The organism is Micromonospora sp. DT41 (assembly GCF_049841715.1).
Lineage (GTDB): Bacteria > Actinomycetota > Actinomycetes > Mycobacteriales > Micromonosporaceae > Micromonospora > Micromonospora profundi.
Genome location: NZ_JBNCKU010000029.1, coordinates 1 through 50805, shown reverse-complemented (window position 1 = coordinate 50805; position 50805 = coordinate 1). Strand labels below are relative to the sequence as shown.

48 protein-coding genes and 1 other RNA gene are annotated in these 50805 nt (G+C 70.2%); 34 read left to right on the top strand and 15 right to left on the bottom strand.

The genetic code is table 11. The features are described 5' to 3' along the window. Nucleotides 1–499: 499 nt before the first annotated feature. Entirely contained in the window at nucleotides 500–1330 is an 831-nt protein-coding gene (locus ACLQ23_RS30815) for a DUF1963 domain-containing protein (protein ID WP_355628984.1), read from the bottom strand. 172 nt (nucleotides 1331–1502) lie between these two features. Further along, nucleotides 1503–1949 (bottom strand): hypothetical protein, encoded by a 447-nt coding sequence (locus ACLQ23_RS30810; protein WP_355595221.1) that lies wholly within the window; start codon nucleotides 1947–1949, stop codon nucleotides 1503–1505. 620 nt (nucleotides 1950–2569) lie between these two features. On the opposite strand from ACLQ23_RS30810, the gene ACLQ23_RS30805 reads away from it, so the two are divergent. Further along, a complete protein-coding gene (locus ACLQ23_RS30805) occupies nucleotides 2570–3211 on the top strand; it encodes an RICIN domain-containing protein (protein ID WP_355628981.1) in 642 nt (213 codons plus the stop codon). 187 nt (nucleotides 3212–3398) lie between these two features. Here ACLQ23_RS30805 and ACLQ23_RS30800 read toward each other — a convergent pair whose 3' ends face one another. After that, entirely contained in the window at nucleotides 3399–4604 is a 1206-nt protein-coding gene (locus tag ACLQ23_RS30800; protein WP_355595225.1) for a hypothetical protein, read from the bottom strand. Nucleotides 4605–4799: 195 nt separating this feature from the next. After that, nucleotides 4800–5555, bottom strand: coding sequence for a hypothetical protein (locus ACLQ23_RS30795; RefSeq protein WP_355628979.1), 756 nt, complete (start codon nucleotides 5553–5555; stop codon nucleotides 4800–4802). Nucleotides 5556–5755: 200 nt separating this feature from the next. Here ACLQ23_RS30795 and ACLQ23_RS30790 point away from each other — a divergent pair, with 200 nt between their 5' ends. The 4 genes from ACLQ23_RS30790 to ACLQ23_RS30775 all read left to right on the top strand — a co-directional run bounded on the left by ACLQ23_RS30790 (nucleotide 5756) and on the right by ACLQ23_RS30775 (nucleotide 9159). Then, nucleotides 5756–6553, top strand: a complete 798-nt coding sequence (locus ACLQ23_RS30790; RefSeq protein ID WP_425881472.1) for an alpha/beta fold hydrolase — start codon at nucleotides 5756–5758, stop codon at nucleotides 6551–6553. A gap of 156 nt (nucleotides 6554–6709) precedes the next feature. Beyond that, the gene (locus ACLQ23_RS30785) at nucleotides 6710–7339 is read left to right on the top strand and encodes an HAD-IA family hydrolase (protein WP_425881471.1); all 630 of its coding nucleotides are present in this window, start codon (nucleotides 6710–6712) and stop codon (nucleotides 7337–7339) included. A gap of 122 nt (nucleotides 7340–7461) precedes the next feature. Further along, a complete protein-coding gene (locus ACLQ23_RS30780) occupies nucleotides 7462–7929 on the top strand; it encodes a GNAT family N-acetyltransferase (RefSeq protein ID WP_355628976.1) in 468 nt (155 codons plus the stop codon). Nucleotides 7930–8016: 87 nt separating this feature from the next. Next, nucleotides 8017–9159, top strand: a complete 1143-nt coding sequence (locus tag ACLQ23_RS30775; RefSeq protein ID WP_355595235.1) for a polysaccharide pyruvyl transferase family protein — start codon at nucleotides 8017–8019, stop codon at nucleotides 9157–9159. Nucleotides 9160–9167: 8 nt separating this feature from the next. On the opposite strand, the gene ACLQ23_RS30770 is transcribed toward ACLQ23_RS30775, so the two are convergent. Further along, nucleotides 9168–9374: a hypothetical protein gene (locus tag ACLQ23_RS30770; protein ID WP_167943160.1), complete on the bottom strand. Its 207-nt coding sequence runs from the start codon at nucleotides 9372–9374 to the stop codon at nucleotides 9168–9170. Between the two features lie 82 nt (nucleotides 9375–9456). Here ACLQ23_RS30770 and ACLQ23_RS30765 point away from each other — a divergent pair, with 82 nt between their 5' ends. The 3 genes from ACLQ23_RS30765 to ACLQ23_RS30755 all read left to right on the top strand — a co-directional run bounded on the left by ACLQ23_RS30765 (nucleotide 9457) and on the right by ACLQ23_RS30755 (nucleotide 14308). Then, the gene (locus ACLQ23_RS30765) at nucleotides 9457–9978 is read left to right on the top strand and encodes a DinB family protein (RefSeq protein WP_425881470.1); all 522 of its coding nucleotides are present in this window, start codon (nucleotides 9457–9459) and stop codon (nucleotides 9976–9978) included. 165 nt (nucleotides 9979–10143) lie between these two features. Then, nucleotides 10144–13329 (top strand): DEAD/DEAH box helicase, encoded by a 3186-nt coding sequence (locus ACLQ23_RS30760; RefSeq protein ID WP_355595239.1) that lies wholly within the window; start codon nucleotides 10144–10146, stop codon nucleotides 13327–13329. Nucleotides 13330–13408: 79 nt separating this feature from the next. Next, nucleotides 13409–14308 (top strand): SWIM zinc finger family protein, encoded by a 900-nt coding sequence (locus ACLQ23_RS30755; RefSeq protein ID WP_355595241.1) that lies wholly within the window; start codon nucleotides 13409–13411, stop codon nucleotides 14306–14308. 4 nt (nucleotides 14309–14312) lie between these two features. Here ACLQ23_RS30755 and ACLQ23_RS30750 read toward each other — a convergent pair whose 3' ends face one another. Beyond that, nucleotides 14313–14570: a DUF3040 domain-containing protein gene (locus tag ACLQ23_RS30750; protein WP_355595243.1), complete on the bottom strand. Its 258-nt coding sequence runs from the start codon at nucleotides 14568–14570 to the stop codon at nucleotides 14313–14315. Nucleotides 14571–15002: 432 nt separating this feature from the next. Here ACLQ23_RS30750 and ACLQ23_RS30745 point away from each other — a divergent pair, with 432 nt between their 5' ends. Genes ACLQ23_RS30745 through ACLQ23_RS30725 form a run of 5 tightly spaced genes read left to right on the top strand, consistent with a single transcriptional unit; the run spans nucleotide 15003 to nucleotide 21330 of the window. Beyond that, complete coding sequence (locus tag ACLQ23_RS30745) at nucleotides 15003–17123, top strand: DUF1800 domain-containing protein (protein WP_425881469.1); 2121 nt, start codon at nucleotides 15003–15005, stop codon at nucleotides 17121–17123. An 8-nt stretch (nucleotides 17124–17131) separates the two neighbouring features. Further along, nucleotides 17132–18514, top strand: a complete 1383-nt coding sequence (locus tag ACLQ23_RS30740; protein ID WP_355595247.1) for a DUF1501 domain-containing protein — start codon at nucleotides 17132–17134, stop codon at nucleotides 18512–18514. Beyond that, on the top strand, nucleotides 18511–19929 hold the full coding sequence (locus ACLQ23_RS30735) for a ferredoxin reductase family protein (protein WP_355595249.1): 1419 nt from the start codon (nucleotides 18511–18513) through the stop codon (nucleotides 19927–19929). The genes ACLQ23_RS30740 and ACLQ23_RS30735 overlap by 4 nt, the downstream gene beginning before the upstream one ends. Nucleotides 19930–19940: 11 nt before the next feature. Then, nucleotides 19941–20558, top strand: coding sequence for an FMN-binding protein (locus ACLQ23_RS30730; protein WP_355595251.1), 618 nt, complete (start codon nucleotides 19941–19943; stop codon nucleotides 20556–20558). Between the two features lie 49 nt (nucleotides 20559–20607). Next, nucleotides 20608–21330: an FAD:protein FMN transferase gene (locus tag ACLQ23_RS30725; RefSeq protein ID WP_355595315.1), complete on the top strand. Its 723-nt coding sequence runs from the start codon at nucleotides 20608–20610 to the stop codon at nucleotides 21328–21330. Nucleotides 21331–21728: 398 nt separating this feature from the next. On the opposite strand, the gene ACLQ23_RS30720 is transcribed toward ACLQ23_RS30725, so the two are convergent. Continuing rightward, nucleotides 21729–22400 carry a bifunctional DNA primase/polymerase gene (locus tag ACLQ23_RS30720; protein ID WP_355595253.1) on the bottom strand — a complete coding sequence of 224 codons (672 nt, stop codon included), beginning with the start codon at nucleotides 22398–22400 and terminating at the stop codon, nucleotides 21729–21731. Between the two features lie 250 nt (nucleotides 22401–22650). Between ACLQ23_RS30720 and ACLQ23_RS30715 the strand changes: the two genes are divergently transcribed. From ACLQ23_RS30715 to ACLQ23_RS30670, 10 genes are all read left to right on the top strand, one after another. Continuing rightward, the gene (locus tag ACLQ23_RS30715) at nucleotides 22651–23880 is read left to right on the top strand and encodes a helix-turn-helix domain-containing protein (protein WP_355595255.1); all 1230 of its coding nucleotides are present in this window, start codon (nucleotides 22651–22653) and stop codon (nucleotides 23878–23880) included. Nucleotides 23881–23896: 16 nt separating this feature from the next. Beyond that, complete coding sequence (locus ACLQ23_RS30710) at nucleotides 23897–24469, top strand: flavoprotein (protein WP_355595257.1); 573 nt, start codon at nucleotides 23897–23899, stop codon at nucleotides 24467–24469. Nucleotides 24470–24594: 125 nt separating this feature from the next. Then, nucleotides 24595–25431 carry a Nif3-like dinuclear metal center hexameric protein gene (locus ACLQ23_RS30705; protein ID WP_355595317.1) on the top strand — a complete coding sequence of 279 codons (837 nt, stop codon included), beginning with the start codon at nucleotides 24595–24597 and terminating at the stop codon, nucleotides 25429–25431. Then, the gene (locus ACLQ23_RS30700; protein ID WP_053653196.1) at nucleotides 25421–26158 is read left to right on the top strand and encodes a zinc ribbon domain-containing protein; all 738 of its coding nucleotides are present in this window, start codon (nucleotides 25421–25423) and stop codon (nucleotides 26156–26158) included. Before ACLQ23_RS30705 ends, ACLQ23_RS30700 begins: the two co-directional genes overlap by 11 nt. Nucleotides 26159–26161: 3 nt before the next feature. Continuing rightward, on the top strand, nucleotides 26162–27319 hold the full coding sequence (locus tag ACLQ23_RS30695; RefSeq protein WP_355595259.1) for a bifunctional RNase H/acid phosphatase: 1158 nt from the start codon (nucleotides 26162–26164) through the stop codon (nucleotides 27317–27319). Next, nucleotides 27253–27489, top strand: coding sequence for a putative leader peptide (locus tag ACLQ23_RS30690; protein WP_355628967.1), 237 nt, complete (start codon nucleotides 27253–27255; stop codon nucleotides 27487–27489). The genes ACLQ23_RS30695 and ACLQ23_RS30690 overlap by 67 nt, the downstream gene beginning before the upstream one ends. A 107-nt stretch (nucleotides 27490–27596) precedes the next feature. Further along, entirely contained in the window at nucleotides 27597–30068 is a 2472-nt protein-coding gene (locus ACLQ23_RS30685; protein ID WP_355628964.1) for a M14 family zinc carboxypeptidase, read from the top strand. A gap of 242 nt (nucleotides 30069–30310) precedes the next feature. After that, nucleotides 30311–30562, top strand: a complete 252-nt coding sequence (locus tag ACLQ23_RS30680) for a DUF3311 domain-containing protein (RefSeq protein ID WP_355632702.1) — start codon at nucleotides 30311–30313, stop codon at nucleotides 30560–30562. A gap of 118 nt (nucleotides 30563–30680) precedes the next feature. Then, on the top strand, nucleotides 30681–32330 hold the full coding sequence (gene mctP / locus ACLQ23_RS30675) for a monocarboxylate uptake permease MctP (protein ID WP_355632679.1): 1650 nt from the start codon (nucleotides 30681–30683) through the stop codon (nucleotides 32328–32330). 259 nt (nucleotides 32331–32589) lie between these two features. Next, the gene (locus tag ACLQ23_RS30670) at nucleotides 32590–33750 is read left to right on the top strand and encodes a serine hydrolase domain-containing protein (protein ID WP_355632682.1); all 1161 of its coding nucleotides are present in this window, start codon (nucleotides 32590–32592) and stop codon (nucleotides 33748–33750) included. A gap of 78 nt (nucleotides 33751–33828) precedes the next feature. Here ACLQ23_RS30670 and ACLQ23_RS30665 read toward each other — a convergent pair whose 3' ends face one another. Continuing rightward, on the bottom strand, nucleotides 33829–34377 hold the full coding sequence (locus ACLQ23_RS30665) for a TetR/AcrR family transcriptional regulator (protein ID WP_355595269.1): 549 nt from the start codon (nucleotides 34375–34377) through the stop codon (nucleotides 33829–33831). A gap of 86 nt (nucleotides 34378–34463) precedes the next feature. Between ACLQ23_RS30665 and ACLQ23_RS30660 the strand changes: the two genes are divergently transcribed. Continuing rightward, nucleotides 34464–35354, top strand: a complete 891-nt coding sequence (locus ACLQ23_RS30660) for an NmrA/HSCARG family protein (RefSeq protein WP_355632685.1) — start codon at nucleotides 34464–34466, stop codon at nucleotides 35352–35354. A 115-nt stretch (nucleotides 35355–35469) separates the two neighbouring features. Here ACLQ23_RS30660 and ACLQ23_RS30655 read toward each other — a convergent pair whose 3' ends face one another. Both ACLQ23_RS30655 and ACLQ23_RS30650 read right to left on the bottom strand, forming a co-directional pair. Beyond that, nucleotides 35470–35958 (bottom strand): MarR family winged helix-turn-helix transcriptional regulator, encoded by a 489-nt coding sequence (locus tag ACLQ23_RS30655; protein WP_355595273.1) that lies wholly within the window; start codon nucleotides 35956–35958, stop codon nucleotides 35470–35472. Nucleotides 35959–36270: 312 nt separating this feature from the next. After that, a complete protein-coding gene (locus ACLQ23_RS30650; RefSeq protein WP_355595275.1) occupies nucleotides 36271–37032 on the bottom strand; it encodes a sulfite exporter TauE/SafE family protein in 762 nt (253 codons plus the stop codon). Between the two features lie 132 nt (nucleotides 37033–37164). On the opposite strand from ACLQ23_RS30650, the gene rnpB reads away from it, so the two are divergent. Further along, nucleotides 37165–37580: RNase P RNA component class A (rnpB, locus tag ACLQ23_RS30645), an RNA gene on the top strand. 185 nt (nucleotides 37581–37765) lie between these two features. Here the strand turns inward: rnpB and ACLQ23_RS30640 are convergent. The 4 genes from ACLQ23_RS30640 to ACLQ23_RS30625 all read right to left on the bottom strand — a co-directional run bounded on the left by ACLQ23_RS30640 (nucleotide 37766) and on the right by ACLQ23_RS30625 (nucleotide 41137). Beyond that, the gene (locus ACLQ23_RS30640; RefSeq protein ID WP_355632688.1) at nucleotides 37766–38104 is read right to left on the bottom strand and encodes a hypothetical protein; all 339 of its coding nucleotides are present in this window, start codon (nucleotides 38102–38104) and stop codon (nucleotides 37766–37768) included. A gap of 282 nt (nucleotides 38105–38386) precedes the next feature. After that, nucleotides 38387–38578, bottom strand: a complete 192-nt coding sequence (locus ACLQ23_RS30635) for a DUF397 domain-containing protein (protein ID WP_355632691.1) — start codon at nucleotides 38576–38578, stop codon at nucleotides 38387–38389. After that, nucleotides 38565–39371, bottom strand: a complete 807-nt coding sequence (locus ACLQ23_RS30630; protein WP_306273730.1) for a helix-turn-helix domain-containing protein — start codon at nucleotides 39369–39371, stop codon at nucleotides 38565–38567. The genes ACLQ23_RS30635 and ACLQ23_RS30630 overlap by 14 nt, the downstream gene beginning before the upstream one ends. An 839-nt stretch (nucleotides 39372–40210) precedes the next feature. Then, the gene (locus tag ACLQ23_RS30625) at nucleotides 40211–41137 is read right to left on the bottom strand and encodes an expansin EXLX1 family cellulose-binding protein (RefSeq protein WP_355632694.1); all 927 of its coding nucleotides are present in this window, start codon (nucleotides 41135–41137) and stop codon (nucleotides 40211–40213) included. 226 nt (nucleotides 41138–41363) lie between these two features. Between ACLQ23_RS30625 and ACLQ23_RS30620 the strand changes: the two genes are divergently transcribed. The 5 genes from ACLQ23_RS30620 (at nucleotide 41364) to ACLQ23_RS30600 (ending at nucleotide 45654) form a co-directional block, all read left to right on the top strand. Further along, nucleotides 41364–41756: a hypothetical protein gene (locus ACLQ23_RS30620; protein WP_355632696.1), complete on the top strand. Its 393-nt coding sequence runs from the start codon at nucleotides 41364–41366 to the stop codon at nucleotides 41754–41756. A gap of 215 nt (nucleotides 41757–41971) precedes the next feature. After that, nucleotides 41972–42592, top strand: coding sequence for a hypothetical protein (locus tag ACLQ23_RS30615; protein WP_355595287.1), 621 nt, complete (start codon nucleotides 41972–41974; stop codon nucleotides 42590–42592). A 234-nt stretch (nucleotides 42593–42826) separates the two neighbouring features. Further along, on the top strand, nucleotides 42827–44053 hold the full coding sequence (locus ACLQ23_RS30610; protein WP_355632699.1) for an epoxide hydrolase family protein: 1227 nt from the start codon (nucleotides 42827–42829) through the stop codon (nucleotides 44051–44053). Next, the gene (locus ACLQ23_RS30605; RefSeq protein ID WP_425735650.1) at nucleotides 44054–44995 is read left to right on the top strand and encodes a redoxin family protein; all 942 of its coding nucleotides are present in this window, start codon (nucleotides 44054–44056) and stop codon (nucleotides 44993–44995) included. A 44-nt stretch (nucleotides 44996–45039) separates the two neighbouring features. After that, entirely contained in the window at nucleotides 45040–45654 is a 615-nt protein-coding gene (locus ACLQ23_RS30600) for a GNAT family N-acetyltransferase (protein ID WP_355633024.1), read from the top strand. Here the strand turns inward: ACLQ23_RS30600 and ACLQ23_RS30595 are convergent. Next, the gene (locus ACLQ23_RS30595; protein WP_355595295.1) at nucleotides 45612–46109 is read right to left on the bottom strand and encodes an NUDIX hydrolase; all 498 of its coding nucleotides are present in this window, start codon (nucleotides 46107–46109) and stop codon (nucleotides 45612–45614) included. The genes ACLQ23_RS30600 and ACLQ23_RS30595 overlap by 43 nt on opposite strands. 449 nt (nucleotides 46110–46558) lie before the next feature. Here ACLQ23_RS30595 and ACLQ23_RS30590 point away from each other — a divergent pair, with 449 nt between their 5' ends. The 4 genes from ACLQ23_RS30590 to npdG all read left to right on the top strand — a co-directional run bounded on the left by ACLQ23_RS30590 (nucleotide 46559) and on the right by npdG (nucleotide 50172). Continuing rightward, nucleotides 46559–46762, top strand: a complete 204-nt coding sequence (locus ACLQ23_RS30590; protein WP_082377299.1) for a hypothetical protein — start codon at nucleotides 46559–46561, stop codon at nucleotides 46760–46762. 81 nt (nucleotides 46763–46843) lie between these two features. Then, nucleotides 46844–47725 carry a histone gene (locus tag ACLQ23_RS30585; protein ID WP_355633021.1) on the top strand — a complete coding sequence of 294 codons (882 nt, stop codon included), beginning with the start codon at nucleotides 46844–46846 and terminating at the stop codon, nucleotides 47723–47725. A gap of 93 nt (nucleotides 47726–47818) precedes the next feature. Continuing rightward, entirely contained in the window at nucleotides 47819–49249 is a 1431-nt protein-coding gene (locus tag ACLQ23_RS30580) for an RNB domain-containing ribonuclease (protein ID WP_355633018.1), read from the top strand. Between the two features lie 224 nt (nucleotides 49250–49473). Continuing rightward, nucleotides 49474–50172, top strand: coding sequence for an NADPH-dependent F420 reductase (npdG, locus tag ACLQ23_RS30575; protein ID WP_355633015.1), 699 nt, complete (start codon nucleotides 49474–49476; stop codon nucleotides 50170–50172). Nucleotides 50173–50805: the final 633 nt, after the last annotated feature.

Sequence of the window (50805 nt, the reverse complement as noted above, 5' to 3'; positions counted from 1 at the left end):
TCTTCGCCAACACCGGCATGACCCTCGACCCCGAACCACCGTGACGGTGCGAACTTCAGCCTTTCAACCTCTGTAGCCGCTCCCGGCGGGCCGCATGTTCGCGCTGCACAGCCACGTGGCAGTGCCGCCACCACGGGCCGCCACCAACCGGGCTGCCGGGATCAAGGTGGCCGAACAGCGTTCGGTGTTCGTTGTCCGGGGTGTCAGGGACGCCGATAGCCTGTTGCTGTCGACAGCAACGGTGACAGCAACAGGGCCGGACGTGGCAGGTCAGAGACGGACGGCGGCAGATCAGCGGCCGACGTCAGAGACGCGCGCGGACAGGCTCGGACGGAGCGCCCAGAACTTACAAGCGAGGGGTCGCAGGTTCGAAACCTGCCGCGCCCACAAACCCCTCTCACCTGCGGAAACGTGGGAGGTGTGCAGCACCACCCGATCGCTCAGGCGCTCGGACAGCACTCGCTTACCGGGCGCACCGCCTGCCGTCTGCCGCGTCGGTTCACGCGCCGTCCAGGTGGACGTACACCCGGTCGAAGCGCAGCTCGGCCAGATCCTGGCGCGGAACCATCCAGCTGATGAGGTTCTGCTCCCCGCCGTTGACCATGTCGGTGCCGTCCGCCGAGGCCAGCAGAACCCAGTCCTCGTCCGTTGGCGATTCCATGCCGGAAGCGGGCGGCCGCGGATTGGCGACCTTTGTGACCGCGTCGATGGGCCCGTTGTTGAGCTCAATGGGGAAGCCGCCCAGCTGCACCCCTCTTTCGCCGAGTGGATATACCTGCGAGTCTTCCCACGCCCTGGACAGGCCCTTGCCGCACGGATGCTCGGGGGTATCGCTGTCGTCGGCAGAGTGGAGAGGGTGATAGGGGGCGATCGTCAGGCGCAGACTCTCCACGGGCCACGGGCCATCTTCGTCTTCATCGTCTTCGTCTTCGTCTTCGTCTTCGCCCTCGACGCTCCAGGGTCGCTCGGCGACGGCTGCTCCGGCGGGGACATACAGCACCGTGCCTCCGAGGTCGCAACACGCGTCGCCGTCGTCGCCGGAGAACAGCAGCAGCTGACCGTCGGAGGGCAGGGGCAGGTCTGTCGCCTCGGCAGGCAGGGCCGCGCAGTCGATCGAGGCGACAAGGGTGAACGGCGGGTGGGGCACGTCGGCCGGAAGCCACGGGTTGCCACCCCACCGGCCTACTACCGGCCCGTCCCCGTAAGGGAGGAGCGTCGCAAACGGGCGGAGGCCGCTAATCCATTCGTCGACGTCGGCTGGCGGGATGCTTTGCTCGGCCGCCTTGGCGCGGAACGGGTCGATGAACCTTTGCATGTACGTCGAACTCATGCGCGGCAGTGTAGGGAGGAACACCGACAGGCCGGAGTGACGGTAAGCCGTCCAACTGCCTCGACGGTGTCAAACCCCCGTGGGCAAGGCTAGTCGCGTGCGCCGGCGGCCGGCCGGGTAGCGCCCCCAGCTGATCGGGCGGGACTCCGCCGGTGGCGGATCGTCCCACTGATCATCCGTTCACTGTCCGAGCCGGATGATTCGGGTGGGTCAGCCATACGCCGGCCAGCGCCACGAAGGCCACGCCGTCAGCGGCGAGGGACCAGTTGAGGGACGCCAGGAGGTGGGGCTGGGCCTGGAGCAGAGGGGTGCCGATCAGGGCCACCCAGCACGCGAAGAGCGCGACCCCGACCGCAGCGGTGGTCAGGAGCCCCGACAACCAGCCGCGGGTCGAGACCAGGGCAAGGACGACCACGACGGCCACGACGAGCGCCAGGAAGTAGAACGGCAGGTAGATGAAAATGAACGCGCCGAACCTGCCGCCGGCCTCCAACTCGCCCCACGCCTCTCGGTCTGGCCGCGAGAAGCGCAGACCGTAACCGAGGATCGCGCAGGCGATCGCGACCGCACAAGCGGCGACTGTCTGCGAGGCTCGTCGACGGTTCCTCGAATTTCCCATGGCACACCGTACTTGCTCTGCGGCAGGCGGCGGCTCCGCCCTGCGGCTCCCTGCCGGAACCGAGCCTCGACGGCGCCGGGGCGGCGGACGGTCAGTCACCGGGCCGCACCCGGTGCGTGGACGAGCCGGCCGAGCGCCCAGAACTATCGGCGGGCCCACCTGCTCGGCGGTGCCGGGGTTCGCACTTTCGGTGGGATGAGGGGTATTTGTAGCTGAGCATTACCGTCCGAGACGGCGGCAATCGGAAGATCTTCGCTATTCAAGATAATGTTACGACCTGTGTTGCGGATGCTTGGGATACCCAATTTGTCGGCAGTGGACCGATGTATTTGATCGGCATTCCTGATTGCCTTATTGTAAATCGCATTTAGGGTTCCGGCCAGCCGGTGGATCCGACGCCGCCGACCAGCGTCCACATCGAGCCGAGGAACCAGGCGGGCCACCCCGCAGGCACAGTTTTGCCAGCCGCTTGACCTGTTGTCGGCCATCAGCCGCACCCGTACGGTTGCCGCACCAGCATTCCGTGTGATTAGCCAGATGAATTGTGGCAATTGCAGCGGTGCTGATGGAATCGGAATTCATCTTTGATGGGATTTAATGTGAAGAAAATGAGAAGGTCTGTGGCGGTCTTGGCGGTTCTGGCCATGGCGGCGGCGGGATGTGGGCAGGACGCAGAGTCGAGCCCGTCTGCGTCCGAGCCGGCCACGCCGACGAGCGCGGCATCCGCAGCTGCGTCCGCGTCCGCATCCGCGCCCGCGGCGGTCGACATCGACACGTCCACCAACGAGAAGCCGGTGGACGGTTCGGACGCCGCTGCCGTGAAGACGGTCGACGTCAAGGCGCGGCCGGCGGCGCAGGCCCCAGCCTCGGCGTCGGGGTACTACAAGCTCAAGACCGTGTTCCGCGGCGAGGACGAGTGCCTGGAAGGCAACCGCGTCGACGGCAACTCGACCCTCGCCGGCGCCGCGTTCCAGAACACCTGCAAGGACGTGGACGGGCAAGCCTGGAGTTTCACCAAGCGCCCCGACGGCTACTACACGCTGCGGACGAAGTTCCTCGGCGAGGAAAGTGCCTGGAAGGCAACCAGATCGATGGGAAGGTCCTCGGCGGCGCCGCATTCCTCGACACCTGCCGCGAGGTCACCGGACAACAGTGGAAGCTGGTCGAATCCGGTGACAACCTCTTCCGGCTACAGACGAAGTTCCGGGAGAAGGAAGGCGAATGCCTGGAAGGTAACCGGTTCGCACCGGCGTCCGTGCTGAAGGGGGCGTCGTTCACGGACAAGTGCCAGAACGTGACCGGTCAGCTCTGGTACCTCACCGCGATTCCTGCCTGACGACACTGCATTTACTGAAGGAGCCCGGACAGCAGTCCGGGCTCCTCCGCGCGCGCGTGGTGCATCCGGCGTCAGTACGGCGACGTCAAGCCGGCGCGAGAACTGCTGCGGGTCTAACCTGCCAGTCGGGATATCAGTTCATTACGCAAGGGCCACGATTCGTCATTGATGCACTCTGCTAGGCAGGCCAGCCCAAGTGCCAGAGGCCAGGAAACCGCATCCCGGTGCTTGCGCGGCAGCATCTCAAGCGGCTGACGAGGGTCCCACAGCCGCACCGGTGCGAGGCTGACCGGCATGACTTCGTGGACGAAAGACCGCTCCACTCGCCGCACTGATCGGTCGAGCATCTGGTCACCGGTGAGTCTGAGGAGGGTTGCGGCGCAGAATTCGGGCATGGCTCCCCGGCTGATCCAACGACCATGGCCAACGACAGCGCTGCCCTGTATCTCGTTCGCTTCCAGGTGGCATTCTTCCTGCAGTTCGCGCTCGGCGCCGTTGATAACAATAGTTTGGATAGTCCAGTCGGCCATGTTGTGAGGCATGTCCTTGGGTTCGAGTGCACCCGATCCGGACGGGGCAAGCAAGCCGGGGCTGCCCATGTTCTCGGGGGTCTGCGACACAAGGAGCAATTGCCCGTCGGTGGTGAAGGCAAGCGTCGATACGCCGATGATGTTCGCGAGGCGGCTTCGCCTGAAGGGGATCAGCCGTCCCTCGGGGTCGAGGATGAGATCACGACCACGAAGGGCGGGACTCTTGCGTCCCACCTCCCAGACATCCAGGGGGGCGAGCAGGTTGCTGCACAAGAAGTCGAAGTAGCGGGCGGCTCTCAGCTTGGCGACGTCGTCGCCCAGAAGATCCGATGCCAGGCAGAGCACGCGGTCGTTGTAAATCTTCCCGGTCTTGGCGCGGCGGGTCAGATAGTCAAGGGACCAGGTCCTCAAATCACGGGGAAGCACGTAGTCCGGGGTTTGAAGAATGGCGCGGATGGGTCGTTTGCGGAGTTCGGCATTCTCCCGACACAGCATTATTCCTACGTCTCGGGCGCTTTCTATGCTCGGGCCGAGGGCGACCGACTGATCTACAACGTCCTTGTATTTGTCGCCCTCTCGCGGCTGGAACCGCAATTCCTCTGAGCGGCGGCGGTTGGCCCGGGTCTCCATGAAGGAGAGGGTAGCGCCAGCAAGTCCCGCAGCCACACTAACTGGCCGAGGCGGATTGACCAGGGCGGTTGCTGCGCCGAACGAGGCCAAGACAATGCCGACGGTGGTGAGTCGGAAGCGCCACAGCCGGTAGCGCCAGATGGTCAGCTTCGTCCTCACCGATCTCTTAGCTCCAAGCATCTGCGCTCTCCGCCGGTGTGGCTGCCTCGGGTGCTGCATCCTAACGGCGGATGAAAACTTGTCGCGTACGGCCGAATCCGAGAGCCGGCAGAGAAGTGGGACAATTCTGAACACGACCGACGGCCGTGATCTTGTCTGCATCGCCTGCGTCGGATATTTGACTCCTGGGCGAGCCTACGAGCAACGTGCCCGTACCCGATCCAGCTCGTGTTGCGTGCCGATGGCCGACCGGTGCTCGGGGTGCTCGACGTAGTGGCGGATCGTTTCCGCGAGAAATGTCGGATCGACGTGCAGTGGGCCCATCGGCAGCGAGAACGGTACGGGTGGGCGGCCCGGCGTCGCCGGCTGTTGCATGAGGGTGAGGTTCGCGGTGCGCCGGGCCGGTGGCGGTGGGCCGCCGGGGAGCAGCCGGTCCCAGCGGACGAAGGCGCGCCGGGCCAGCCACTGCTTGGTGATGCCCTCCCGGTCCAGGATCAGGCGCGGTCGGTCCAGCAGCAGCACGGCTGCCATGGCTGCCAGGACGACGGCCGGGACGGCAATGCTCAGGGCGAGAGCGCCGGGGATCTCGGCGAGCCGCACGCGGTCCGCGCCCGGAACCCGCTCGGTCAACACCGCACCTCCGGCCAGCCAGCCGACGAGGATCGCCCAGTGGCTGAGCCAGCGAGGGCTGGCCGTGGCGACGAAGCTCTCCGTCCCGGCCGCGATCTCCCAGGTCGCCGGACGCTGGCGGACCCGTCTGGTGAGTAGGGCATGTGCTGCCGCCGGCAGAAGTATGCATGCGGCCTGGGTGGCCGCCCAGACCACGAAGGCGAGGCCACTCGGTTCGATCCGCCAGGTCACCGGCTTGAACCACAGTTCGGTGCAGATTCGCAGGGCGAGCGCGGCCACCGCGAAGGGCCAGATCAGCAGGCGCGCCACGCGAGGGGACATGCCCGCAAGCTAGACGACCCGGGCAACCCGCCCACCAACTCACCCTGGCCCACCAGAGGAACGGTGGTGCCGTTGCGCGACAGGCACCGGGAGCGCTGGCTTGCCGCGATCGAGGTACGGACGGATCGGCGCGTTGCGTTCGTCGATGCTGTGCGCCCGTGTTGGATCGGGACCTGTGACGCCGTAGAGCGGGAGGCCGAGTGGGGTACGCGCAGGTCAACGGGCTGCGGCTCTGGTACGAGTCGTACGGCGCGGGTCGGCCGTTGGTGCTGCTGCACGGCGGCTACGGGTCGACGGAGATGTTCGCCCCGATCGTGCCGGCGCTGGCCAAGCGACGCCGGGTCGTCGCGGTGGACCTCCAGGGTCACGGGCGCACTGCCGACGTCGACAGGCCGTTGCGCTACGAGACGATGGCCGACGACATCGCCGCGCTGCTCGGGCACCTCGACCTGTCAACGGCCGATCTGCTGGGCTACTCACTCGGCGGTGGTGTCGCGTTGCGTACCGCCATCCAGCATCCGACGCTGGTACGTCGGCTGGTGCTGGTCTCCACCCCATGTCGGAGCGCCGGCTGGTATCCGGAGGTGCTGGCCGCCATGGCCGCCCAGGATGAGCGGACCGGCGAGCGGATGCGCGGCACGCCACCACACCTGCTCTACGAACGCGCCGCGCCGCGCCCGCAGGACTGGCCACGTCTGTGGGCAAAGAGCGGTGACCTGCTACGCCGTGACTACGACTGGTCGGGCGAGGTGGCCCGGCTGAGCATGCCGACGATGTTGGTCTTCGCCGACGCCGACTCGATCCCGACAAGCCATGCGGCGGAGTTCTACGGGCTGCTTGGCGGCGGGCACCGCGACGCCGGTTGGGACGGCACCGACCGGCCCGCCGCCAGACTGGCTGTGCTGCCCGGCCACACGCACTACGACATCGTCGGCGCACCGGCCCTGCCGGCGGCGGTGCTGTCGTTCCTCACCCACCAGGTCGGCGCGCCCACCTGACCCCACCCCCGAGCCGGCGCGCCACCTGATCCGTCGAGGCCGCGTGCGCTGAAGTGCCGTCGGTTTGTGGTCCAGGACATGACGGCGGCCACCTGACCGGCAGTCCGCTCGAAAGCGCCCTACCCTCGGGGCAGGGCGAATTCAGGGAGCGTGATCGTGGAACTGGCGCACATCGGCGCGGTGCTGTTCGACATGGATGGCACGCTTGTGGATTCGGACCCCGCCGTGGAGCGGGCGTGGGAGCGGTGGTCGTCCGAGTACGCCGTCGACCCGGCGGCGGCGCTCGCCATAGCGCACGGCAGGCCCGCCGATCAGACCATTCGCCGGCTGTTGCCTGCGCTCGACGACGCGGCCGTCGCCGTGGCGGCGGCCCGGCAGCTGACGTTGCAGTACGACGACCTGTCGGACGTGACGGCCACCCCGGGCGCACACAAGGTGTTGGCGGTCCTTGCCCGGTTGGGGTTGCAGTGGGCGGTGGTGACAAGCGCTGACGTCCGGCTGGCGGAGGCCCGCCTCGGTGCCGCGGGCATCGAGGCGCCGGTGCTGGTGACAGTCGAGGACGTACGCGTAGGTAAGCCGGACCCGGAGGGCTATCTGCGTGCGGCCGCGTTGCTCGACGTACCGCCGGAGCGGTGCCTGGTCGTCGAGGACGCCGAGGTCGGGTTGCAGGCCGGGCGCGCGGCGGGCGCGATGACCGCGGCGCTGAAGGGACTCGACGGCGACCTGCGGCTTGTCGACCTGACGCAACTGGCGGACGGACTCGTGTCGGCTCCCACGGCACGCTGACCGGCGACGGGGACCGGGCGGCTCGCTGACGGGGTGGCAGGGTCGGGCCGGTTCTGCTCCACTTCCTGCTGGATCCCGACACCCAGAGAAAGGCGGAGCCGGTGGAGTTGACCTTGATGCCGATGAGTGAGCAGGAGCTGGCCCGGCTTCTGGGCCCGCTGGAACGCGCGTACGCCGAGGATCTGGCCACGCACCAGGGGATGAGCGTGCAGGCGGCGCGGGAGCGGTCGGCGGACCAGTTACGGCAGTTGCTGCCGGCGGGCGCGGCCACCGAGGATGCGCTGCTGCGGCTGGCGCGGGTCGGCGACACCGAGGTCGGCTGGATCTGGGTGACCCTGCCCGGGGCGGCCGGCACCACCGACGCCACCCGGGCCTGGATTCACAACATCGAGGTGCATCCGGCGCACCGGGGACGCGGCTACGCGCGGCGGATGATCCAGCTCATGGAGGCCGAACTGGCCCGACTCGGCGTACCCGAGGTGGGGTTGAACGTCTTCGGCACGAACACCGTGGCGATCGGGCTCTATCAGAGCCTCGGGTTCCAGGTGACCGCGCAGCAGATGGCCAAGCCGATCGACCCGGTGGGCTGAGCCTGCGGCGATGCCGGTCCTCTGAGCAGGACTGTTCGTCCGTCCAGCGGGAAACCGCGCCGGACCGCACCCGGGGAGGAGCGACGGATGACGCATGGCGCCGGACTGACAATCGGTGTGCTCGGCTCGTACGGTGGTCGGAACCTCGGTGACGAGGCGATCCTCACCGGCCTGCTCACCGATCTGCGCACGCAGGAGCCGAACGCCCGGATCATCGTCTTTTCCCGTAACCCCGAGCACACCCGTGCCGCCCACCCGGACGTGGAGGCGGTGCCCTGGGAGGGCGTCAGCCGTACCGACTCGGCGCTTGTCCTGGCCCAGCTCGACCTGCTCATCCTGGGCGGTGGCGGCATCCTCTACGACCGGGAGGCCCGCCGCTACCTGCGGGTCGTCCGGGTCGCGCAGGAACGAGGGCTACCCCTTATCACGTACGCGGTGGGGGTCGGGCCGCTCAGCGACTCGGTGGACACCGGCATGGTCCGGGAGACGCTCGCCAGCGCCGTGCAGGTGACAGTCCGTGACCAGGAGTCCCGGATGGTGCTTGAGGAGGCCGGGTTGCTCAACCCGATCACTGTCACCGCCGACCCGGCGTTCCTGTTGCAGCCAGCCGACTTTCCGGCCCACCTACTGGCCGAGGAGGGTGTGCCGGTGGGCAAACCTCTTGTCGGGATCAGCGTGCGGGAGCCGGGACGGGCCGCCGAACGCCTCGACGTCGACGGATACCACCGGCTGCTGGCCCAGATCGGCGACTTCCTGGTGCACCGGATCGACGCGCACGTGCTGTTCGTGCCGATGGAACGCGACGACATCCGGCACTCCCACGGGGTGCTGTCGCACATGGTCGCCGCCGAGCGGGGGCGGATCCTGCACGGCAACTACTCCCCGGAGCAGGTGCTCGGTCTGATGCGCCACTTCGACCTGGCCGTCGGTATGCGCCTGCACTTTTTGATCTTCGCGGCGATGGTGGGCACGCCGTTCCTCCCACTGCCGTACGCCGGCAAGGTATTCGACCTTGCCCAGCGGCTCGGAGTGCCGGCGCTGCGTGGCGTGGAGCGGGAGGTCGAAGGGCCGCTACTGGCCGAGGTCGACCGGCTCTGGGACGAACGCGAGGAACGCGCCGAGGCCACCGCGCGGCGGGTGGCCGAGGTCTGCGAGCAGGCCCGGGGCACCTCGGAGGTCACCCGCGCGGTGCTGGAGAGCCTGCGTAGCCAGACGCTGACCCGGGTCTGATCCGGCTGTCACACCGCCGGGCCGGTCCACCGGTAGCGCCACTCGCGGTCTTCCTCGCGGGCGGACTCCAACTCGTAGATCTGCGCCTCGGCCAGCCCTCCGGAACCGAGGTGGTGGTGGGTGAGCGGCGGGCGGCCGTTGCTGTCCAGTTCCACGGTCACGGTCTGCCCGTCCGCCGCGCCGCCGACGAGGAGGATCTGCACGGAGGAAGCCATGCGCCCATCCTGCCTGCCGTGCCGCCCGCCCGCAGCGGATAGCGGGGCAGTGCGACGACAGTTGCGCGGCTAGGGTCGGCGGATGGCAGAGCAGTCCATCGATATGACGCTCGGTCCGGTGCGCGCCCGCACCGGCGACGAGCGGGCGGTGCTGGAGTCGTTCCTCGACTTCCACCGCGCCGTGCTGCTGCGCAAGCTGCGTGGTCTGTCCGACGCCGATGCCGGTCGCCGGTTGGTGCCGTCGGCGACCACGCTCGTCGGTCTGGTCAAGCACCTGACCCTGGTCGAGCGGAACTGGTTTCCGACCCTGTTGGCCCCGGAGCCCGGTGCGGTCCACCTGACCTCGGCCGAGGACGCGGCGGCGAGCTTCACGCTCGACGACCAGGACACTGTCGCCGGGCTCACCGAGGCGTACGAAAGGGCCTGCGCCCGGTCCCGGGCGGTCGCTGCGAGATTCGACCTCGACCATGTGGTGCCGCACCCGCAGCTCGGCGAGGTGTCGCTGCGCTGGATTCTCGTGCACCTCATCGAGGAGACGGCCCGGCACGCCGGTCATGCCGACATCCTGCGGGAGTTGACCGACGGCGAGACCGGCGCGGTCTGATCTGTTGCGCTCCGAACCGCTTGATCGCGGGTTCATGGAAATCGGGGTGTCCTGCCGACGCGGATACCGCGATTTCAGTGAAATCGAGTCGATCATGGGCGGCGGCGCGTCGTCTTCCCACCTGGGCCGCCTATCCTGGGCGCGGGCGGCGACGAGGGGGAGTACGTGCTTGTCATCCACGGGCTGTGGCTGCCCGGCGACGGCGCGTCCGCGGGGCTCGCGGTGTGGGCGGAGGACAGCGCCGCCCCGGTAGCCGCCACGCCGCGCTCCGGCCGCCCGCCCCGGGAGCGCCAGCACCCGTTCGTCGCCGGGCACGCCGACCTGGCCGCAGTCCTCGCCGACGCCGCCGAGCCGGCACGCCCGGACACCGCGCTGCTCACCCTGCCGACCCGGGCGGGCGCGCCGACCGACTCACCCGAGCTGATCCGGACCGCCGTCGCACCCCCGGCCCGCGCCCGGCTCACCCTGGCCAGGTGGCGGGTCCCCATCCTGGTGTACGCCCCAGACGACGCCCTACCGCTGTTACGCGCCCTGCACGATCTCCCTGTGGTGCCCGGCTCGACCCTGCGCCACCTCGCCGAGGTTGCCGACTTCGCCGCCGACCTGGTGACCCGGGGCCGCGTCCTACCCGGCGTCAGCCCGACGGCCGCTGTGGCGCTGCCGGGTGCCGGCGGCCAGGTTCCGGCCCTGGCCGTCTGGCGTCCGCTGCTGACCGGCACCGACGCCGCATGGGCGCGATCCCTGGCGCTGGCCCTGCCGCCAGCGGCCCGAGCCGCCGCCGGTTCGAGCGGTGCCGAGCTGACCGCTGCTGCGCTGGTCGCGGACGCGCTCGACGCGCTTACCGACGCCGCCGCCCGGGCCGCACTGGCGACCACCACCCTGGCCCGGGGCCTGCGTCCGGGCGGGCCGGCACCGGTCTGGTTGGCGGCGCTCGCCGGCCCGCGGCGCGACTTCACCATCGAGGCGGCGGCGTTGGCCACGCTCCGCACCGAACTGGACGACTGGCAACGGGACGCGGCAGGCGGCGCGATCCGGGCCAGCTTCCGCCTGGTGGAGCCGCCCCCCGACGAGATCACCGAACCAATCCTCGCCACCCGGTCCGCGTCGACCGATGCCAGCCACGCCGACGGCAGCCTGGCCGCCCCCAGCCCGGCCGCCCCCAGCCCCGTCGAAGACGGGCCTGCCGGTGGTGGGCGGTGGCGGTTGGAGTTCGGCTTGCAGGCCGCTGACGAGCCCGGCCTGCACGTCGACGCCGGGCAGATCTGGCGGTCGCCGCACACCCTCGGTGGGCTGGCCGGCGCCACTTCCAATCCGCAGGAGACCCTGCTCGCCGAGCTGGGCAGGGCCAGCCGGCTCTGGCCGGATCTGGACGCCGCGCTGCGTACCGCCGCGCCCGAGGCGATGGACCTGGACGTCGACGGCGCGCACCGGTTCCTCAGCGAGGGCGCTCCGGTGCTGCACGCCGCCGGTTTCGGGGTGCTGCTGCCGTCCTGGTGGCAGCGCCCGTCGGCGCGGCTCGGCGCCCGGCTGCGCGCCCGCAGCCGTACCGCGCCCGGCACGGTGGCCGGCACCGAGGCCGGCGTCGGGTTGGACGCGCTCGTCGACTACCGCTGGGAGGTGGCGCTCGGCGACCAACCGCTGTCCGCCGACGAGTTGGCGGCGCTCGCCGAGTTGAAGACCCCATTGGTACGCCTGCGCGGTCGCTGGGTGGAGCTGGACCCGGGGCGTCTCGCCGCCGGGTTGCGTCTGCTCCGGTCGGCGGGCGAGCTGACCGTCGCCGACCTGCTGCGCCTCGGGCTCGCCGACGGCGACGACACCGGTGCGCTGCCGGTGCTGGAGGTGACCGCCGACGGTCCGCTGGGTGATCTTCTCGCCGGTGCTGTCGAGCGGCGGCTCACCCCGCTCGATCCGCCGCCGGGTTTCGTGGGGACGCTGCGGCCGTACCAGCGGCGTGGGTTGGCCTGGCTGGCCTTCCTGCGCTCACTCGGGTTGGGCGGCGTGCTCGCCGACGACATGGGGCTGGGCAAGACTGTGCAGCTGCTGGCGCTGCTCGCCGGGGATCCGCCGGACGCCGGGCCCACACTGCTGGTCTGTCCGATGTCGCTTGTCGGCAACTGGCAGCGGGAGGCGGCGAAGTTCACGCCGGGGCTGCGTGTGCACGTACACCATGGGGCGGAGCGGGTGCGGGGGCCGGAGTTCACGGCGGCCGCGCACGGCGCGGACCTGGTCCTCACCACCTATTCGGTGGCGGCCCGCGACGCGGTGGATCTGGCCGGCATCGACTGGCACCGGGTGGTAGTGGACGAGGCCCAGGCGATCAAGAACGCGTCGACCCGACAGGCCGAGGCGGTCCGTGCGCTGCCCGCGCGGCAACGGGTGGCGGTGACCGGTACGCCTGTGGAGAACCGGCTCGCCGACCTCTGGTCGATCATGCAGTTCGCCAATCCGGGTCTGCTCGGGCCGGCGGCGACGTTCCGTAAGCGGTTCGCCGAGCCGATCGAGCGCAACGGTGACGCCGAGGCCGCCGAGCGGCTGCGCCGGATCACCGGACCGTTCGTGCTGCGTCGACTCAAGACCGACTCGTCGATCATCTCGGACCTGCCGGAGAAGCTGGAGATGGAGGTGCTCTGCAACCTCACGGCCGAACAGGCGGCCCTCTACCAGGTGGTCGTCGACGACATGCTCGCCCGGATCGAGTCCAGCGACGGCATCGAACGGCGCGGGTTGGTGCTGGCCACCATGACCCGGCTCAAGCAGGTCTGCAACCACCCGGCGCAACTGCTGCGCGACGGCTCGCCGCTTGACGGTCGCTCCGGCAAGCTGGCCCGGCTGACCGAGATCCTGGAGGAGGTGCTGGCGGCGGGGGAACGGGCGTTGCTGTTCACCCAGTACGCCGAGTTCGGTGCGATGCTGCGCGGGCACCTGTCGGCGCGGTTCGGCCGGGAGGTGCTGTTCCTGCACGGCGGTGTCGGCAAGGCCGAGCGGGATGCCATGGTGCAGCGGTTCCAGTCGGCCGAGGGGCCACCGCTGTTCGTCCTGTCGCTCAAGGCCGGCGGCACCGGGCTCACCCTGACCGCCGCCAACCACGTGGTGCATGTGGACCGGTGGTGGAATCCGGCGGTGGAGGACCAGGCCACCGATCGGGCGTTCCGGATCGGGCAGCGGCGGCGGGTGCAGGTCCGCAAGTTCGTCTGCGCCGGCACCGTGGAGGAGAAGGTGGCCGCGATGATCGCGGACAAGCGCGCCCTAGCGCAGCGGGTGGTGGGCACCGGCGAGCAGTGGATCACCGAGCTGTCCACCGGGCAGCTGCGGGAGCTGTTCGCCCTGGAGGCCGGCGCGGTGGTGGAGTAGTGAGCGAGCGGAGCGAGCGAACCATCAGGCACAGCAGCGTTGTGCCTCGCGGCAGCACGGATCGCAGCGGAGTGCTGGCGTGAGCACCGACAGGTTCGCCGACTACGGCCGTCCCCGCCGGGTCGACGGGGGTCTGCGCGCCCGCAGCGCCCGTGGCGCGATCGGGCGGTCCTGGTGGTCCCGGCGTTTCCTGGAGGTGCTGGAGTCGTTCGCGCTCGGCACCCGGTTGACGCGTGGCAGATCGTACGCGCGGGCTGGTCAAGTGCTCCGGCTCGACATCGCGCCCGGGCGGGTCACGGCCGAGGTGCAGGGCTCCCGGCCGCGCCCGTACGAGGTCTCCATCGCCCTTGCCGCGTTTCCGCCCGCGCTGTGGTCCCAGGTCGAGGCGGAACTGGCCGGGCAGGCGTTCTTCAGCGCCCGACTGCTCGCCGGGGACCTGCCCGACGAGTTGGAGGAGCTGTTCGCCGCAGCCGGCGCGCCGCTCTTTCCGGGCGCCGTGGACGAGCTGACCCAGCGTTGCAACTGTCCCGATTTCGCGGTGCCGTGCAAGCACCTCGCGGCCACGTTCTATCTGCTGGCCGAGGCGTTCGACGCGGACCCGTTCGAGCTGCTGCACTGGCGTGGGCGGTCCCGCGCGGACCTGCTCGACCGGCTGCGTGCCCGTCGGGCCGAGGCCACCGGCGCGGCGGTCACCGTCCCGGAGTCGTCCACCGTAGACCGCAGAGGGTCCGATGTGGACGTCCTGCCGCCGGCCGGTGCGGCGCGGGCGCTCGCCGGGCTGTCGGCGACCCCGCTCGCCGAGGCGACGGACCGGTTCTGGGCGTCGCCGGTCCCGCTTCCTGACCGGCCGCCCAGGCTGGCGACTGGACCGGACCTCCTGCTGCGCCAGCTCGGTCCGCCAGCGCCGGCCATCGGCGGGCCGGGACTGCTCGAACGGTTGCGGCGCGCGTACCGGGCGTTCGACCCGGCCGACCGGTGAGCCGTCATGTCCATCGGCGGCGGAACCGCCACATGACCGCCGCGTTGGCGATCAGCACCACCGCGCAGATCGCACCGGCCAGCCGGCCGGCGAACACGGCCATCGCCGGAAGCGAAGCCCACAGCACGATCGTCAACAACATCAGGTAGCGGCCCCGGCGGCCCCGGATCCGGTGATCGAGCCGGGCGAAGAAAGCTGGGTCGCTCTCCCGGAGCTGACGGGTGATCTGGTCGAACCTGCGCTGATCCTCTTTGCTGAGCATGGCGCTGCCTTCCCCTCACGCGTTCAGCGGTTCGGCGGCATACCCGCTGCGGTGGCGGCTCACGCTCGCCCGCCGCTCCTACTTTTCCTCCCGCGTGAAGGCACCTCACGTCCTGCTTATCCGTACCTTAAGTTTGTCTGTGGTCGCGGACGACGCCGAATGTCTCGCGTACGGCGGCGTGGTCCGATCCGTCCCCGGCTGCGGTACGTCCGCCCTGCTGGGAAGGTCGATGCCCGTCTCGTGCGCCCGACCCGGCACCGCTGCGCTGGTGAGCCCTGTCTTAAGTGCCCTCACGAGGGCGTTCAGGACAGCTTGAAGGCACCTGGGCGCTTGGTTACCTTGCCGTAGCAACCCCCTCAGGCAACAGTCGCCGCACCTGCCGCACCCGCTCGGTCGCAGCTTTCGGCGCTCATCAGAAATCGGGATTGGTACATGGCCGACCAGAATGTGCCACCACGTCGACCGCGGGACGACCGCGGCTGGGACGGACGCCAGCACCACAGTGCGGACGGGTACGGCGACTTCACCGCGTCCGCGTCGTACGGGTACGACTCGCCCGACTCCCATCAGGGCGGCTACCCGGCGCAGTCCGACCCGCGTAACCAGTACGGCGACGGATACGGACACCCCGCCGCAGCCCCGCGCGGACCTCAGTGGGTCGGACCGGAGGGTCTGGGCCGCCCGGCCCCCGCCCGCCCGGCCGGCAGCGGACTGCCCACCCTGGACGATGACGACGAGCCGGGCCGCAAGGTCGGCCGGCGCAAGGCCATCGTCGCGCTTGGCGGTACGGCCGCCGTCGTGGCCGGCGGTGCGGCGCTCGCCATGACCCCGCAGATCCGTGGCCTCTTCGGCGACGAGGCGGCGGCCGGCGACGCGACCGGCAGCACTGTCACCGACGGCAACGCGGCGCGGCCCAGCGGCCAGCAGCCCAGCACGGTGCGCACCTACACCGAGCAGAACGAGAGCTACATGGGCTCCCGGGCCGGAGAGGCGCTGAAGAAGAACGCGCCCGCCGGTGGCCGGACGTTCTCCGGGCCGGCGGCAGCCGCCGCGGAGACCCAGGTGACTGTCAAGACGGTGCTGGCCAAGGACCCGATCCTGCACCTGGCCCGGCGGACCACCTTCGGTCCGACGCCGGGCGTGATCGCCGACATCAAGAAGCAGGGCATCGACGCCTGGATCCGCGCCCAGCTCGACCCGGACAAGATCGAGCCGAGCAAGGCCGAGTTGAAGATCGCCGAGCTGCCCACCCAGAAGCTCACCGTGCAGCAGTTGCGCGAGCAGCGGGAGGCGCTCAACGAGCAGGGCGCCCAGGCGCAGCGGGAGGTTGTCGACGCGACCATCGCCCGGCAGATCTGGTCGAAGCGCCAACTGTTCGAGGTGATGGTCGACTTCTGGAACGACTTCCTGCACGTCGCCGCCGACTTCGACGGTGGCGAGGCGTACCGGACCTCGTTCGACAAGGACGTGGTGCGCAAGCACGCGCTGGGCAGCTACCCCGAGATGCTTGTCGCCGCGAACAAGCACCCCGCGCTGCTGATCTACCTGAACCAGAAGGACTCCCGCAAGGACGCGATCAACGAGAACCTCGCCCGGGAGAACCTCGAGCTGTACTCGGTCGGCGTCGACGGCGGCTACACGGAGGGCGACGTCCGCCAGGCGGCCATGCTGCAGACCGGCCGTGGCGTCGACGACAAGGGCCAGTACCGCCTGCGGGTCAACCAGCACTACATGGGCAAGGTGAAGATCCTCGGCTTCACCCACCCGAACACGTTCAGCATCAAGGACGTCAACAACCCGACCGACAAGGAGATCGCCGCCGTGGACGCGGCGATCGACAAGTACATCACCTACATCGCGCTGCACCCGTCGACGGCCAAGTACGTCGCGCAGAGCCTCGCCACCCGGTTCGTCTCGGACACCCCGCCGAAGTCCCTTGTGGACCGGCTCGCCAAGACGTACAGCAGCAACAACGGCCTGATCAAGCCGGTGCTGATGACGCTGTTCAGCTCCTCGGAGTTCTGGGCGGCGGTGGGCCAGAAGGTGCGCCGGCCGATGGAGTACCTGGTGGCCACGTACCGGACGCTTGGTGTCAGCCCGGACGCGTCGCCGACGCACAACAACGGCGACAGCAAGCGCACCCCCTTCGCCCGGGGCCTGCGGCAGGTCCACGACAAGCTGCGCGAGCTGGGCCAGTACCCGATGGGTCAGCCCACCCCGGACGGCTACCCGGACGTCTACGTCGCGTGGACCTCGGCCGGCACCATGGTCAACGGCTGGAACGAGGCCGGCGAGATCGTCGCCGGCTACCGCACCGTGTTCACGTACACGCCAGCGCAGAAGCTCGTCGCCAAGCCGCCGGCCACCGCCGGGGCGTACGTGGACGCGCTCTCCCTGCGACTCGTGGGTCAGAAGCTGAGCACCCGGGAGAAGAACCTGATCCTCGGCGTGGCCGGCGTGCCGGCGACCGCCAAGGTCGACGCCACGTTCAACGGGGCCATCACCGCCGTCGCGCGGGCGATCCTCGCGTCCCCCCAGCACCACCTCCGGTGAGGCACCCGATGGAGAAGACTGTGTACAACTCTTTCCCCCTGCACCCCGAATGCCCCGACCTGCGGCGGCTGGCCGACAACCCGGCCGAGGCGCTGCTGCGTGCCGAGGCAGACCTCGTCGCCGCCGAGAACGCGGCCGAGGCGGACCGCTACCGCACGCTGGAGAACCTGGAGGAGGCCCAGCAGGACGGTCGCGGTGTCACCCGGCGTACCTTCGTCGCCGGTGCGGCGGCGACCGCCACCGCGCTGGCCACCGCCCAGTTCGTCACCACGTCGGCGTCGTTCGCGGCGACGAAGACCGGCACGCTTATCCACGTCTTCCTCTACGGCGGCCTGGACGGGCTGAGCCTGGTGGCACCGGACAACGACCCGGTGCTCGCCCAGGCCCGCCCCGACCTGCTGCTCGGCAACGACTCGCTCGCCCTGAGCCGGGGCTTCAAGCTGACGAGCGCGTTCAAGCCGCTGGAGCAGTGGCTCAAGGCCGGCCAGTTGGGCTTCATCCCGGCGGCCTCCGACGAGCGGCTGTCCCGCAGCCACTTCCAGGCCGCGGACGCCTGCAACCTGGGTGGCCTGCCCAACGAGACCGGCGGCCGGGGCTGGCTTGACGGCCTCGTCGACAACCTCGGCAAGGGCACCGCGTTCCGCAGCGTCGGCATCGGCAGCACGCTGCCGCGCTCGCTGGTCGGCAACAACGGCGCGATCTCGCTGAACAGCGTCGGCTCGCTGCGGCTCAACGGTGACGAGAAGTTCCGGGCGGCCACCGAGAAGGCCATCAAGGGGCTGTTCACCGGGATCAACCACCCGGTCGAAGAGGCCGTGCAGGAGGGCATGGGTGCGCTGGCCACGGCGCAGAAGCTCGCCGCCAAGCCGTACCAGCCCGCCGAGGGCGTCACGTACGAGGGCGTCGGTCGCGCGTTCCAGCAGCTCGCCCAGCTGATCAAGGGCGGCGCCAACGTCCGGGTCGCCACCGTCGGCATGGGTGGCTACGACACCCACGAGAACCAGGGCACCCGCGAGGGCGGCCAGCTGCACCGCCGGCTGGGCGAACTGGCCAAGGCGATGGCGGCGTTCTTCACCGACCTCGGCCCGCAGTCCGCCGACGTGACGATCATGGTGTCCAGCGAGTTCGGCCGCCGAGTCCGCTCCAACGGTGGCGGCACCGACCACGGACACGGCGGCGTGATCACCGTCCTGTCCGGCAAGAAGCTCGCCGGCTCGCTGCTCGGCACCTGGAACGGCCTGGACAAGTTGGACTCCGGCGACGTGCCGGAATACAACAACATGTTCAACGTCTACGGCTCGCTGGCGCAGGGTCGGTTCGGGCTCACCAACGCGGAGGTGCAGAAGGTGTTCCCCCGCATGAAGTACGCCCCGATGAAGCTGTACGCGTGACGTACCCGCACACCCACGCCACCGGCCGCCGCACCGGGACCTCGTCCCGGCACGGCGGCCGGTCGGCTGCGCCCGTACCCCCGCAGGTGCCGGAGCGGCGCGGACCCGGCGGCCGGCGGCTGCTTGTCGTGCTGCTCGTGCTCGGGCTGCTGGCAAGCGTGTTGCCCTGGTGGCTGGGGACGCCGGCCGGCTCGCTGCGGACCACCGCGGCGACCGTCACCGCGGCGGGCCGGATCACCGGCCTGATCGCCGGCTACCTGCTGCTGGTGCAGGTGCTGCTGATGAGCCGGCTGGCGGTGCTGGAACGGTGGATCGGCGGCGAGCATCTGTCCCGCTGGCACCGCGACATCGGCGCGACGCTGCTGGTGGCGGTGCTGGCGCACATGTCGCTGATCCTCGTCGGCTACGCCGACCTGCGAAACCAGTCGATCGTCGCCGAGGTTGGCACGCTGCTCGGCGACTACGAGGACATGATCTCGGCGTTCGTCGCCACCGGCATCATGATGCTCGTCGGGTTCAGCAGTGTGCGGGGGATCCGGCGGGCGCTGCCCTACGAGCTGTGGCACCTGCTGCACCGGTCCAGCTATCTGGTGCTGCTGCTGGGCTACGGGCACCAGTTCACCCACGGCGCGCAGCTCTACCGGCCCGGCCCGGTGCGTACTGGCTGGATCGCCCTGTACCTGCTGGTGGTCGCCGTCCTGCTCTGGGGACGGGTGATCGCGCCGCTGGCGTTCAACCTGCGCTACAAGCTGCGGGTCGCCGACGTGGTCGCGGAGAGCCCGGACACCGTCTCCATCTATCTCACAGGCGAGCGGCTCGGCCGGTTGGAGATGCTCGGCGGGCAGCACTTCCGCTGGCGTTTCCTCACCCGCGGCTGCTGGTGGCAGTCGCACCCGTTCTCCGTCTCGGCCGCCGCCAACGGCCGCTGGCTGCGCCTCACCGTCAAGGTGGTCGGCACGCACACCGCCGACCTGCGCGACCTGGAACCGGGCACCCGCGTCTGGGCGCAAGGTCCGTCGGGCACGTTCACCGCCGCGCACCGGATCCGCGAGCGGACCCTGCTGATCGCCGGCGGCAGCGGCATCACGCCCATCCGGGCCATGCTTGAGGAGTTGCCGCCGGGCGCCGCCCTCATCTACCGGGCCAGTACGCCCGCCGACGTGCTGCTCAGCCGCGAGCTGGACTGGCTGGCCCAGGAACGCGACACCTCCATCTGGTACGTCATCGGCTCCCGCGACGATCCCGGCCCCCGCCAGCTCATGAGCCCCGACGGGCTGCGCCAACTGGTGCCCGACGTGGCCCGCCGCGACGTCTACCTGTGCGGTCCGCCCGGCCTGGTCGAGCAGTCGGTGCGCGCGTTGCGCCGGGCCGGCGTGCCGCGCCGGCAGATCCACCTGGCCACCTTCGAGTTGTAGGAAGGCATCGCATGCGTCGCGCGTTGCTCGCGATCACCGGTCTGGCCGCCAGCACCACAGCGCTTGTGGTGCTCAAGGGCTCGCCAGCTGTCACCCCGGCTGCCCAGAACCTGCCGACCTCCCAGCCGGTCAACCCCGCAGGCCCGGGCGCCGACCCGAGTGTCGCCCCGGACGCCCCCGCCGGCTCGACCGGTGCGACGCCGAAGCCGTCGGAAAGCGCCGACGCGGCCACGTCGCCCAAGCCGGGCAAGACCACAGCCCGTCCGTCGGGCACCCGCACCACGGCGAAGGCGCCGACAGCGCCGCGCACCACCACCAAGGCACCCCAGCCGACCACGCGCCGGATCACCGGGCCGGGGGTGGACGCCAAGGACGGGTCTGAGACGTACGGGTACGTGCAGGTGCAGATCGTGGTCTCCGGCAACCGCATCGTCGAGGCCACCACCCTGTCGCTGCCCAGCGGCGGCGAGTCCGACATCCACAGCGGCGACGTGCGGGACAGGTACAACGGCACCGGCGGCGAGGTCGTGCAGAAGCAGAGCGCCAACCTGAACACCGTCTCCGGCGCCACCGCAACCAGCAACGCCTACAAGCAGTCGCTGCGGGCCGCCATCGAGCAGGCTTTCTGACGTGCCGGCCACGACGACCCGACCCGGGCTGTGCCGGGTCGAGCAGATCATGGGTACGGCGATCACCGTGGACCTCGCCGACGATCTGCCGCCGGCACGCCTGCACGAGCTTGCCGACGAGGTCTTCGGCTGGATGCGCGAGGTGGACGCCCGGTTCAGCACCTACCGGGACGACAGCGAGGTGTGCCGCTTCGACAGGGGCGAGGTGCTGCTCTCCGAGGCGTCGGCGGACCTGCGGTTCGTGTTGGAGGCGTGCGCCGACCTGTGGGGTGCCACCGACGGATTCTTCGACGCGTACGCCACCGGCCGGCTCGACCCGTCCGGTTTCGTGAAGGGCTGGGCGGCGCAGGTCGCCTCGGACCGGCTGCTGGCCGCCGGAGCGCCGAACCACTGCGTCAACGCCGGCGGCGACGTGCGGGTACGCGGGTTCTCCCCGGCGGGGGAGCCGTGGCGGATCGGCATCCGGCACCCGTGGGACGCGATGGCGACCTGCCTGGTGCTCGCCGGAACCGACCTGGCAGTGGCCACCTCCGGGGTGTACGAGCGGGGTCGACACGTGCTGGACCCGCGCCGAGGCGCTCCCGCCAGCGGCTTGCGGTCGGTCACGGTGGTCGGCAGCGATCTCGGGGTGGCCGACGCGTACGCCACGGCGGCCCTTGCCATGGGCGCCGCCGGCAGCGGCTGGCTGGACCGTTGCCCCGACTACACCCACGCGGTGATAACGGACAACGCCCGCCAATACCACTCCCCAACCCTCCCCACAACAACCTGACCCCGCCCCACGTCGCCGCGATCTTGCAGTTTCGGTCGCCGTTTTGCCGTGACTAAGGCGTTTGTCCGGGCAGAAAGTGCAAGATCGCGGGGGCATTCTGGGGTGGAGTCAGCGCACTGGGCGGTTTGTGCCTGCTGGGCGGGTGCCGGTGGGGCGGGGGCGGCCGGGGCGTGAGCCGGCGGGACGGGTGCCTGCCCAACGGCGTCCGGGGTGGCTGCGGCGGGGCGGCTCGGTGCCGCCTGGATGCGGCGCTCTGTCGTCCGTGGACATCGTTCCCCCGTTCGTGGCGCGCGATCGCGCTGGCACTTGGTCGCTGTCCCACTGCTCAACGAGGACCGGCGCTCCGGCGACGCTGTCGGTCACCGGATCGAGTCCGCCCCCGGCAGGGTGGCGCCGGCTCACATGCCCCGGCGGGGGAGCGGCAGGTGGCCTGGGAGCAGGTCGAGCGTGAGCGTCACGCCTGTGGCGCGCAGCGCCTCGATGAGCGTGTTCTGCACCAGGTAGGAATCGGGAAGCTGCCACCGGGCCTGCTCCGGCGCGACCGCCCAGCGGACCGTCCCCTCGGGCAGCCTGGTGGGCGGCGCCGGGATCCACGATCCCGGCCCGTGGCGGACGACGTGGAAACAGTGCTCCAACTCCGGACGGAGCGGATCGCCCGGGCGGACCAGGAACATCCACCGGCCCGTCGGGGTGACCAGCACCGGTCCGCGTACGCCGGTGCCGGCCGGGTGGGTGCGTACCGCGTCGAGCACGTGCCGGCCCAGGTGCGCCGGCACCTCCAGCACGTCGAAGGCCCGCCCGGTGGGCAGCAGTACGCCGTGCGGGCGCGTCCGCCACCAGGTGGCCACCCGGATCGGGTCGGCGCTCGCGGCCAACTCCCAGTTCTCCAGTGCGGGGTGGCAGCCGACGGTGGGGCAGCCGGCCCGGCCGCACACGAACCGGCTGCGGGCCAGGCAGGCGCCGGGGGTGACCTCCCAGCCGTGTACGGCGTACCTGATGGCGACCCGGCGCAGCCGGACCCGCTCCAACGGCGACAGTTCGGCGACGCGCGGTCCGACATTTCGCCACATGATGTGCCATCTCCCTTCGTCGGGCCTGGCGAACGCCAGGTCGCATGTCGAGCGCCGTCACTGCCGTAACCCACGATCGTTGAGGTTGACGAACGGCTCGTGCAACTTGCACGAAAAGTACGAGGACTGGCTATCCGGCTGACGTACACGCTGTGCGACCAGCGCAAACCTGAACAGGACGCTGGACCGCCGCACCCGCGGACATCGCCCCGGCCCGATGGACGGTGGCGGCAGGGGAGGGGATGGGGAGATGGACGAGCTACCCATAGGGCGGCGAGTGGCCTACTGGCGGGGCCGGCGCAAGATGTCGCAGCAGGTCTTCGCCGACCGGCTGGGCAAGTCGAAGAGCTGGGTGGACAAGGTCGAGCGCGGGGTCCGCCGGCTGGACAAGTTCTCGGTCCTCTACGAGATCGCCGACATCCTCCAGATGGACGTGCAGTTACTGCTGGGCCGGGACCCGGAGCGACGTACCGACGCGCTGAACTGCATCGACCAGGTCGAGGTGCAGGAGATCCGGGCGGCCCTGGAGCGGTACGACTCGATGAGCGCGTACTTCGACGCGGCGCCCTGCCCGCCGCCGCTTGACGACGTGCGCAAGGCCGTGAACCACGCCTGGCTCACCTACCAGTACGGCCGGTACGGGATGCTCACCCGGGCGCTGCCGAAGCTGCTGCGCGACGCCCAGGCGGCCGATGCCGCGTACGGCGGCGCCCAGGCGCCGGAGGCGGCCCATCTGCTCGGGCAGGTCTATCAGATCGCCTCCTCGGTGCTGCGCAAGCTCGGCGAGTGCGAGCTGGCCTGGCTGGCGGCGGACCGGTCGATGGCTGTGGCCCAGCGGGCGGACGACCCGCTGCTGGCCGGAATCGCCACCACCCGGGTCTGCAACGCACTGGTCGCCATGGGCAGGGGTCGCCCGGCGCTGGAGCTGAACGTCCAGATCGCCAACCGGCTGGCGCCCGGCGGCAGCAACGACGTCTCGCCGGCCCGGCTCTCGGTCTACGGGATGCTGCTGCTCCAGGGCGCGATGGCGGCTTCCCGGATCGGTGACTCGGCAAGCGTCGATGATCTGATCAACTGCGCGGAGGAGGCGGCGACGCTGCTCGGCAGCGACCAGAACCACTACTGGACGTCGTTCGGCCCGACGAACGTCGAGTTGCACCGCGCCGCCGCCGCCGTGGAGTTGGGCGACGGGGGCCGGGCCGTGGAGGTGCACAGGCTGCGCATCTCGGAGCCTCTGTTCAACGCGTTGCTGCCCGAACGCCGTGCTCATCACCTGCTCGACATCGCCCGCGGGTACGCGCAGATCGGCGATGTGGCAAACGCCGGCGAGATGCTGCTGCTCGGCGATCGGCTCGCGCCGTCGGAGATCCGTTGCCGTCCGATCGCCCACGAGGTCATGTCGGACATCCTTCGTCGCACACGTGGTGCGCCGCCTTCTCCGGTAGCGGAGTTGGCTGAGCACATGGGAGTAGGGGTATGAGCGCGGAGCCGGTCTGATGGCCGGCGGACAGCGCACAAGCGAGCACCGTTCCGTGCTCTATGTCATCGCCTGCGGTTCGCCGCTGGCACGTCACGTCGGGCGTCTGGTCGACCTGGCCCAGCAGGACGACTGGGACGTCTGCGTGATCACCACGCCGGACGGGGCCAAGTTCGTCGACCAGCCCGCCCTGACCCGTCAGACCGGGCACCCGGTGCGTACGCACTACAAGAACCCAGGTGACCCGGACGTGCTGCCACCGGCCGACGCCATGATCGTGTGCCCGGCGACCGTGAACACGATCAACAAGTGGGCGGCCGGTATCGCGGACACGCTGGCCCTCGGGTTGCTGGTGGAGGCGCAGGGCAAAGGGCTGCCCATCGTGGCGGTGCCGTACACGAACATCGCGATGGCCGCCCACCCGGCATTTCGGGCCGGCGTGGCCCGGCTGGCGGAATGGGGCGTCACGATGCTCTTCGGCGATCATGTGGTGGCCCTGCACCCGCCCGGGACAGGCGAACAGCACATGCACATGTTCCCCTGGCAGATGCCGCTGGCCGCGCTGCGTACCGTCGCTTACCGCGCGGCCTGACCGCCCGCCGGCCGCGTCCGCGAGGTAGCCCGACCGGCGCGGCCGGGCGTCGCCGCCGGACCGTCGCCGCGCCGGTAAGCTGGGCCGCCGTGAGCGTATGCGTATCCACCCCCTCGGTGACCGACGTGGTCGCCGAGCTGGAGCGGCGCTACCCGCCGGTCTGGGCCGAGGAGTGGGACCGGGTCGGCCTGGTGCTCGGTGAGCCGGCCGCCCTCGTCCGCCGGGTGCTCTGTGTGGTCGACGTGGTGCCCGAGACGGTCGCCGAGGCGTTGGCCGTCGGCGCGGACATGATCGTCTCGCATCACCCGCTGCTGCTGCGGGGCGTCTCGTCGGTCGCCCCGACGACTTTCAAGGGCCGGATCGTCCACCAGTTGATCCGGGCGGGGGTGGCGCTCTACGTGGCGCACACGAACGCCGATGTGGCGTCGCCAGGCGTCTCCGATGCCCTCGCCGCCCGGTTCGGCCTGACCGGGCTGCGCCCGTTGCAGCAGCCAGCGCCCGGTTCCACCGCGTACGGCGACGACCGGGGCTTCGGCCGGATCGGTGAGTTGCCCCGCCCGATGACCCTCGCCGAGTTGACACGGCACGCCGCCGCCGTGCTTCCCGTCACGTCGTGGGGAGTTCGCGCTGCGGGGGATCCCGGGCGTATGGTTCGTACCCTCGCCGTCAGCGGCGGGTCGGGGGACAGTTTCCTCGGCGCCGCGACCGCTGCCGGGGTGGACGCGTTCCTGACCGCCGACCTGCGGCACCATCCGGCCGGCGAGCACCTCGCGGCCGGTGGTCCCGCCCTGATCGACGCCGCCCACTGGGCGACCGAACGACCGTGGCTCGACGATCTGGCCGCCCTCCTTCGGGAGGCGCCGGGCGTCGAGACGCTGGTGTCCGACCTGGACACCGACCCGTGGACCGTGCACGCCGCCGCACCCGCTGTGGACGACAAGGAGCCCGACCGTGAAGGCTGACCCCAAGGTGCAGAGCCGCCTGCTCGACCTTCAGGCCATCGACACCAACCTCGCCCAGCTCGCGCACCGCCGTCGGTCGCTGCCGGAGCGTGCCGAGCTGGAGGCGCTGGCCCGGGAGTTGTCGTCGCTGGAGGACGAGCGGGTCCGCGCCCAGGTGGCGGTCGACGATCTGGATCGGGACATCGCCCGCCTGGAGAAGGACGTCGACCAGGTCCGGGCGCGCAAGGAGAAGGACGAGAACCGGCTCGCCGCCGGCACCGGGCCGGCCCGGGAGCTGGAGGCGTTGCAGCACGAGTTGGTCTCGCTCAACCGGCGCCAGGGTGACCTTGAGGACGCCGAGTTGGAGCTGATGGAGCAGCGGGAGACCGCGCAGGGCGTGCTGGACGGCGTGGAGAAGCGGCTGGCCGAGGTCCGGGAGAAGCGGGCCGCCACCGAGCAGCGCCGCGACGACGCGCTTGCCGAGATCGCCAAGGAGGAGGAGTTCAAGCGGGGCGCCCGTCAGCCGCTCGCTGCCGACCTCCCGGCCGAACTTGTCACCCTCTACGACAAGATCCGCGAAGAGACCGGGCTGGGTGCGGCGCTACTCACCGCGGGCCGCTGCGGAGGCTGCCGGCTGGAGCTGTCCGGCGCCGACCTGGCGCGGATCCGCAAGACCGCCCCGGACGACGTGGTCCGCTGCGAGGACTGTCGACGGATCATGGTCCGTACCAACGAGTCGGGCCTGTAGGTCGTGGCACCGCGCGTGGTGGTCGTCGAGGCCGACGGCGGGTCGCGGGGCAACCCCGGCCCGGCCGGCTACGGCGCGGTGGTGCGCGACGCGGAGACCGGCGAGGTGCTCGCCGAACGCTCCGAGTCACTGGGTACGGCGACCAACAACGTCGCCGAGTACCAGGGTCTGATCGCTGGTCTGACGGCCGCCGCCGAGGTGGGTGCCGGCGAGGTGGACGTCCGGATGGACTCGAAGCTCGTGGTCGAGCAGATGTGCGGCCGGTGGCAGATCAAGCACCCCGGTCTGCGTCCGCTGGCAGCTCAGGCGGCGACGCTCGTGGGCCGGTTCGACGCCGTCCGGTTCACCTGGATTCCCCGCGACCAGAACCGGCACGCCGACGCGCTCGCCAACGCCGCGATGGACGCTGCCGCCGGTCGCCCCACGCCTTCTGCCGCCAGCGCCCCGGCCTCGGCCAGCGCCCCCGCCGGCGGTGCCGTGATCGGCAGCGACCCGGCGACCGCCCCGGCGTCCTGGGAGCCGCGTCCGAGCTTCACCGCCACCCGGCTGGTCCTGGTGCGTCACGGCGAGACCGAGTACACCGAGCAGGGCCGCTACTCCGGCCGGGGTGACGTGCCGCTCTCCGCGCGCGGTCGCGCCCAGGCCCGCGCCACCGCCGCCCGGGTCGCCGAGCTGGTCCCGTCCGTCGCGGCAGTGCTCAGCTCACCGTTGTCCCGGTGTACGTCCACGGCGGCGGCGATCGCCAGTGCGCTCGGTGACGTGCCGGTCCGCACGGAGGACGACCTGATCGAGTGCGACTTCGGCCAGTGGGAGGGGCGCACCTTCGCCGAGGTGCGTCAGCAGTGGCCGGGGGAGATGGACGCCTGGCTCGCCTCACCCCGGATCGCCCCGCCGGGTGGCGAGTCGTTCACCCAGGTGGCCGAGCGCATCCGGCGGGTCGTCGGCGCGCTGCCCACGGCGTACCCCGCTGAGGCTGTGGTTGTCGTCTCCCACGTCTCGCCGATCAAGCTGGCGCTGCGCGATGCGCTCGCCGCCGGTGACGGCTTCCTGCACCGGCTCTTTCTGGACGCGGCCGGCATCTCGGTGCTCGACATGTGGCCCGACGGCGGGATCGCGGTGCGCACGGTGAACGACACCGCACACCTCGTAAAGATCGACTAATTCCCACCTGTCGGGAGGGTTTTAGCTCCAGGGCTCCGACCAGGGCGGAAACCGTTGACAGTGGAGCTCGCGCGCCCCAAGATCGGTTTGTGCGAAGCGTTCACCTGACGAAGCGGGGTCACATCGACCTCCTGCGCGTCGCCAGCGCAGCCTGTCGACGCTCCATCTGACGCCGGGTCCACCCTTTCTCGCACGCAGCAGGCGTACCCCCTTCACCGCTGGTCTCCGGCCCAGCGGCGAGTCCGCCTGCGCGTACCTCCCGACAGGAGATCTGTCCATGTTGCTCAAGAGACGTCTGTCCCGCCTCACCGTGACGGTGGTGAGCACCGCGCTACTGGCCACAGTGGCCCTCACGAACCCGGCGTCCGCCAAACCGGGGCACTCGACCCCGGGGCATCCCGGGCCGAAGCACGGTGCCGGCCACTCCGACGTCCGGGGCTACCCCCGGCAGAGCACCCTGCCGCTCTGGCCGGACAACCCGGCCGACGCCTCCATCCCGATCGGTGTGATCCCCTACGACGAGATCGCGCCGAAGCTGAACGCCCTCCAGCGGGCCAGCAACCGGGTGTCCGCCCAGGTCGCCGGCAAGTCCGCCGGTGGCTACGACCTGTACGTGGTCACCGTGACCGCGCCGGAGAGCCGCGCCGAGGCACAGCAGCAGGAGACCTGGAAGCGGCTCATCGAGGACGACCCGGCGCGGGCGCAGCGCGACCGCAAGCTGCTCGCCGGTTACAAGACCCCGCTCTTCGTCAACGGCAACCTGCACGGCAACGAGTGGGAGGGCACCGACGCGGCGCTGCGGGTAATCGAGAACCTCGCCACCGACCGCAGCCCCGAGGTGGCCGCGCTGCTGAAGCGCAACCGACTGGTCTTCATCGTCACCGCGAACCCGGACGGACGGGTGGCCGGGACCCGGCCCAACTCGGCGGGTTACGACCTCAACCGTGACCTGACCATCGTCTCGCAGCCCGAGACGAAGATCATCCGCGATCTGATCATCGACACCAAGCCGATCATCACGCTGGACCTGCACGGGTACGTCAACCCGACCCTGCTGCACCCCAGCACCCCGCCGCACAACGTCAACAACGAGTACGACCTGTACATCAAGCACGGCCTGCCGAACGCCCTGGCGATCGAGGAGGACCTGCGCGGTCTGGGCTACCCCGAGACCCAGCAGGCGCGGATTCCGTTCCGTGACGACGAGCCGGGCGTGTGGGACGACTTCCCGCCGATCTACGTGCCGTCGTTCGCCATGCTCCAGAGCAGCATCCCGTACACCATCGAGGCACCGCTGAACCCGCGCGGCACCAACCTCACCCCTGCCGAGCGGGTCCGCCGCTCCGGCATCAACACCGACGTGCACGAGGTGGCGATCCGTACGTCGCTGCGCTACATCCAGGACAACCGCGCGCAGGTGCTGCACGACCAGGCCGAGGTCTACCGCCGGGGCCTCGCCGGTGAGCCGCTGCGCGACATCCCCGACGGCTACGTGCCGGGCTGGGGTCCGGAGGACAACTACAACACCACGTTCCCCCGGTCGTACGTCATCCCCACCGGCACCGGGCAGCGCTCCGAGCCCGCCGCGGCCCGTCTGGTCGACCTGCTGGTCGGCAGTGGCGGCCGGGTGTGGCAGGCGAAGAAGGCGTTCAAGGCCGACGGCAAGACCTACCCTGCCGGCTCGTACGTCGTCGACATGCACCAGCCCAAGCGCGGTCTGGTCAACTCGCTGCTCGAACCGGGCGCGGACATCACCGACCGGGTGGGCGACCTCTACGCCGGCCCGGCCGCCTGGAGCCAGGGCCTGACCTGGGGCGCCACTGTGGACACCCTGTGGAACACCCTCCCCGGGGTGCGTCTGGAGCGGGTCTACGACGCGCGGGCCGAGGGCACGCTGCCGGCCGGCAAGTCCGACCTTCGCCTCGACCTGCGGGACGCCGCCGACCTGCTCGCGGTGAACTCGCTGCTGGCCAAGAACATCGCGGTCTACCGGCTCGCCGACGGTTCGGTGGTCGTTCCGAACACTCCGGCCAACCAGAAGCTGGCCCGTGCCGAGGTGAAGGCTCACGGCGTGCGCTTCGAAGCGGCGCCGAAGGGCTGGCGGGGCACCCTGCTGGACCGGGTCGTTGTCGGCTACATCGGCACTGTCGAGGAGCGGGACACCCTCGCCGCCCTGGGCTTCGAGGCGCGTGCGGTCACCGCCGCCACGCTGGCCGGCACGCTGACGTCCGACGTCGACGTGCTGCTGGTCGCCAGCAACGTCAACCTGACGAACCTGACCGCCGAGAACCGGGCCGCCCTCGACGGCTTCCTGGCCCGCGGCGGCGGCGTGGTCGGCCTAGGTACCCCCGGGGCGTCCTTCGGCAACGGCACGGGGCTGCTGAGCGTGACCGCCACCGCGGCGCCGAGCCTGGCCAGCGGCGTGGCCAACATCGTGAACAACGGCGGGCCGGTCACCACCTCGGCCATCCCGCACGCGTTCATCAGCCAGCCCGTCTGGTTCACCAACCTGGGCGCCAACGTCCAGGTCGAGCAGTCGTACGCCGCCGACCCGCTGCTGTCGGGCTGGTGGGCCACCGGCGGCGCCAACGGGCAGGCCGCTGCGGCAAACAACGCAAGCATCGTGCGGGCCGTCTCCACGGCCGGCAACGGTGTGGTGCTGTTCGGCACCGACCCGACGTTCCGCCTGCACCCCAAGGGTCTGCAGTCGCAGCTCGGTCGGGCGCTGCTCTGGGCAGCCCGGCGTTGAGTCTGATCGGGTGAGCTGACAGCCTGCCCACGTGGGGCCCGGGTGCGTTTCGCACCCGGGCCCCACGCCGTCTCCGGGGCGGCTCGGATCGGCCTGACACCTGGTACGTCTGTCGATGCCGCTCGGCGCACTACGGACGCCGTTCGGCGCAGCGCCGTCCATTCATCGACCGTGATGACGGTCACAGAGTCGTAGCCTCCGGCCGTTACATCGAGAGCCACGACTCCCCGGAGGTGTGTCAGATGGCTGCACCGGAACCGGAGGCGCCCACCACGGCGCCCACGACGGCCCAGTCCAGGGCGAAGGACCACAGCCCTTGGAACTGGCTGCTCTTTGTGCCCATCGTGGTGCCGCTGATCCCGGCGTTCTTCAACGGCGACGCACCGCGAATCTTCGGGTTCCCCCGCTACTACTGGCTGCAACTGACCTGGATCCTGCTCGGCGTGTCCACCACGACGTTCGTCTACCAGATGACGAAGCGGAGGGCCCGGTGAGCGCGAGGAGTGAGCCGGGTTTGCGAGCCCCGCAGTCGCGAACGAAGGAGGTTCGCTTGAGCGCGAGGAGTGAGCCGGGTTTGCGAGCCCCGCAGTCGCGAACGAAGGAGGTCCGCTGATGTGGCGCGACCATCTCACCGAGATCATCGTCTTCACCCTGCTGTTCCTGCTGGTCAGCGCCATGGGCTTCGTGGCTGCGCGCTGGCGGGCGCCGAAGGACATGGCGCACCTGGACGAGTGGGGCCTGGGCGGGCGCAGCTTCGGCGGCTGGATCACGTGGTTCCTGGTCGGCGGTGACCTCTACACCGCGTACACCTTCGTGGCGGTGCCGGCGTTGATGTTCGGGGCCGGCGCGGCCGGGTTCTTCGCGGTGCCGTACACGATCGTCGTCTACCCGCTTGTCTTCCTGGTGCTGATCCGACTCTGGTCGGTATCGCACCGGCACGGGTTCGTGACCCCCGCCGACTTCGTCCGCAGGCGGTTCGACTCGCCGGTGCTGGCGCTGCTGATCGCGATCACCGGGATCGTGGCCACGATGCCGTACATCGCCCTGCAACTGGTAGGCATCGAGGCGGTCCTCAAGACCATGGGCGTGACGGGGGAGAGCACCCTGGCCCGGCACCTGCCGATCATCATCGCGTTCGCGATCCTGGCCGCGTACACCTATCAGTCGGGGCTGCGCGCGCCGGCGCTCATCGCGTTCGTCAAGGACAGCCTGATCTACATCGTGATCCTGGTGGCGGTCATCTACCTGCCGTACAAGCTGGGTGGTTGGGGTGAGATCTTCGACGCGGCGGACGCGAAGTTCCAGGCGTCGCCGAACCCGAACGACGGCATCCTGCTCAACGGCAACAACCAACTCCAGTACGTCACACTGGCGTTCGGTTCGGCGCTGGCGCTGTTCCTCTATCCACACAGCATCACGGGTGTGCTGGCCAGCCGGAACCGCGACGTGATCAAGCGGAACATGTCGGCGCTGCCCGCGTACAGTCTGCTGCTCGGTCTGATCGCGCTGCTGGGCTACATGGCCATCGCGGCGGGGGTGAAGCCGCTGCCCGGAGCGACCGAGGGCAGCGTCGACAACAACACGATCGTGCCGCTGCTGTTCGACCAGCAGTTCCCGGACTGGTTCGCCGGGGTCGCCTACGCCGCCATCGGCATCGGCGCGCTGGTGCCGGCGGCGATCATGTCGATCGCGGCCGCGAACCTGTTCACCCGCAACATCTACAAGGAATACCTGAAGCGCGATGCGACCGCCGCGCAGGAGGCGAACGTCTCGAAGATCACCTCACTGGTGGTCAAGGTGGGCGCTGTGGCCTGCATCGTCTTCCTCGACCCGCAGTTCTCGATCGACCTCCAGCTCATCGGCGGCGTGATCATCCTTCAGACGCTGCCGGCGGTGGCGCTGGGCCTCTACACGCGCTGGTTCCACCGGACGGCGCTGATCGTCGGCTGGGCGGCCGGCATGGGGCTCGGCATGTGGATGCTCTACCAGGTGGCCAGCCCGACCCGAAAGCACTTCGGCGGCTCGGCGTTCCCGCTGGAGAAGTTCGGCTTCGACACCCCCAAGACGATCTACGTGGGCATCGTGGCGGTGCTCGTCAACCTGGCGGTAGCGGCCCTGTTGACGCTGATCCTGCGTGCTGCCAAGGCCCCCGAGGGCGTCGACGGAACAACCCCGGACGACTACTTCGCCGACGAGGGCGACCCCCGAGTAACCCCCGGCCCCACCTCCGAAGCCACACCAACCCGAGAACCAGTCGCCTAACCCCCGTCGATCATGGAGTTGTGGTGCCTGGTGGATGGCGATTTACGCTAATCGTCCCCCACCACAACTCCATGATCGACGCGGAGGCCGGGATCACCGAACAGCCTAGGTAGTGCAGGCTGTACTGAAGGATGGCAGCAGGGGGGATCGTTCCTTAATCGGGCTTCTTGCACCGTTGAGGGGCAAGCGTTTCCGACACCGAGGAGCCATCATGCCCGCCAGATCAGGCGATCCCGCCCACCGTCGTCGAATCACGCGGATGGCTGCCGTCGCGGTGGCTGCTGCCCTTGTCGGCGCCGCCCTGACCGGCCCGTCTGCGTTCGCCGACTCCGACTCCGACTCCGGCCGGCACGGCGGCCCGCGGGACGCCGTGCAGCAGCATCTGGACGGTCTGGTCAGCGAGAGTGGCTTCCCCGGTGCGCTTGCCTCGGTGCGGGAGGCCGGCGGGCGCGAGCGCGACTACACGGCCGGGGTCGGCGATCTCCAGAAGCGCCGCCCGGTTCCTCGCGACGGCCAGGTTCGCATCGGCAGCAACACCAAGACCTTCACCGCTGTGGTCGTCCTGCAGTTGGTGGGCGAGGGCCGCATCGACCTGGATGGCCCTGTCGAGCACTACCTGCCGGGGGTCGTGCGGGGTAACGGTCACGACGGCACCAAGATCACGGTACGTCAGCTGCTGCAACAGACGAGCGGTCTGCCGGACTACGACAACGTGGTGTTCACCGGGCCGCAGGATCTGATCGACAAGAGGAGCGCGTACTACCAGCCGCGCCGGATGGTGGACGCGGCGCTCACCAACGCACCGGACTTCCCGCCGGGGGAGAAGTGGGGGTACAGCAACACCAACTTCGTCCTCGCCGGGCTGATCGTCGAGCAGGTCACCGAACGTCCGATCGGTGAGGAGATCACCAACCGGATCATCCAGCCGCTGAAGCTGCGGGACACCTACTGGCCGGGCGTCGGGGAGCAGCGTCTTCGCGGCACCCACCCGCAGGGCTACGTCTCGCTGGCGCCGGGCGTGCCGTGGGTGGATGTCACCGTGATGGACCCGTCCCTGGGTTGGGCGGCAGGTCAACTGGTCTCCACTCCAGACGAGTTGCGGACGTTCTTCGACGCGCTGGTGGGCGGCAGGTTGCTCAAGCCCGCGCAGCAGGCGGCGTTGATGACCACAGTGCCCGCGCCCGGTTTCGAGTTGGCTGGTGAGTACGCGTACGGGCTGGGTGTGGCCCGCTATGAGTTGCCCTGTGGCGGCTATGCCTGGGGTCACGGCGGTGACATCCAGGGCTTCCAGACCCGCAACCTCGCCACCCAGGACGGCCGGAGCGCCGTGGTGGCCGTGACCGGCCTGCCGAACAGCGAGCAGATGCTCGCCGCGGTGAACAAGACCGTCGAGACGGCCCTGTGCGGCACCGGCCGCTGACGCGGCCCACGCCCGAGCGGACGCTGTCACCCACCGCCCGGTGGACCGGTTCACGCCGGTCCACCCGGGCGGCGGTGCTCACGGCTGCGGTCGGCCCGCTGACCCGATTCCCTGCAGGGCAAAGGTCAGCAGTTGTTCCGCCTTGGCCGCGCCCATCGGTTGCGCCGCGAGTGAGATGCCGTTGGCCAGGATCATCAGGTCGGCCATCGTGACGTCGGGCCGTACCGAGCCCTCGTCGATGGCCCGGCGCAGCAGTGGTTCACCGGCGGCGACGAGCGTCGCGCCGCAGGCGTCGGGCTTCTCGGCCGGCTCGTTCAGGAGCGAATCCGCGAGACCTCGGGTTGTCGTGGCGTACGCGGTGACCTCGTGGAGCCAGGTAGTCAGCGCGTCGAGGGCGTCCCGCGAGTCGAGCAGGTCTCCGGCGCGCGCCGCGAGGTTGCTGACGCAGCCACCGAAGACCGCCTGGAGCAGGGACCACCGGGTGGGGAAGTGCCGGTGCAGGGTCGCCGATCCCACCCCGGCGGATCGGGCGATCTCCTCCAGCGAGGCGTACGCGCCGTCGCGGGCGATCGCCTCGGCGGCCGCCCTGACGATGAGGTCGTAGTTGCGTTGCGCGTCCGCTCTCATGGCTCGCCCTTGCAAAAGTGGGGTAGTCCCCCATATCGTAACCGTCGAGAAGTGGGGGGTCACCCCACTTGTTCTCAGGAGGAAATATGGCTGTTCTCGTTATCGGCGCGACGGGCAAGCAGGGCGGGGCCACAGCCCGAGCGCTGCTCGATCGTGGCGTCGCGGTCCGTGCCCTGGTCCGCGATCCCGGCGCCGACAACGCCCAGGCTCTGCGGGATCGGGGCGTCGAACTGGTCACTGGTGACCTGGACGACCCGGAGTCGCTGTTCGCCGCGGCGGACGGCATGGACGGCCTCTTCTCCATCCCGTACCCGGATGTGACGGACATGGAGGGCGACGCCGAGGTGACCCGGGGTCGCAACGTCGTCGAGGCCGCACGCCGGGCCGGGGTGTCGCACGTCGTGCACAGCAGCGTCTCGGGTGCCGGTGAGTTCCACCGCAACCAGCCCGGATGGGCCGAGGGTCGGTGGGACAAGCACTACTGGGAGAGCAAGGCAGCCATCGACGAGATGGTGCGCGCCGGTGGCTTCGCCCGCTGGACCATCCTCAAGCCGTCGACCTTCATGGAGAACCTCACCGGCTGGTCCTACCTCTTCGGCGACTGGTCCAGCGGCACGATCATCACCGGCTTCGCTGAGGACACGCGAATTTCGTGGGTCACCGTCGACGACATCGGCGAGGCCGCAGCGATCGCGTTCACCAACCCGGAGAAGTTCGCCGGCCTGGACGTCGAGCTCGCCAGCGACATGCTCACCATGACCGAGCTCGCGGCCATCCTGAGCGAGGTAACCGGCCGGGAGATCAGCGCGCCCGTGCTCACCCCGCAGCAGGCGGTCGAGCGCGGCCTGCTGCCCGCAATGGTCAAGGCGGTCGAGCAGATCAACGAGAACGGCAGCCCCGCCCGTCCGGAGCTGACCCGTGCCCTGGGTCTGCCCACCACCGACTTCCGCACCTGGGCGCGGCGGACATTCTCCTGACGCCCCGCCGTCCGAAGATCGACGCCTGGCACCTGGCGCCTAGCACCACGCGCTAGCAGTGCCAGGCGTCGGGCCGAAGCCGTCGGTGTGGCGCTTCGGAGCGGCGGCGCGGGGTTCAGGAACGGCGGCTGTTGCGGTCCACCAGGGCCTGGTTGAGGCGGTTCAGCAACCGCGCCAGGTCTTCCCGGTCGTCGGCGGTCCAGTCGGCGAGCATGTCGCCGTAGAGCCGGGTCCGCGCGGCCCGCACCGCCGCCATCCGTTGCAGGCCGGCGGTGGTGGGGGAGATGACCGTGCCCCGGCCGTCGGACGGATCGGGCGTACGGGTGATCAGGCCGTCCCGCTGGAGCGCGGTCACCTGCCGGGTCACTGTCGAGCCGTCCAGGTTGAGCCGGGCGGCGAGCACGGAGACGTTCTGCGGGCCGGCGGCGTCGAGGTGGCGCAGGATCACGTACGCCGCGCGGTCGAGCACCCGGTGCTCGGCGTTGCCGGTGGCCCGGCGCGTCGCCTCGCCGAAGCGCATCAGTAGGGCTACCTCGGTCTCGATGCGGCCGAGGGTGGCCTCGTCCAGGGCGGCTTCGGTGTCCCGGCGGGGGTCGTCGCTCATAGCTGTATGATACAGGATAAGTGCCTGTATCATACAGCTATCTCGGGAGTCGCAGTGGATCGGCGAACCGAACCGAACCGCAGTGCCATCTACGCCACCACGCTGGTGGCCTTCCTCGCCATCGCTGGCATCGCCGTCGTCGAGCGAACACGCCCCGGAAGAGCCGGTAGGCGAGGCCTACTGAGCGACCCGACGCCCGCTCCCCGCGCCGGGCTCGCGAGGCAGCAAGTTCGGGGAAGGTGCTGCCTCGACGCCGGTTGAGGCAGCACTACCAGTGAAGTTGCGTAGATCTTGCGCGCGTGGGCGGGGCGGTCAGCTCAAGGCACGCCACAGCAGGTAGAAGCCGATCGTCGTGCCGAACACCACGATCAGCGTCTTGAGCACCACCGGCGGCAGCCGGCGGACGAGCCGCGCACCGGCGTACCCACCGATCAACGTGGCTGGCGCGACCACCGCGACGGCCGCCCAGTTCAGCGGGCCGAACAGGGCGAAAACCACCAGCGTCGTGAGGCCGACCACCGCGGAGAGCAGGTTCTTGATCGCGCTCACCCGTGCCAGTGTCGCGTCCAGCACCAGTGCCAGGCCGGCGACGAGCATCACTCCCAATGCCGCGCCGAAGTACCCGCCGTACACCGCGCCGACAGCGACCATCGTCTGCACCGCGACCGTCCGGCGGCGCGGCGACAAATCGCGGGGGTGACCGACCAGGCGGCGCAGCGGATCCTGGAAGGCCAGGACCGCTGTCGCACCGAGGACCAGGAAGGGTACGACGACCTCGAACGCGCGGGCCGGCGTGGCCAGCAGCAGCAACGCCCCGGCGATCGTGCCGACAAGGGCGGTGGGCACGAGGGTCGCCAGCGCCCGACGGCGTGGCAGATCGGCCTTGCTGCCCGCCACGCTCGCCACGTAGCCGGGGAACACGGCCACCGAGTTGCTGACGTTCGCCGCCACCGGCGGCAAGCCGGCCGCGATCATCGCCGGAAAGGTGATCAACGAACCGCCGCCGGCCACCGCGTTGACAGTGCCAGCGGCGAGACCGGCGGCGAGCAGCAGCGCGGCATGAGGGAGATCCATAGCCCCCTGAGGCTAGTCCTTACCCCCGGCAATCCACCCGCCGGACCGTCGGCCCCTGAGCTGCGCGATCTTGCCCAGTGCGGGGCGGCAATACCAGCCGACCGTACGTCGTTAGGATGAGAGCGCGACGGACGAGTCGACCGGGCGGTCGCGTCGGCGGGCCCCGGCCCGCCGCCGAGGAACGTCCGGACTCCACAGGGCAGGGTGGTTGTTAACGGCAACCCGGGGCGACCCGCGGGACAGTGCCACAGAAAACAGACCGCCAACCCCCACGGGGGTCGGTAAGGGTGAAACGGTGGGGTAAGAGCCCACCAGCACCCCGGGTGACCGGGGTGGCTCGGTAAACCCCACCCGGAGCAAGGCCAAGCAAGGGCCGTCACCGGAAGATGACGACCCGGCGCAGACGCTTGAGGGCTGCCCGCCCGATGTCTGCGGGTAGGCCGCTGGAGCCTGCCGGCAACGGCAGGCCGAGATGGATGGCCGCCGCCGGCGCAACCCTCCGGGGTACGCGTCGCGCACAGAATCCGGCGTACAGGTCGACTCGTCCGTCGCCCACCAGCCCAGAGCCTCGATCATGGCTGTGAGCTGGTTCTATGTCCGGGCGCCGATGGTCGGCGTTTGACGGCCTAACGACGCCCGGACGCCCTGGAGACACCCTGAGCGCCGGCTCAGCAAGCGTCGTGCCGGCTGCCCGCTGCGGCGACGCGCGGGAGCAATCCGGCCGTAGCCATCACTACAACTCGCGCCACTCTCCTGCCCGACGAGGATCACCGGTGCGGACGAACTCTTCGACAATCTGCCAGGCGCGTTCGAGATTGAGAACGAAGTCCGCGTTGAAGTCGACCGGGTCGTCCAGCACCACCACTTCCGCATCTGCGTCCGCAGGCTTATCGGCGGCCAGGAGAGACATGGCGTCCTCGTCCATCATCAGATGGACGACCGCTGCAGAACCCGCGAACCCGAGCGTCAGCACAGGGAACACGGCGCTGCCCCGTACTTCGAGGTAGCCGCGCCTCTGGGCACGCAGTTCTTCGAACCGCTCGATGAGGCCAGCGAAGTCCGACCGCTCCACCGAAGCGAACTTCCCTGACGTCGGACACGTAGCACCCCACGAAATGGTCACCCGGCAACCTCCTCGACGATCACGAGGGTACGGCTGCAGAGCACGATCAGGCTGGGTGCCTCCTGATCTGCTTCCTTCCCGGTGACCCGGTGGCAAGCCAGTCCTGAGGTTGGACTGGCGCGGCAGGCGGAAGCCCCGGCCATCCGCGCAGAGTGGCCCCGCAGGCTTCCGTCACGGCCTGGCTTGGAGCTGGCTCCTACTCCCTTGGGGGCGGTCTCCCTGTTGGCTCGGTTACTGCTGGGTGGCTACGTGAGCGACGAAAGCCCGCCATGCCGCCGGGCCGAAGGTGAGGGCCGGGCCGGCGGGGTCCTTGCTGTCCCGGACGCCGATGACTCCGGGCAGGTTGTCGGCGACCTCGACGCAGTTGCCTCCCGACGAACCGCTGCGCTGGGCCTTTCGCCACGTGGCGTTAGTGAGGTCCATGATGGCTGAGTACCTCCTTCATCAGTTCGTTGGACTGTCTGCGCGGGAGGGCTTCGTTCCGGACGTTTTCCCACCTCGCCTGAAGAGTATGTAGCCCATCTTCGCTGTCGACCACGATCCCGCCCAGCTGATTTTCGAGGTGCCCGACCCACGCCCCGTCGCTTGCCCGCGCCAGCGCGAACGGCCCGGACAGCCCGATGTGGAGGCCGGCGCCTGCCGGGATCACATGCACGTGGACGTGGGGCAGTTCGGCGACGGCGATGAGGTGGGCGACCTGCTCAGCCATGATGCCGGCGTGTTCCTCGCCTGCGCGGCGAAGCGTGGATTCATCAAGCACTGCCACCACCTGTGGCGGCGAGTCACCGGTCAGGATCTTGTGCCGACTCATGCGGGCGCTCACCTGTTGGTCCACCTCTGTGGCCGACATGAGGTCGTTCAGGCGCATCACGACGTGCGCGTAGTTCTCGGTCTGGAGCAGTCCCGGGATCAGTAGTGGCTCGAAGAGTCGAAGCTGTCGCGCGCCGCGTTCGGCGTCGAGCCACGGCAGGAACCACGACGGTGCGCCGAGCTTCCCGACCAGGCGTCCGAACAGGCCGCCGTTGCCGAAGGCGCGGTCTGCTCCACGAATCAGGTCCATCGTCAGCGCTCGGGTGCCGCTCTCCACTGCGCTGACGTGGGAAGCGCTGAACCCTGCCGCCCGGCCGAACGCCTCTTGCGTCATCCCGGCCGCGCCGCGAGCGCGGCGGATCTCGCTGACGATGAAGTCCGCGAGGGGACTCGGCACATCGCCCATTCAACGCCTCCCAAATCAGAGATCAACTACCCGTGGCACCACACGTCGGGCACCTGTTCTGCCAGCTCAGCCCGGACGTCGCGAGCACCTTCCGAGCGTAGTGGCCTCCACAGCAGAGTGTCACCAGGCGGCGTCCGGCGGGTACCACGACACCGGCGGTCGCGTCCGTACCGAAGCCGCACAGCACTCGCGGTTGCGGCCCTTTTCCGACGGCACCAGGGGGAGCACTGTGCCTGGCGACGAGCCTGAGAGCAGAAGACCAACGTCCGCGAACGACCAGTCCGGAAGCCCCGAGCAGTGATCGGGACGATGAAGGCGGGCGACGTGGTCTACCTGACCACCGCCGCGAGCGTGTAGTTCCTGCGCCCGATCTTCGTACGCGTCATCCGTGAGCTGCCCGAGCGGCACACGTACGACGGATGGGTATGGGTTGAGGGCTACGAGCTGGACGCGGCCGGCGACGCGGTGGCGCGGCGGGAGTTGTTCGTGATGCGCGCGGGCGTGCGGTTGCTGGCCCTGCCCGTCGTACCGTCGGGGTCTGTGAAGCGTCGTCCCGCCCGGCTGGGTCCGGTGCGGGTCGGATGACCCGGCCTCGTCCGCACCTGCCGATGCGCCCGGCGTGGTTGTGCCGCACCTGCGCCGCGCCCTGGCCGTGCAGTCCGGCGCAACTCGGCCTCATGATCGAGTTCCACGGCCACTCGATCGCGCTGACGTTCTATCTGGCCGCGTCGATGCGTGAGGCGATCGACGATGTGTACGGCCTGGGGCTGCGGCCGGACCTGCCCGCCATGCACGCGAGGTTCCTCGGGTGGTTGTCTCTGGCCCGACGGCCTCGCCGGTCAGCAGCGGGGGACGTTGAGGGGAGCGGCGCCGGCGAGCGCTTCGACGGTCGCTGTTGGTGCGACCGATTCGGACGGGGTCGGCGAGGGCGTGATGCTGGGGGACGGCGGAGCTGAAGGTAAAGGTGAACTGCTGGGGGTGGGGGAGGCGAGTACGGCAGTGCTGCGTTGGGCCTGTTTCGTGACCATCCGGATGGTGGTGGCGGTCGCCTCGCGTCCGTACACGTCGGTGACCCTGATGCTGTAGGGCCCGGGGCCGAGCCCGCCCTCGACGGTCCAGTAGTTGTCGCTCTGGCGGGCGGCCTTGCGGAAGTTGCCGCCCGGCCCCTTCGCCTCGACCGAGCGGAGCGGGTTTCCGTGGTTGCCGACCTGCACGGCGAACCACCACTGGGAGGCGCCGCCCTTCATCCGGAAGGTGAGCCCTCCGTCGAGCGGCGGGTCCACCACTGCCCGGTACGTCACCTGCGCGATGCCCTGCGCCCGGTCGGCTATCTTCGCGAACGCCTCTTCGGAGAGGTCGATCTTGCCGGACCCGCACCCGCCGCACTGGTCCATCACCATGACCCGGACGGTGCCCTTCGGGCCGGTCACGTCCAGGTAGCTGCCGCAGGCCGCGGCCCCGGAGTATGCCGACGAGCCGAGGGCCACGTAGAGCCGGTCCGCGGGTGGGCCCGGGAAGGAGCAGTTGCCGCCCGATCGGCCGGCGTCGTAGAAGCTGGCTTTTGCCTTGTGGACGGTGTCTCCGGTGGGTGGCGCGGCGCAGGCCGGGGTGGCGCCGCCACGTACGGCGAGGGTGATGCCGAGTACGGCCGCCAAGGCGGTGATTCCGGCTCCGGCCAACAAGTGTCTGGCACGGCGACGCCACCGGCGTGTGCCGTTGGTGCCGGCCGGGATGTCGTCGTTGGGGTCCGGGTCTGGCGCCATCATGACGCCTGATGCTGCCGCAGTGCCCTGCGGCAACGCAAGATCATCGAGTGGGCCGTCACCCGCCACGCCGACGGGGTCGCAGGCCGTTCGGAGAGGGATGGTGGCGAAGGACGCCAGCTTCCGAGCGACCCGCCCGGACTACGTCGCTTCAGGTGCTTGACCTGTCAATTTTCCGCCGGTAGTTTAAATTCGCAATGATAGGCATCTATCTAAGAGTGGGTGAACCGTGCTGTTGAAATCCATCGCCATCGCCATCGCCGCGTCCGTCGCAGGCCTGCTGGCCACCGCCCCCGCCGCCTCGGCGGCGGCACCCGGAGTGTCGATACAAGGCTGGGGGTCCGGGAACTGCCCGCAGGGCATGCTCTGCATCTGGCCCAACTGGAATCACCCGCCGCAGGGCCCCGTCGAGACGCCGTCTCTGACGACCAACAGCGAGTGGACCGGCAGCATCCAGGGATTCAACTTCTACAACGGCACAGGCCGCGACGCCGTAATATCCGGGTTCACTTTCGGCTCGTCGATTCCCTTCAAAAGCTGCGCTCCTGCCGGCGGGACCGGGGGCGACCTGTATATACCGGTCAACGTGACGAAGGTGACTTGGCAGCTGACCCCCTGCTGATCCTCCACTGGGCCTTTCCGAGTAAGGGTTGATGACTTGGAGTAGCTGGCTCGATCGGCGGTCCGGACGCGCCCGGTCTCGTTGCGGCGCAACGAGAAGACGCAGAACCCCGATATGAAGGTGGTCCTTCCCGGGATCACCGTCATCGAGGTTCTGCGTCGCTGGCGGTGTTACTGGCCGACGGTGGTGAAGCCGAGGGCAGCTACCCTCCGACCATGCGGCGTGTGCGGAGGTCACGAGCCCGCCGTCCGCGGCTGAAGCATCTGCCCGCAGCGATCCGGGAAGCCGACTGGCTGGACCGCCTCGTGTCCGGCGTCCTGGTCTCGTGCGCTCTTGCGATCGCGCTGGCCTGGTGGCACCTCGTGCTGCCCGACGCCTGGGACGGCGTCCGGGCCACCATCTGGGGTGTGCCCGGTTCGGTCGCCGTGGTCTGTCAGGAGAGCACGGCGGCGGAAGACCCGCAGTTCTGGACGCTCGGCTGGAGCTGCACCGGCCCCTTCACCTCGGACGCGGGTGAGCTCCACATCGACTCGGTGCAGCTTTTCGTGCACGGCGATGAGCACCCTGGCCCCACTGTCGCCGGTCGGGTCAGTGGTCCGGGGGCGCAGTGGATGTGGCCCGATGGCGAGATCGAGTGGGTGTTCGCTGTGGCGCTGGCGATCGGTTTGCCGGTTCTGGCCATCTTTCCCCTGTCCGCTGCCGTTTCTGTCCTGAAGCCGTTGAACGGCTGGCCCCGGCCGGGCCGAAAGCCCCGCAGCGGTCCGGCTCAGATGGGCAATCGTGCGCGTCGTCGTCGTAAACGTCGACCACGGCGTACGGCCGACCCGATGGCGTGACGACGGCCTGGCCGGCCGCCGGATGCTGGTCCCGGACGGGCCTTGCTGGTATGCCCGCGATGACGGGGCGGGCCGTTCTACGCTTCGAGATGTGGCGGCGGGCGTGCCCTGGTTCGACGGGCACCGGAGCCCGGCAGTGGCCTGACGAACGGGTTCGCGGCGGCCTCTTTGCCGCCCGCCCGCGCCCAGCAGACGGCACCCTCCAGTGAACTCGAACGGGAGAGGACGGCACGCATGGCGGTCAAGACCAAGACACGTCCCGGCACCACGGAGATCCGGCCGTTCACGGTGGAAATCCCCCAGGCCGACCTTGACGACCTACGCAGGCGCATCGCCGCCACCCGCTGGCCGGACAAGGAGACTGTCGACGACCAGTCGCAGGGCGTGCCGCTCGCGACGATCCAGGCCGTCGCCCGCTACTGGGAGAAGGAGTACGACTGGCGCACTGTCGAAGCACGCCTGAACTCCGTACCGCAGTTCCTGACCACCATCGACGGGGTGGACATCCACTTCATCCACGTCCGCTCCAAGCACGAGGACGCGTTGCCGCTCATCGTCACGCACGGGTGGCCCGGTTCGATCATCGAGCAGCTGAAGATCATTGAGCCGCTTACCGACCCCACTGCCCACGGCGGGAGCGCGTCGGACGCCTTCCACATGGTGATCCCGTCGCTGCCCGGCCACGGCTTCTCGGGCAAGCCCACAGCGTCGGGCTGGAACCCGGAGAAGATCGCCACGGCCTGGACCGAGTTGATGAAGCGTCTCGGCTACGACCGGTTCGTGGCGCAGGGCGGCGACTGGGGTGCTGTCGTCGTGGATCAGATGGGTGTCCAGGCGCCCCCGGAGCTGCTCGGCATCCACACGAACATGCCGGGTGCGGTGCCGCCGGAGATCGACCTGCTGTTCCAGGGCGACACCACAGGCGCGAACAACGCCATGGGTTCGCTGCCGTCCGGGCTGTCCGACGACGAGATGCGCGCGGCCACCGAGCTGGACTACGTCTGGAAGCACGTGGCGTACGCCCTCATGATGGCGACGCGCCCGCAGACCCTTACCGGGCTCGCCGATTCTCCAGTGGGTCTGGCGTCGTTCCTGCTCGACCACGACGCGAAGAGCCTGGCCCTGATCGCGCAGGTCTTCGACGGCGCCACAGCCGGCCTCACCCGCGACGACATCCTTGACAACATCTCGCTCTACTGGCTGACAAACACGGCGGTCTCCGCGTCCCGCCTGTACGCGGAGAACAAGCTCTCGTTCTTCGCCACGAAGGGCGTCAACGTCCCCGTTGCCGTGAGCGTCTTTCCCGACGAGCTGTACGAGGCGCCGCAGAGTTGGGCCGAGCAGGCGTACCCCAACCTCATCTACTACAACAAGCTCGACACCGGCGGGCACTTCGCGGCCTGGGAGCAGCCGAAACTGTTCTCGGAGGAGATCCGTACCGCCTTCCGGTCGCTGCGCTAGATGACCGTGCACATGCCCCCGCTGGGTGGGGCGGTCGAGTGGCTCAACTCCGAGCCACTCGACCCCGCGGGGCTGCGCGGCCGTGCCGTCCTCGTGAACTTCTGGACCCTGACGTGCATCAACTGGCTGCGCCAGGAGCCGTACGTCCGCGCCTGGTCCCAGGCGTACCGCGACGACGGGCTGGTCGTGGTCGGTGTGCACACGCCGGAGTTCTCCTTCGAGCACGACACCGACCGGGTACGGCAGGCGGTCGCCGCGCGGGCGATCGACTACCCGGTCGCTGTCGACAACGACTACGCCATCTGGAGCGCCTTCGACAACCACTACTGGCCGGCGCTCTACTTCGTCGACGCTGACGGCGTCATCAGCGACCAGCACTTCGGCGAGGGACGCTACGAGCAGTCCGAGCGCGTCATCCAGCAACTGCTCGGCGTCGAGCGCGCCCCCGTACCCGTCGAAGGCGTCGGCGTGGAGGCGGAGGCCGACTGGGGGCAGCTGCGCACGCCGGAGACGTACCTCGGATTCAGCCGTGGCGAACACTTCGCGTCGCCGAACGGCGCGGCGCTCGACGAACGTCGCGCCTACGACATACCGGAGCGCCTGGACCTCAACAAGTGGGCACTGGCGGGGGAGTGGACGATCGGGCCGGAGAACGTCGTGCTCGACGGTGCCGGCGGCAGCATCGCCTTCCGGTTCCACGCACGCGACGCGCATCTCGTGCTGTCATCAGGTGTACGGCAGCCGGTCGGGTTCCAGGTGCTCATCGACGGTGCGGCTCCCGGCGCGTCGCACGGCGTCGACGTCGACGAGGGCGGCAACGGCGTACTCCAGGAGGGCCGGCTCTACCAGCTCGTCCGCCAGCACGACACCGTGCGTGAGCGAACCCTGGAGATCAGGTTCGGTGGACCCGGCGCGCAGGCGTACGCGTTCACCTTCGGATAGCGCACGACACCCGCGTCGCTCGGCCCGCGATAGTGTCGGCGGCTGTGACAGCGCCCGAGATCACGATCGCCACCCCAGCGGACCGTCCGGCGGTCGTCGGTACGCTCGTCGCCGCGTTCGTCAAGGACCCCGTCCTGCGGTACCTGTTCCCCGACGAGGAGACCTACCCGCGGTACGCCGCCGCCTTCTTCGGGCACCTCTTCGACAAGCGGGTGCACAGGTCGTCGATCTGGACGATCGGCGGCGGCGCGTCGGTCGCCATCTGGGAGCCACCGGCCGACGGCCACGGATCGCCGGAGGTCAGCCTCGCCGCTCACTACCCGGCCGACGTGCTGGGCCGGGTCGAGGGTTATGACGCTGCCGTGCACGCCGCGCTGCCGGAATTCCCGTACTGGTATCTCGGCGTCCTGGGCACCCACCCCGACAGCGCCGGACGTGGTTGGGGTCGCGCCGCCATGCGGGCCGGGCTGGATCGGGCCGCCGCCGATGGTCTACCGGCGGTCCTGGAGACCAGCAACCCGGCAAACGTCGAGCTGTACCGCCGCGCCGGCTGGGAGATCGTGCGGTACGTGGCAGAGCCGCTGCCGACCTGGATCATGCAGCAGCCCGGCGCGGCTCAGTCGGGTACGTCGTCCCACGTGGTGCCCGGCGGCAGGTAGCCGGCAGTGGTGTTCTCGCGCAACGCGTACGCGATGACCAGGAGCGCGTGCTTGTCCAGCGCGGGCAGTCGGTCCATCGGGAACCACCGCACGGCCAGCGACTCGTCGTCGTTGACCCGTGCCGTGCCGGCCACCACCCGGCACAGGAAGCCCAGGTTGAGGTACTCGCACCGGTCCCCGTTGGGATAGGTGTGCGGGTGCGAGACGGCACTGGACATCCGCACCGGAGCCACGTCCAGGCCGGTCTCCTCGCGTACCTCGCGGACCAGCGCGGTCGCCGGCTGCTCGCCCGGCTCGACGAACCCACTGATCACCGACCAACGCCTGTCGTCGGAGCGTTGGCCGAGCAACAGCTCACCGGCGTCGTTACGGATGACGGCACTGACGCTCGGCAGCCAGAGCAGGTCGTGGCCGACGTGCTCACGCATCCCCACGATGTAGTCCGGTGTCCCCATCCGGCGATCATAGGCACGACCCCGGCGGCCGCCGTCGTCCCGGCGCGCCACATCGGCGTCAGGCCGCGTCGGCGTCACGCCGACCAGCTGACGGTACGGCGGAAGCGCTCGTACTCCTTTGTTCGCGCCGCACCGGGTCGTACGTGTCCAGGTTCCACTCGCAGCGGGGACACCAGGGCACCGCGTCTCGTACGGACGCCGTCGTTGCCCCACACCCCGGGCACGCCCCCGTGCCGGTCACCGTGTTGATCACGGCGACCGATGCTGCCCCACCCTTCGGAAGGGCGGAACCGGCCGTTCGGCCGACTGCCGCTGGCGGACGAAGTATCCCGACTTGGGCTTCTTTCGCTGTTCTGGCCCAAGCGGCTAAAACCAGCTCTACTGTGGAGAAGTCGGCGACTTGCGCGATCCAGTGGCGGCCGGTCGGTTCCCGGTGCACAGTGATTCCCATGAGCGACAGCGGACGTGGTGGGCAGTTCTACTGGTGCACGCGGCACCACCGGGTCGAGACGGACGCCGACGTGTGCCCGGCGAAGCACGTTCTCGGCCCGTACAACTCGGCGGCCGACGCGGAGAACGCACTGCAACGGGTGCAGGAGCGCAACGAGGCGTGGGATGCCGAGGACGCCCGTTGGGCTGGGGAGGACAAGTAGACGGCGCGGGACGGCCCGCGTCGCGGTGATTCGTGCTCCGCGAGGACGCACGCGAGAGCACGTCCTCAAGGAGGAACCACGATGGCCGAAGCACAGCAGGCCACCACCCGCCCGGCTGCCCGGCGCACCACCGCTAAGAAGACCGCAGCGGCGGAGCGGAACACGGGAGCGAGCCGGACCACGCCCGTGCGCAAGTCCACCACGGCGAAGGCGCCAGCCCGGAAGGCAGCCGGCGGCGCGGGGCGCGCCCCGGCCAAGAAGACCGCCACGGCCGCCAAGAAGGCGCCAGCGAAGAAGACCACCACAGCCAAGACCACCGCGGCGAAGAAGACCAGCGCCGCGAAGAAGACCAGCGCGGCGCGGACGACCAGCGCGGCGAGGAAGACCAGCGCGGCGCGGACGACCACCACGGCGCGGACGACCACTGCGGCGGCCAAGAAGGCGCCGGCCAAGAAGACCACCACGGCGGCCGCGAAGGCCCCGGCGAAGAAGACCACCACCCGCAAGACCACCACCGCGGCTAAGCGGGCCCCGGCGTCCACGGCGCGCAAGACCACCTCGTCGGCGGCGAAGAAGACCACCGCCGCGGTGAAGGCGCCAGCCCGCAAGACCACCTCGTCGGCGACGAAGACCGCGGCCAAGAAGGCACCGGCCACGAAGACGACCGCCAAGAAGGCTCCCGCGAAGAAGACGACGGCGGCGAAGAAGGCCGCGTCCACCCGCCCGAGCGGCGGCGCCCGCAAGGCCGCGGCGAAGAAGGCCCCCGCCGCGAAGTCGACAAGCACCTCGTCGGCCACCACCCGCAAGGCGGCGGCCAAGAAGGCTCCCGCCAAGAAGACCACCGCCGCGGCCAAGGCGCCCGCCCGCAAGGTGACCGCCCGCAAGTCACCGGCCCGCCCGGTCGCCGCACGAGCCACAGCCCCCCGGGGTACGCGCAGCACCGCCCGGAAGGCGACCGGCTGAGCGCACGCCGCCCGATCCGAGGAGTGAACCGGCCGGGAGATCTCGGCCGGTCACCGGAAGCGGATCACCGGCGGCGCTGTCAGGATTGACCTCGTGGTGATCCGACGCGTACTCGCCCCCCGCATCGACTTCGGCGCGCTGCGCCGCGAACTCGGCCTGCCCGAGGAGTTCCCGGCAGACGCCCAGCGGGAGGCCGACGCGGCGGCAGCCGCGCCGCCCCGGCCAGCCGTCGACCGCACCGACGTACCGTTCGTCACTGTCGACCCTGCCACCTCCCGCGACCTGGACCAGGCGATGCACCTCGCCCGCCGTCCGGGCGGCGGCTACCGCGTGCGGTACGCGATAGCGGACGTCGCCGCGCACGTCCGCCCCGGCGGCGCGCTGGAGGAGGAGACGTGGCGGCGGGGGCAGACCGTCTACCTGCCCGACGGGCACGTACCGCTGCACCCGCTGACCCTCAGCGAGGGCGCGGCGAGTCTGCTGCCCGACGACGACAGGGCCGCAGTGGTCTGGACCATCGACCTGGACGCCGACGGCGGCACCGTGGCCGTCGAGCTGGAACGCGCACTGGTCCGCAGCCGCGCCAAGCTCGACTACACAGGGGTGCAGGCGGCAGCCGACGCCGGCACGCTGCCCGACCCGATCGCGCTGCTGCCCGAGATCGGCGACCGGCTGACTGCCCGAGGCCTGCGTCGGGGTGCCATCAACCTGCCGCTGCCCGAACAGGACGTGGAGCCCGACGGCGACGGCTGGCGGCTGGTGCTGCGTGGGCCGGCCCCCATGGAGGAACACAACGCGCAGATCTCCCTGCTGACCGGGATGGCCGCCGCCGACATCATGCTTGCCGGCGGCGTCGGCCTGCTGCGCACCATGCCCGGACCCAAGCCGGAGGCGGTGCAGCGGCTGCGGGCCGCCGCCGCGCCGCTGGGCGTGCACTGGCCCGACGGCGCCGCCCCGGGCGAGGTGATCGCACGGCTGGACCCGGCCGAACCGCGCTGTGCCGCCTTCATCGACCAGGCAGCCGAGCTGATGCGCGGCGCGGCGTACACCGCATTCGACGGGGCAACGCCCGAACAACCCGAACACGGGGGCGTCGCCGCCGCGTACGCCCACGTCACGGCGCCGCTGCGGCGCCTGGCCGACCGGTACGCCACAGAGGTCTGCCTGGCCCTGCACGAGGGCCAGGAGGTGCCCGACTGGGCGCGCGCCGCGCTGCCCCGGCTGCCTGAGGTGATGGCCAGCACCGACCGGACCGCCTCGGCGGCCAGCCGCGGCGCAGTGGAACTGGCCGAAGCAGTGCTGCTCGCGCACCGGGTGGGGGAGACCTTCGACGCGGCGGTCCTCGACGTCGACTCCCCGCCCAACGGCAAGTCCCGCCCCCGCCCGCCCGGCGGGACGGTGGCCCTGGACGCCCCACCGGTCCGCGCCCGCTGCCTCGGCGAACTGCCGCTCGGCGAACGGGTCCGGGTCCGCCTCGTCACCGCCGACCCGACGACCCGTACCGTCCTGTTCGAGCTGGCCTGAGCCTTCTCGCTCGGGTGTCCGTCGGCCTTCGCCCCGGCGTTCGGCACGCCTGCCGGGAGCCCGGCGCGTCGCTGGCCCGGCGTTCGGCGCGTCTTGACCGGGAGTCCGGCGCGCTGCTGGCCCGCGCTGGGCGTGCCTTTGGCGGGCATCCGGCGCGTGCGTAGCGGGGATTGTCACAGTGCCCACCGCTGCTGCCGGACCAGGCGGTTTGCGAGGATGAACCCATGGCATACGACGCGAGCACGCTGCCCGACGTGTCCGGGCTGACGGTCGGCATCATCGGTGGCACCGGCGATCAGGGGCGGGGTCTCGCCTACCGGTTCGCGCGGGCCGGGCAGACGGTGTTGATCGGCTCCCGGTCAGCGGAGCGGGCCTCCGAGTCCGCCGCCGAGATCGCCGCGCTGCCAGGCATGCCCGCCGACGCCACCATCACCGGCGCGGCAAACGACGAGGTGGCCCGCCGCAGCGACGTGGTGATCATCGCGGTGCCGTGGGACGGACACGCCGCGACCATCGCCGCTCTCGCCGAGCCGCTCGCCGGCACGATCGTCGTCGACTGCGTCAACCCGCTCGGCTTCGACAAGCAGGGCCCGTACGCGCTCACCGTCCCCGAGGGCAGCGCCGTCCAGCAGGCCGCAGCGCTGCTGCCCAACTCCCGCGTCTGCGCCGCGTTCAACCACGTCAGCGCCCCACTGCTGGCCGACCCCGAGGTCGACCGGATCGACCTGGACGTGCTGATCTGCACCGAAGACCGCGAACTGGTCGGCGTGGTCGGCGCGCTCGCCGCCCGGATCCCCGGCATGCGCGGCATCTACGCCGGCCGCCTGCGCAACGCCCACCAGATCGAGGCGTTCACCGCCAACCTGATCGCCATCAACAAGCGCTACAAGGCGCACGCCGGCATCCGCGTCACCGACATCTAAACGGCCTGCGGCGGCGGTCCGCGCGGACTCGCCGTAGGTCGCCGGTCTGCCTCAATCGCTTCGACCGAACGAGCGCGGGGCGGCTGGCTGTTGGGCGGCTGCCGCTGACCACTGCGTCACTGCCTGTTGCTGGTTGCTGCTGCCTGCTGCCTGCTGCCTGCTGCCTGCCGCCCGCTGCCTGCCTCCTGCGGCCGCCGTCCCGCCGCCCCGCCGCCCCGCCGCCCCGCCGCCTGCTGTCTGCTTCTGCTGGCTGTTGCCCGCTGGCGTGGGCCGTTGCCCTTTTCCCGCTGGCCTTTGTCGCTGGCTGGTGCCAGTTGTCCGCTGGGTTCCTGGGCACTCGCTGATTGTCGCGGGCTCGCTTGCCCTACGCGCTGGGCGTGCGGGTCGCAGGTAATCGGCCTCGGTGAACGGTCACCGATTGGCCGGTTCGGCGGCGGCCAAGCCGGTGCACGCCTTCACCACGCCGCTTGACGGAGGTGGTGGTCGTTGCTTGTCGTGTTCACGTTCGGTGGTGGTAGTGGTTGCGGCGGGGGATTTGTGTGGGGTCGAGCCATGCGGGTGGGATGAATTCGGGGTGGCCGTCGGCGGCGAGTCGTACGGTCCAGTCGGTGTGGTGGAGGTGTCGGTGGTGGT

Excerpts from the sequence above, each read along its gene's own strand:
- ACLQ23_RS30615 (WP_355595287.1), top strand. The coding sequence starts at position 41,972 with ATGCGGCGTGTGCGGAGGTCACGAGCCCGCCGTCCGCGGCTGAAGCAT.
- ACLQ23_RS30630 (WP_306273730.1), bottom strand. The coding sequence starts at position 39,371 with ATGGGCGATGTGCCGAGTCCCCTCGCGGACTTCATCGTCAGCGAGATC.
- ACLQ23_RS30775 (WP_355595235.1), top strand. The coding sequence starts at position 8,017 with ATGACGCATGGCGCCGGACTGACAATCGGTGTGCTCGGCTCGTACGGT.
- ACLQ23_RS30585 (WP_355633021.1), top strand. The coding sequence starts at position 46,844 with ATGGCCGAAGCACAGCAGGCCACCACCCGCCCGGCTGCCCGGCGCACC.
- ACLQ23_RS30745 (WP_425881469.1), top strand. The coding sequence starts at position 15,003 with ATGGCCGACCAGAATGTGCCACCACGTCGACCGCGGGACGACCGCGGC.
- ACLQ23_RS30655 (WP_355595273.1), bottom strand. The coding sequence starts at position 35,958 with ATGAGCGACGACCCCCGCCGGGACACCGAAGCCGCCCTGGACGAGGCC.
- mctP (WP_355632679.1), top strand. The coding sequence starts at position 30,681 with ATGTGGCGCGACCATCTCACCGAGATCATCGTCTTCACCCTGCTGTTC.
- ACLQ23_RS30770 (WP_167943160.1), bottom strand. The coding sequence starts at position 9,374 with ATGGCTTCCTCCGTGCAGATCCTCCTCGTCGGCGGCGCGGCGGACGGG.
- ACLQ23_RS30625 (WP_355632694.1), bottom strand. The coding sequence starts at position 41,137 with ATGATGGCGCCAGACCCGGACCCCAACGACGACATCCCGGCCGGCACC.
- ACLQ23_RS30650 (WP_355595275.1), bottom strand. The coding sequence starts at position 37,032 with ATGGATCTCCCTCATGCCGCGCTGCTGCTCGCCGCCGGTCTCGCCGCT.
- ACLQ23_RS30810 (WP_355595221.1), bottom strand. The coding sequence starts at position 1,949 with ATGGGAAATTCGAGGAACCGTCGACGAGCCTCGCAGACAGTCGCCGCT.
- ACLQ23_RS30680 (WP_355632702.1), top strand. The coding sequence starts at position 30,311 with ATGGCTGCACCGGAACCGGAGGCGCCCACCACGGCGCCCACGACGGCC.
- ACLQ23_RS30635 (WP_355632691.1), bottom strand. The coding sequence starts at position 38,578 with ATGGACCTCACTAACGCCACGTGGCGAAAGGCCCAGCGCAGCGGTTCG.
- ACLQ23_RS30720 (WP_355595253.1), bottom strand. The coding sequence starts at position 22,400 with ATGTGGCGAAATGTCGGACCGCGCGTCGCCGAACTGTCGCCGTTGGAG.
- ACLQ23_RS30725 (WP_355595315.1), top strand. The coding sequence starts at position 20,608 with ATGGGTACGGCGATCACCGTGGACCTCGCCGACGATCTGCCGCCGGCA.
- ACLQ23_RS30710 (WP_355595257.1), top strand. The coding sequence starts at position 23,897 with ATGGCCGGCGGACAGCGCACAAGCGAGCACCGTTCCGTGCTCTATGTC.
- ACLQ23_RS30605 (WP_425735650.1), top strand. The coding sequence starts at position 44,054 with ATGACCGTGCACATGCCCCCGCTGGGTGGGGCGGTCGAGTGGCTCAAC.
- ACLQ23_RS30685 (WP_355628964.1), top strand. The coding sequence starts at position 27,597 with ATGTTGCTCAAGAGACGTCTGTCCCGCCTCACCGTGACGGTGGTGAGC.
- ACLQ23_RS30715 (WP_355595255.1), top strand. The coding sequence starts at position 22,651 with ATGGACGAGCTACCCATAGGGCGGCGAGTGGCCTACTGGCGGGGCCGG.
- ACLQ23_RS30670 (WP_355632682.1), top strand. The coding sequence starts at position 32,590 with ATGGCTGCCGTCGCGGTGGCTGCTGCCCTTGTCGGCGCCGCCCTGACC.
- ACLQ23_RS30660 (WP_355632685.1), top strand. The coding sequence starts at position 34,464 with ATGGCTGTTCTCGTTATCGGCGCGACGGGCAAGCAGGGCGGGGCCACA.
- ACLQ23_RS30750 (WP_355595243.1), bottom strand. The coding sequence starts at position 14,570 with ATGCTCAGCAAAGAGGATCAGCGCAGGTTCGACCAGATCACCCGTCAG.
- ACLQ23_RS30795 (WP_355628979.1), bottom strand. The coding sequence starts at position 5,555 with ATGTCCCCTCGCGTGGCGCGCCTGCTGATCTGGCCCTTCGCGGTGGCC.
- ACLQ23_RS30730 (WP_355595251.1), top strand. The coding sequence starts at position 19,941 with ATGCGTCGCGCGTTGCTCGCGATCACCGGTCTGGCCGCCAGCACCACA.
- ACLQ23_RS30595 (WP_355595295.1), bottom strand. The coding sequence starts at position 46,109 with ATGGGGACACCGGACTACATCGTGGGGATGCGTGAGCACGTCGGCCAC.
- ACLQ23_RS30665 (WP_355595269.1), bottom strand. The coding sequence starts at position 34,377 with ATGAGAGCGGACGCGCAACGCAACTACGACCTCATCGTCAGGGCGGCC.
- npdG (WP_355633015.1), top strand. The coding sequence starts at position 49,474 with ATGGCATACGACGCGAGCACGCTGCCCGACGTGTCCGGGCTGACGGTC.
- ACLQ23_RS30590 (WP_082377299.1), top strand. The coding sequence starts at position 46,559 with ATGAGCGACAGCGGACGTGGTGGGCAGTTCTACTGGTGCACGCGGCAC.
- ACLQ23_RS30610 (WP_355632699.1), top strand. The coding sequence starts at position 42,827 with ATGGCGGTCAAGACCAAGACACGTCCCGGCACCACGGAGATCCGGCCG.
- ACLQ23_RS30765 (WP_425881470.1), top strand. The coding sequence starts at position 9,457 with ATGGCAGAGCAGTCCATCGATATGACGCTCGGTCCGGTGCGCGCCCGC.
- ACLQ23_RS30780 (WP_355628976.1), top strand. The coding sequence starts at position 7,462 with ATGAGTGAGCAGGAGCTGGCCCGGCTTCTGGGCCCGCTGGAACGCGCG.
- ACLQ23_RS30815 (WP_355628984.1), bottom strand. The coding sequence starts at position 1,330 with ATGAGTTCGACGTACATGCAAAGGTTCATCGACCCGTTCCGCGCCAAG.
- ACLQ23_RS30740 (WP_355595247.1), top strand. The coding sequence starts at position 17,132 with ATGGAGAAGACTGTGTACAACTCTTTCCCCCTGCACCCCGAATGCCCC.